The organism is Aestuariibacter sp. GS-14, assembly GCF_006494365.1.
In the GTDB taxonomy this organism is placed as follows: domain Bacteria; phylum Pseudomonadota; class Gammaproteobacteria; order Enterobacterales; family Alteromonadaceae; genus Alteromonas; species Alteromonas mangrovi.
Genome location: NZ_VHIP01000008.1, coordinates 173,014 through 230,684 on the forward strand (window position 1 = coordinate 173,014; position 57,671 = coordinate 230,684).

Sequence of the window (57,671 nt, forward strand, 5' to 3'; positions counted from 1 at the left end):
TTATTGGTGCATGCTGGCTGATCCTCAAAACAGAAGGCGAATTGCAGGCCAAAGCATTTTATTGGGCAAAGCGTTGCCTGATGATTCTGGCTGGCGGGATTATAGCGGTGAGTTTTATAAACCTTACTCTGCATGAAAATGTGCGTGAGCTTTGGCTGGAAAGCCCGTTGGGACTGGTGTTAATGCTTATTCCGTTGGCGTGTTTTGGGTTACTGCTATTGTGCGGCATTGTACTGCAAAAACTCCCCAAAGCAGGTGGGCGCGGCGAATGGCTACCTTTTGCACTGGCACTTCTGGTATTTGTGCTGTGCTTCACTGCCTTTGGCATTAGTTATTATCCCTACGTGGTACCCGGTAAACTCACCATTATGGATGCCCTGAGTGATCCGGACTCACTGCGCTTTCTGTTGGTAGGCGTGGTAGTGGTTGTGCCCTGCATATTGCTTTACACCGTATGGGTATACCGAATATTTGCAGGTAAATCTGAAAAACTGGCGTACTACTGAGTCTGCCAGATGCAAGAAGAAAACAACAAGAATTAACCAACGAAAAGTAATCAGCGAGACGTAAGCAGGGAGAGGTGGCACTCACCTCTCCCGCTTTTACCCGTAAAGTGCAAACTCAATCTATAACGACGGCCGTTCAATAACGTTCGTGCGTAGTTAGTAGCTGCGACGCTTGGTGTCGTGGTGGCTCGCACCGAAAATGGATTTCATCTGGTTGGCAAAGGCCACAAATTTTTCACGAACTGTGCGCTTAATAGCAATGTCTACACCGCCCATCAGCACAAAGCCTTCTACCGTAATGGTAGGCGCCTGACGGTCGGCAATCGACGACGTTTTGTTATCCACTCCGCCCATAATACAAAAGGTTTTGGTAACCACATTCACGTTTTCGGGTACTTTAATGTCGGTACCGCCCATCACGCATAATACTTTTACCGTAACGTGCTGCGCGCGGAATTCGGCATCGGTAAAATCAAGCGTGGTACCGCCCATAAAGTCGATCACCCGGATCTCGCGAGGTACTGTCCAGCGTCCGCCGCGATCCGATCCCCCCATTATATTCACAATGGTATCGCGCTCAGGCACTTCACCGGTTGCATACTTAACACTGAACTTGTGTTCTTTTTCGCGACTGTAGTCACCGTCTACCTGCAGCGTGAGATCGGCAGCTAACGCCACAATTTCATGGTGATCCTTACTTGCCATGGCCTGGTCTAATCGTCGCTCGAAGGCTTCCACCGAAATCACGCCATGACTGTAGTGATAAATCAGTTTGTCGATCACTTCTTCGCGTACTTGCTCGATTGGACGGTCTTCCAGTTTCACCATGACAGTTTCCTTTAATGTTGTGTTGCGTAACTTGCGCGTTATCATTACTACGTGGTTTGGAAGCAAAGTCCACACCAAAAATAAAAACATTACGAATCAATAACCTAACAAACACCCATTTGCAGCTAGCTGAATGATTTCGCCACATTTTAGTCAAACTGGCTGATGCTTGGTGTGCGATACACTGTTTAATAACGCAACGCGCTGTTGTTTTACTCATCATACGCGGTGAATTAAACAGTGTCCTGCCTGCGAAAATTGCACTACTACTTTAGCATCAGCCCACTGCGCTTCTGGTTGTAGCCAATAGTACAACCACAAAAAACCGGGAACTTTTCCCGGCTAAGCCGGGGAACATTTCCATATATACCGGCTGCGAAAATTCTCATACTTAACGGTACACACAATAAGTATTCACCCTATATGCACGTTCACCGCATAACGCGTTAACAGAACAATGCCATACACGTGCAATGTGGAAAAGAGTGAGAAGAAGCTGGACACACAATGAAAAAAACCGCTTATCTTTATTTGGCATCCTGTATTGCTGCGAGTTTTCAAATACATGCGCAACAACAAGACGCTGAACAGATCACCGTGTACGGGCAATCGCCCCTTAGTTTTGTGAGTGGATTAACGGAATACTCACCCGCCAGTCAGCATTTGGATGCCGATGCACTGGAAGTCGAAAACGGTAATTCGTTGGCAAGAATTCTGGATAATAAACTGGTAAGCGTGTCGATTAACGATGTGCAAAACAATCCGTTTCAGGCTGATTTACAATACCGTGGCTTTACGGCGTCGCCCTTACTGGGTTTACCGCAGGGCCTGTCGGTGTACTTAAACGGCACACGTTTTAACGAACCTTTTGGTGATACCGTAAACTGGGATCTGCTGCCTCCCTCGGCGTTAGAATCGGTTACCCTGGTGTCGGGTGCTAACCCGGTATTTGGTCAGAATACCCTGGGCGGCGCACTTATTTTAAATACCAAAGACGGTTTTTCTTTCCCACACAATAAAGTCACCGTCATGGGCGGCGATTTTAGCCAGCGCGGCATTAATCTGGAATCTGGCGGCAATAATGGCGAGTGGGGCTATTACATCAATATCAACAAATACCAGGAAGACGGCTGGCGCGACTATTCCCCCAGCGATATTCAGCAAGGGCTGGCTAACATTACCCACAAAGGTAAAGACACCGCCACCCGCATCACCCTGGCCGTAAATGAAAACGATCTGATTGGCAACGGTGCCATTCCGGTAGACCTGATCCCGCATGAGGGCCGCGCAACTATTTATACGTTGCCCGACCAAACGTTCACTAACCTGCGCTTCCTGAACCTGAATCATGAGTGGAACCTGGACGACGATTTGGTATTGCGTTTGAACACTTACTACCGTGAAAACAAAATCGAAACCTACAACGGTGACGACAGTGACTACGAAGAATGTGATGTAGGCTATGGCGAAACCTTATGTGAAGAGGACGAAGACGCTGAACTGGTTGAAAACGATGACGTCGAAGATGATAAAGATGCAGAGGACGCCGTTCAGTTTGTAGGTTTTGACCCGTTAGTGCCTCTGGAAAATATCAGTAATGCAGATCCGGATACCCTGGACGGTACCGCCAATACCAGCTTTACCGACCAGCAAAGCTTCGGCTTTAGCGCCGAACTGGCGGGTAAAGCTGCTACAGGTTCAATGACACACCATTGGGTAGTTGGCCTGGGTATCGATACCGCCGATATTTCATTTCGCAGTGATACCGAGTTTGCCGTGCTCGACAATGACACACCAGAAAGCAGCCGAGGGGTTACCGGCATTGGTGTATTTGACGAAGGTTCTCGCGTGCGTCTTACCACAGATGTTCGCCACACCTACGCGTTTGTTAGCGATGTCATTGATTTGAACCACCACTGGCAACTGGCTCTGGCCGCCCGTTACAACAAATCCACCATTGATATGATAGACGGTGTTGAGGAAGGCGAAGGCTCGCTGAACGGCAACCATGCCTTTAACCGATTTAATCCGTCAGCCACAGTGCACTACCGTACCGATAGCTACCACGCTTATGCGTCTTACAGCCAGTCGTCACGTACCCCGACGCCAGCAGAACTAAGCTGCGCCGACGAAGACGATCCCTGCAAACTGCCCAATGGTTTTGTGGCCGATCCACCACTGGATCAGGTACGCACCGATACCCTTGAACTGGGTGCCAATATTACGCTGGAAAACGGCTCACTCCATGCAGCGGTGTATCGCAGCGAGAGCAAAGACGACATTATTTTCCAGCAGGCCGGTGACCGTGCGTCAGTGGGTTATTTTATAAACATAGAGAAAACGCGCCGACAAGGCGCTGAATTCAGCGTATTACAACAATGGGACGATCTGGAAGTGTCTGCCAACGTAAGTTATTTACAGGCAACCTTTGAATCTGCCTTTGTCTCGTTCAGCCCGCAAAATCCAATGGGACCGGGCCGTCAGGTAACACCAGGCGATATCATTCCGGGTCAGCCTGAATGGCTTGCGGGTGTGGAAGTAACTTATCCGCTGCTTGAAAATCTGTATATCAGCGCAGATGTAGACTATGCGTCGGGCCAGTATTTCCGGGGCGACGAAGCCAACGAAAACCGCAAACTGGATGGTTATACGCTGGTTAACCTGAGTGCGACTTACGCTCACCCAAGTGGCATTACCGTTGGCCTGCGTCTGGAAAACGTGTTTGATACCGAGTTTGAAACCTTTGGAACTTATGGCGAAGCCGACGAAGTACTTGAAGATATTTACGACGATATCGAATCAACTGAGTTTGTGGGCCCTGGCCAACCCAGAACGCTAAGGCTATTTGCCTCTTATCAGTTTTAATTTACTAGAGTCGCCCCGGCTGGCCTGCTATTCCAGTCGTTAGCCGGAGATAGATATAGTGATAAAGCTACTTGCTAAGCAGCCACGCTTGCCACAACACAATAGCCAGAAGAATAGCGCTGACCCATTGCCACAACAGCACCGGGTTGCGTTCGATCAGTGGACCAGGCTTTTCGGTAGCAATAATGTCTTTGGGGTTGTCCAGCGCGGCTTCGAATTCCGACAGCGCATTGAAGCGCTTGTGTTGTTCTGGTTGCGTGGCTTTCTTTAAACAGATATCAATCCACGCGGGTAAGTCCGGACGGTATTGCTTGATGCTCTGATAGTGGTATTCGTTCGCACTTTCAGGGATGTAATCTTTGTATTTAAATGGCTTATAAGGCAGCGCGCCGCTCAGCATCTCGTACACAATAACACCCAGCGAAAACATATCGGTTCTAAAATCACTGTGATTCTGAATCAAAAATTCAGGTGCAATGTAGTTCACTGAGCCAACCGGGTAGTCTTCATGGGTTTGATCACCGGTTTCCAGCAACGACTTCACCAGTACGGTGCCAAAATCGATGAGTTTGACTTCCCCATGCCGGGTGATCATAACGTTTTCCGGTTTGAGGTCGCGGTGCACCATATCGTTGCGCTGAAAAGTGCGCAACGCCACAATGATCTGCTTCACAATACGTCGAACTGTGTCGATTGAGGGCGATGGGTTATCTATAATCCATTGGCGCAGGGATTGTCCCTCAATGTATTCACACACATGGTAATAAAACTGCGTGTTTTCGCGTCTGGGCAACACTTTCATGATGTGCGGACTATCCAGACTTTTGCCTACCCACTCTTCCCGCAAGAAGCCCTGCAAAAAAGTAGTGTCATCTTCAAACTTTTCAGTAGGTGTTTTCAGGCCGTATATTGTGCCAGACTGCTCGTCCAGCACCTTGTACAAACTGGAGCGCGTACCGTTAAATACCTGCTCCAGAACCCGATAACCCTCGAGTTTATGCCCGACTTCCAAAGCCGGCGGGATCACCAGACTACGCCCATGAACAGACAACTCGTGAACGTTTGTCGCCGGTAAACTATCAACCCTTGCCAACAAACAACTCACATTGTCGTTACTACCAGCGTCCAATGCCGCTCGCACTATGGCTTTAGCGGTCGATTCCAGATCTGCCACGCCCTCAAGCATTTGCCGGAGCTTTTTGTGCGATAAAAATTCATGCACACCGTCACTGGTGAGCATGTACAACTCGCCCTGCTGCAAAGCAAATGAGGTAAAATCCACATCGAGTTTAGCATCCAGACCGATTGCCCGGGTGAGCACAAAGTTTGCCCGCTGCTTGGTTGTATGATCGTTGGTTAATAGCTCCAATTGATCGTTGTGAAATCGGTGGATTCGGGTATCACCCACGTGCATTAAGAAACCCGTAGTAGACTTAAAGATCAGACTGCTGAACGTGGTGAGCATTTGACTGCTGCCACCCAGCGAATAATCGAACTGACCGTGACACCAACGATTGAGGCTGTTTAGAATTTTGCCTACCGAACGGCTAACCGACCAGCTTGGCGGTGTTTGCATGTAATCATAAATGAAGTTATTCACCACGGTATTAGCGGCTTCTTTGGCTTTACTGCAGGCAGACACACCATCGGCAATGGCAACTACTGCGCCTTTGTCGTGGAGCTGTTGTCCTTCCCCCTGCCAGGCAGCAAAGGCGTCCTGATTTTCAAACTTGATCCCCTGACTGCTGTAACCGCCAAAACTTACATTCAAATTTGCCATGCTTTATCCGAAAAAAGCACCTGCCTCTGGCGAGGACAGGTGCATTACCACACTTATGCCTGTTGGGTAATAAGGTTATCCTACGTGGATCAATTCAACTGTGCCGTCTTCGTTGACTTCGGTAATTGCGCCACTCGGCTCTTTCATAAAGAGTAACGCAATAAAGCCAAATGCGGCAGTCCCACTGATCACAAGGAAGAAAGTAGAAGCATCAACAAATGAGTAAACCGTTAAGTACGTTACCGCACCTACGTTCCCGTAAGCGCCAGTCATTCCAGCAATTTGACCAGTAAGGCGGCGTTTAATTAAGGGGACTACGGCAAATACGGCACCTTCACCAGATTGCACGAAGAACGAGCAGGCCATTACCGCCAGCACTGCCAGCCATACTGGCCATGCCGCATCAATATGGCTCAGCGTGAAATACCCAACAGCCAGACCCGCCGTTAAAATGAGCAACGTTTTCTTGCGGCCAAAGCGGTCAGAAATGATGCCACCGCCAGGGCGTGACATCAGGTTCATAAAGGCATACATACCCGCCAGCAAACCCGCCGTCGCCATAGACAGTTCGAAGGTCTCTGCAAAGAACGCAGGAAGCATGGATACCACAGCCAGCTCAGAACCAAAGGTAGCAAAATAAAGTACGTTCAGTACCGCAACTTGTTTAAATTGATAACGGTGCTGTTCTGCAACGGGTTGAACAAATATCTCGCGATTCACTTTAAAGTTGGAATACGCGTCGAAGCAATAAATGGCAAACAGTGCAACATAGATAAAGGTACACACGTCAGCCGACAACATGCCCACACCACTGGGAGATAACTTCCAGTTAAGCAGCGCCAGCGCCAGGTACATCGGCGTTTTCATAAACAACAGGAAATAAAAATCGCCTTTACTGGTGACTTCCATGCCGCCGAGATTTTTGGGCCGGAAATACGTGGAGCCTTTGGGCGTATCGGTTACGTTGGTGTAATAAATCACGCTGAAAATCACACACAACAGACCGGTAATCGCTACTGCGTAGCGCCAGCCGTCGTCACCACCGAATACCACTGCCAGCGTAGGCAAAGTGAACGCTGCCGCAGCAGAACCAAAGTTCCCCCAACCGCCGTAAATGCCTTCAGCAGTGCCCAGTTCCTTAGGCGGGAACCATTCGCTGACCATGCGGATGCCGATAACGAACCCTGCACCGATAAAGCCCAGCGCAAAACGCGCAATGGCCAGTTGAGTAAAGTCGCTGGCAAACGCGAATAAAAAACAGGGTACAGAGCAGATTGCCAGCAATAAAGAGTACACTAAGCGCGGCCCGTATTTGTCGGTAAGCGCACCAATAATGACCCGCGCGGGTATGGTGAGTGCCACGTTTAATATCAGTAGGGTTTTCCATTCCTCCAGGCTCAGACCCATGTCGCCCATGATCACCTGCTTGAGTGGTGCCATGTTAAACCACACCACAAAGGTAACGAAAAACACCATCCAGGAAAGGTGAAGTATTTTCATTTTCCCAGTGAAAGAGAAGAGATTAAATTTATCTGCAGTCATTGTTACTACCGTGTCCAAAAAACAAAATAAAAAGCCCAATCCTGGCGACAGGATTGGGCTTCATTACCAAACTTTATTCACATTGTTAGCAAAAGCGGGTTTGCTTTATTTTGTATTTTTCACAGCAATTAGCGAGCCAAAAATCAAACACTATGTATTACAACAAGTTATAAAAATTTGCTTCGCCATACACATTGCATTGCACCAATGACGGGATTAAAAGCGGGCTCACTGCACCAAATGTGCACACCCGCAGTTAAAAAACGCCTTACAATGCGGCGATGGTCTCGCGCTGTGCAGATAGCTTGGCTAACTGCGATTCTGCATCAGCCAGTTTGGCCCGTTCTTTTTCAATCACGTCTTCCGGCGCATTGCTCACGAACTTCTCGTTAGTCAACTTGCCCTTAGTGCGGGCGGCGTCTTTTTCGATTTTCTCCATGGCTTTGGCAATACGCGCTAGCTCAGCGTCTTTGTCGATTAAGCCCGCCATAGGGATCAGGATTTCCATTTCGCCTACCAGCGCAGCAGCACTTGCCGGTGCTTCTTCACCCTTGGCCAGGAAAGTGATCCCTTCCAGACGTGCCAGACGGTCGATGAAGGTACGGGAAATACCCAGGCGACGCTCGTCTTCTTCACTGGCATTACGCAGCAGTACCGACAGCGGCTTGCTGGGCGCGATGTCCATTTCACCGCGGATATTACGAATACCCACAATAAAGCGCTTCACCCACTCAATGTCGGCCAGTACTTGTTCGTCTTGCTTAGCAGCGTCTGCCGTTGGGAATGGCTGCACCATAATGCTGTCGCCGTCTTTCACGTTCAGAGCGCTAAGCGGTGCCACGCGTTCCCAAATGGTTTCGGTAATGAACGGCATTAGCGGATGCAGTAAACGCAACAGGTTTTCCAGTACGTTGATTAACGTGTGGCGCGTGCCGCGTTTTTCCGCGTCCGTGGCTTCATCGTTATTCAGCACCGGTTTGGTTAATTCCAGATACCAGTCGCAGAACTGGTTCCAGGTAAACTCATATACCGTTTGCGCGGCGATATCGAAACGATACTCACTGATGGCTTTCTCAAATTCACCAAGGGTTTGCTGGAACTGTGCCCAAATCCAACGATCAGCCAGACTCAGCACCAGTTCACCGCCATCACGACCGGTATCTTCGGTTTCGGTGTTCATCAACACGAAACGCGACGCGTTCCAGATCTTGTTACAGAAGTTGCGGTAACCTTCTACCCGGCCCATGTCGAAATTGATATCGCGGCTGGTTGAGGCCATGGCAGCAAAGGTAAAGCGCAGCGCATCGGTACCATAGGCGTGAATACCATCCGGGAACTGCTTGCGTGTGCGTTTCTCAATTTTGGCTGCCAGTTGCGGCTGCATCATGCCCGAGGTGCGCTTGGCTACCAGCGATTCCAAATCAATGCCGTCGATCAGATCGATCGGGTCGAGCACGTTGCCTTTCGACTTCGACATTTTGTCGCCGCTTTCATCGCGGATAAGGCCGGTAATGTAGATATCCTTAAACGGGATCTTGCCGGTAAAGCGCTTGGTCATCATGATCATTCTGGCTACCCAGAAGAAAATGATGTCGAATCCGGTTACCAACACCGCAGACGGTAAGTAGGTCTCCAACTCTGGGGTCTTTTCTGGCCAGCCCATGGTAGCGAATGGCCACAGTGCCGACGAGAACCAGGTGTCGAGCACGTCTTCGTCCTGACGCAGCGCTACGCTGTCGTCCAGACCATTTTTGCTGCGTACTTCCGCTTCATCGCGACCTACATAAATGTTACCGTTGTCGTCATACCAGGCCGGAATACGGTGTCCCCACCACAATTGACGGGAAATACACCAGTCCTGGATGTTATGCATCCACTGGTAGTAGGTCTTGCTCCAGTTTTCTGGAACAAAACGGATCTCACCACTTTCTACTGCTTCAATCGCAGGCTTCGCCAGCTCTTCAATGGCCACATACCACTGATCTGTCAGATAAGGCTCAATTACGGCACCGGTGCGGTCGCCACGAGGCACTTTTAATTTGTGATCATCGATTTTAACCAGTACGCCATCTTGTTCCAGTTGTTCCACAATGGCTTTACGCGCGTCAAAACGATCCAAGCCGCGGTAGGCTTCTGGCGCTTCGTCGTTTACCTTCGCATCTGGCGTGAAGATATTGATCATAGGCAGGTTGTGACGCTTACCCATGTCGTAGTCGTTAAAGTCGTGAGCCGGTGTGATTTTTACACAGCCAGTGCCGAACTCAGGATCAACGTAATCATCTGCAATAATAGGAATTAAACGGCCAGTAATAGGCAGCTTAATTTGCTTGCCAATGTAAGCCTGATAGCGCTCGTCATCCGGATGAACTGCAACAGCAGTATCGCCCAGCATGGTTTCCGGACGCGTAGTAGCAACCACGATGCTGCCACTGCCATCGGCCAGTGGGTAACGCATGTGCCACATGTGGCCGGCTTCTTCTTCGTTCAGTACTTCCAGATCAGATACCGCTGTGTGCAGCACTGGATCCCAGTTAACTAAGCGCTTACCACGGTAAATCAGGCCGTCTTCATGCAGTTTAACGAAGACTTCGGTAACGGCTTTTGACAGGTTCTCGTCCATGGTAAACACTTCGCGATCCCAGTCTGACGACGCACCCATACGACGCATCTGACTGGTAATCGTGCCACCAGAGTGTTCTTTCCATTCCCAGATTTTCTCAACAAAGGCTTCGCGGCCTAAATCGTGACGGGTTTTGCCCAATGCGTTCAGCTGGCGCTCCACCACCATTTGCGTTGCGATACCAGCGTGGTCGGTACCCACTTGCCACAACGTATTGTCGCCTTTCATGCGGTGATAACGGGTAAGCACGTCCATAATGGTTTGCTGGAAACCGTGGCCCATGTGCAAACTACCGGTTACGTTTGGCGGCGGCAGTAAAATACAATAGGGTTGTTGCGCAGGATCGCCAGATACCTTGGCTTTAAACAGTCCGTCGTTTTCCCAGCGTTGATAACATTGCTGTTCAATGGAATGAGGTTCGTAGGTTTTGTCCATGGAGAGTCTCAAAGAATACCTGTGTTAAGCCGGTAAAAACTGCATTTGGCAGCCGGCTTGTTGAAAATATTTATAGCGTTGTCGGGCTTGCTGCTTAGCAGCCTCTTCTACCGGCACAAAATCAACAATTTGCTGGAACTGGTTGAATTGATTCACCATTTGCCCACTTACGTTGATGAGGCATGGCCGGCGGGGTAATTGTTGTGCCTGCCAGACGATTTCTACCGGTGCACCACCGGGTGGGCCTTCGCCCGCCAGATTGTGCGGCACAAATCGCGCTGCGGGCAGTTGCCACAACAGTTCATCTACTGCTTCTGCCTGGGCTTTGTCGGCGCACAGTATCACACTCTTTTGCCGGTTGGCATACAGTTCAGCAGTTAATTCGCAGGCTTTCGCGCACAGCGCAGATACCGCCGCGCCGCCATCAGGCGACACGGTTTCTTCTGTTAGTGCGTAAAATCGAACAGCGGGCACGGGCAATTAGTCCTCTTGCGCCAAACCAGCGCGATTCATTAAGAATTGTGCGAGCATCGGTACAGGACGTCCGGTAGCGCCTTTGTTTTTACCACTGTTCCAGGCCGTACCGGCAATATCCAGGTGCGCCCAGTTGTACTTTTTGGTGAAACGCGACAAGAAACAACCTGCCGTAATAGAGCCAGCCGGGCGGCCGCCCAGGTTAGTCATGTCGGCAAACGGGCTCTCCAGTTGTTCCTGATAGTCATCCCACAAAGGCAAACGCCATGCACGATCTGAGGCCTGCTCAGACGCGTTTAACAGCTCGTGCGCCAGAGGATTATGCGTACTCATTAAGCCGGTTGCGTGTTTGCCAAGGGCAATAATACAGGCGCCGGTTAACGTGGCTACGTCGATTACTGTATCCGGGTCGAAACGCTCCACGTAAGTCAGTGCATCACACAATACCAGGCGACCTTCGGCGTCGGTGTTGAGCACTTCAACGGTTTGTCCTGACATGGTAGTAAGAATGTCGCCCGGACGATATGACTTGCCATCAGGCATGTTTTCACAACCAGCCAGCACGCCAATAACGTTCACCGGCAGGTTTAGTGCCGCAACAGTGTGCATTACACCCAGTACTGCTGCCGCACCACCCATGTCGTATTTCATTTCGTCCATGCCTTCGCCGGGCTTTAACGAAATACCACCGGAATCAAAAGTAAGCCCTTTACCCACCAGTACCAGCGGCTGCTGATCGGGCTGACCACCCTTGTGGTAAATAATGCTCATTAACGATTCGTTTTCAGAACCACGGCCCACTGCCAGATAGGAATTCATCCCCAACTCAGCCATTTGTGCTTCGTTCACGCATTCCACATTAACGGAATTGTATTCAGCAGCTAATTGCTGTGCCTGCTCCCACAGATACGCCGGGTTACAAATGTTGGGCGGCATGTTGGCCACATCTTTGGTTACTTTCATGCCCTTAGAAATGGCTAATCCGTGTTCAACGGCCTTTTCGCCCACCGTTAACTCACGGCGAGTGGGTACGTTGAATACGATTTTGCGCAGAGGACGACGCGCTTCGCCCTTTTTGCTTTTCAGTTGCAGGAAGGTATACAGCGTATCCTGGGTAGTTTCGACTGCCTGGCGCACTTTCCAGTAGGTGTCGCGGCCTTTTACATGCAGCTCTGTTAAGAAACATACGGCTTCCATTGAGCCGGTTTCGTTCAGCGTTTGAATAGTTTTAGCAATGATTTGCTTGTACTGGCGCTCATCGAGTTCACGTTCCTTGCCACATCCAACCAACAACACGCGTTCGCTTAATACGTTGGGTACGTGATGCAGCAACAGCATTTGACCTGCTTTGCCTTCCAGGTCGCCGCGACGCAGCAGGTTACTAATATAACCTTCACTGATAGCATCCAGTTGCTCAGCCACGCCCGACAAACGACGGGGTTCGTAGACCCCCACCACAATGCAGGCACTGCGTTGTTTTTCGGGACTGCCGCTTTTTACGTTAAACTCCATGATGTCACCTCAATTTTTTATCTGTCTGTTGCCCCGGCTTAAAATTCACATGCCGTTTTGCCGCGCTTATGGTTTAATACCGCAGCAAAATGTCTTACTGCGTAGGTGCTTTTATGTCGATTTTACAACATTCAGGCAATCGCACCTGCCGGAGCCAAGGGTTAGTTATACTGGCAAAACATGTAAAAATGGTAAGTTTACTCAAAATTATAGCTGCTTTCACTAAAATTCCGACTTTTAGCATAGGCCATAAATGCTGATATTCCGCTATTTACTTAAGGAAACGCTGAAGTCTCAGGTTGCCATTTTTCTTATACTAATGGCAATTTTTATTACCCTGCGATTTGTTAAAGTGCTGGGGGATGCGTCTGAGGGCGATATCCCTGCAGGTCTGGTGATAGGATTCCTTTCCCTGTATGCGCCGATTCTGGCATCGCTGGTTATCCCCATTAGTGCGTTCCTGGGCATTATGATGGCCTATGGGCGTTTATATGTAGACAGCGAAATGACCGTAATGCGCGCTTGTGGGATAAGCGAATGGTACGTCACCCGGGTAATGTTGTTCCTATCTGTACTGATCATGATTTTTACTGGTTTTGTTACCCTTTATCTTGCTCCTACCGCCGCACAAAGCGAATTTAATCTTCGTGAACAGGCTAAGGCAGAAGCGGGATTCAGCGCCATCATCCCTGGTAGATTCCAGGAAACGGGCAATCAGGAAGCCGTTATTTTTGTGCATGATGTTGGAAGTGATGGCTCACTTCAGAAAGTATTTCTGGCTCAGCAACAAGCCAACAATGAAGCGCAGGTGCGGGTTGTTTACGCACAGCAGGGCACCATTAACAAAGAGCCTGACGGTACCCGCCAACTTATTTTGAATCAGGGAAATCAGTACGAAGGCGAGCACCGCCGACGTGATTTCCGGGTTGTCAATTTTGACGAGTATCAGGTGCAAATTGACGATCCCGAGCAGCAGGTTACCCGCCGAAAAGTATCGGTAATGTCTACCTCTGAATTACTGCAGGACCCATCCATTGAAGCCATTGTTGAGCTACAGTGGCGGATTGCGATTCCGCTGTCGATTCCGTTTTTGGTACTGATTGCCGTGCCGCTTAGTGCAGTTGATCCGCGTCAGGGTAGATTTGGCAAAATGTTCCCGGCTATTTTGTTGTACCTCGGCTATTTTATGTTGCTACTGGCCAGTCGCAGAGTACTGGAAGATGGCAAAATACCTATTCAGTTGGGACTCTGGTGGGTACACGGCATCATGTTCATGATTGGCGTTACCCTGCTCTCCCGCGACCGCAAATTCGGCACCACACTGCGCGCCTGGTTGTTGAGGAAGAAGTCATGAAATGTCCCCGTCAATATGCAACAAGCATATTGACTAATAGCCCTCCCCGTCTATACTGAATATATGTACAGTAATGTTATGTTTGTTATTGTTGTTGTTGTTGGGTTGTGTGTTTGTGGAGAATTAGTGTGTGTCTGTTTTGGTAGAAGTTGTGGGTAACTGCCTAAGCAGTTATCCATCAGCTTATACGAAACAGTCCACACGGTGAGCGAAGCGAAAATTCCCACAATCCACAACACTTGTTTTGTTTTTTTGGTTCTTTTTCTTTGGGTTAATCATGGTTCTCGTCACTAGCACAGAAGATTTCAAAATACGGGGAATAAGCTACCCTGATTTTCCCATTTTAGTCGACAAGGATGGCGAGATAGTCATGTATGCGGTGGAGTTTCTGGTCTATCACTGCTTGAAACGCGGCAGCGTGCAAAGCGTGCATAGCTGGAAGACATACGGACAGGACTTATATGATTTCTTTGGGTTCTGTGAAGGGAATAATATTGACTGGCGAGAGGTTCGCTGTCCCCAAGATGAAACCATACTGGCTGTTTATCGTGACGCATCAATGAAGTATTTTGGAGTGGCGGCCAGCACCATTAACCGACGTTTACGCTTTCTCATTAAGTTTTATCATTACGCTTATAACCATGGATGGGTGGATACGCTTCCTTATGAGCTTGAAGCGATCTTGGTGAGAAAGCCCAAAGGGTTCTTAGCCCATACCGACACATCGGGTGGTGTTAAAGCGCGCCCTGATATCATGCTTAAGCAAACGAGAACAAAACTTAAAGTCCTCAATGGTGAACAGGCGACACAATTACTAAGCGCTATTAAGAATAAGACGCTCAGGCTCATGGTGAGGCTAGGGTTGCTTACCGGACTGCGTAAAGCCGAAATCCTTAGCTTCCCATTGTCTTATGTGATTAATCCACAAAACCTGACTAATCGAAGCCACATCAAAGTATCGCTTAACCCTCAAGAGATGCAAATAAAGGGCAGCAACCCGCGCAATATTATGGTGCCTGTGAGCCTCATGTTCGATTTGTGGGATTACGCCCTTCACGAACGCCATCAATTACTTGACGATCAGGATAAACCAACTGACAGGCTGTTTGTGACGCGTGACGGGCAGGCATGGAGTCTGAAATCTAAATCATTTAACAACCAGCTTGAAGCGCTTAAATTTCCTTTTCCCGCTCACCCACACATTTTGAGGCACACATTCGCCACCAACACCTTAAGATGCTTGGAGGCACGTAAAAGCGAAGGGACATTCGGTGGTAATCCACTGATGACAGTGCAGTCACTGCTTGGTCATGCCAGCATTAATACCACCATGCAATACCTGCACTTCCTGCATGAGCTGGAAGATGATTTATCCACCGAATACCAACGTGAAATCGAAGCGTTATGCGAGGCCGTTACATGAGTAAAAAGCAGTTTAACGTCATTACTGACAATCAGAATGACGATGCTAAACGCCTCTTTGAATCAACGGGCATTAACACCGACAAGCATAGTGCAAGCACCGGTGTCGTCTCGATAACGCCGACCACCATGACCGTTCACTTTCCAGAAAATTCCTCTACTGTCAGAAGCTTCGACTTTGCGCCTTATTATGGACAAGGCTTTGATGCGATAACCACGATATGCCAGGCGACTATCGAGAAACTCATCCAGCAAAGTATCGATACCCAACAGGCCGTCATCGCCATCACATCGATAGTAAGCTATTGTCACTCCGGCCTTAAAACCTTCTTCGGGTTCTTAACGCTATGGCGTTCTGGTGCGAAACGTGATTTGCAGCCTGTCAATATCACACCTGAATTGATTGAAGAGTTCATCCATCACCTGAAAGCGTCGGAAATCGGATATACAAGCCAGAAAGCTTATTACACACACGCCAAGGCTGTACTGACTGAGTCGCACACACAGGGCTATTTACCGCACGCAGATATTAAGCACTTATTCCCGAAAAACCCCTTCCCCAATTCAAACCGTCAAACCAAAGGCCAAAGGCCCCTAACACAAGCAGAATCTAAGCAATTGGTCTCGGCCCTGAAAATGGAGATGTCACGCATTCTGGCAGGCAACGCGCCGCTGAATAACTTTGATTTAACGGTCTGTGTACTGGGTATCGGTATGGTCACAGGGATGAATCCCATACCTGTATTATCGTTGCCGACAGACTGCATCCAGCCACACCCACTGAAACAAAATTTGCGATTGCTCGTGGCCTTCAAACGCCGAGGCAATGCCACGCAAGTGGTGTCACTTCGCCAGTCGCAGGACATCTCATTACTTCGCAGCGTTAAGCTCAATGCTGCCAATACCATTGAGATGATTATTGAGCGCAACGCTGTCCTTCGTCAGCAATACCAAGACCCAATGCAGTTGTTGGTGTATCAATCTAAAGCAAACGCAACCAAAGGCGCCATCACGGCGTTGACCAAAAATAATTTGATGCGCAATATCAACACCCTGATTGAAAAGCATCAATTGACCGATGACGACGGCAAACCGATGCGCCTCAACATGATGCGGCTGCGCAAAACCTTCGTGAATCGTATCTGGGAGTTATCAGGGCAGGACCCGCTCATTGCAGCACGCTATGGCAAGCACTCCCCTGAAACCAGCCAGCGGGATTACATGGTCGCTCCACCCGAGGCGGAAACGAACATGCGCTTTATCGGTGAGGCGCGCATTGAAGAGTTGCGTGTCAGCTATGGCCCCAAAGAGAATACCCCGATATCTGGCTGCAAAGACAGTAAATACGGGCATCGCGCCCCCAAAGACGGTTCAGTGTGCACAGAAACGTTGGATTGCTTTCGCTGCAAGAGCTTTGTGGTCACCGAAGAGGATTTATACCGCCTGTTCAGCTTTTACTGGGCGGCAGTCAGGGAGCGTGACAGCTTCGGTATCAAGAACTGGAACAAATACCTTCGCCATATCATTCGCATCATTGACGAAGACATCGCTCCACAGTTTGATGGCGAAAAAGTGACGGCGGCGCGGGAAAAAGCCAAAACAACACCCCATCCCTTCTGGCGCGATTTAACGATGGTGAGGATGGCACGATGAGCATTCAACCGTATCCCAATCAGGTCAGTCAAGAGGTTATCTTTGCCGATAAGCAACGCCTCAGAGATGACTTGCGTACCCGCCATGGACTGCATGGTGTTATCACCTATTTAAAGCTTGATTATGGTCAGTACCATGTACTCTCGCGGTATGAGCAGGATAAGTGGACACTGCCAGGGCATTGGTTCCCAAGTGCGGAACGTGAAGGCCAAAAAACACTTAACTTCGGACGCATCAACATCCCTGCCTTGCGTGATGCAGCCAAAGTCGTGATGGCGCGGCTATTATGGGGCGATGACGCGAAAAGCGGCAAGCGACGAGGGAGTACACTTAAGGATAAATTCAATAGTATTACCCCATGGCTTAACTTTCTACCATCACTCGGCGTCACTGAGCTATCTGCGGTTACGCCACTTGTTGCCATGCAGTATGTCACGCATGTGAAATCCTTGATATCCAATCACGGTAGACGCAAAGGTAAGCCTCTTGCGCTTACCACAATATGTTCTCGATTCTTGGCAGTGGAGGCGTGCTACCAACAGCTTCGTGAAACCCAATACGGTTTTGCGCATCCGTGGCCGGAATCCAGCGCTGTCGCGTTATCGGGATATAAGAGCCATGACAAAGCCAAAACCGAGATTATTCCCGATGAGGTATTGGCACCGCTGTTTCAATACGGCGAATCGAAGTTAAACCGTGCACCAGAATTATTGCGTTTACAGGGGCTCCTGTCAGATTTTGTGCCGACCAACACGCTTCAGCGCACCCAATACCTTAAACAGCACGGCTGGGCGTCAGGCGCGAAAGCGTTCAACCAAAACATAACCGCACTGCGAGATAGCTGTCTGTTTATCATCCTGATGACCACAGGTATTCGTGTGCATGAGCTGTGCAATCTTATGCGGGGCAACTGGTACTCTGAGGTCAGAGACGGTGAGCGGTTTTACTTTTTAGGCTCTAGGTCAGAAAAAACCGATGCAGGCAACACCCATTGGTTATGCCCTGAAATCACCATTGAGGCATTAAGAGTGTTAAGCGACCTGATGTTGCCGATGCAGCAACTGCTTGAACAGCAGCTTGATGCGGCGCAACAGGTAGGTGATGCGCAGGAAGTAGCAAGGTTAACGCGCCGCTCTAACTCTGTCGTGCTTGGCAAGGCTCCGCGACAAAACAACAAAATCGATGTGCTCAGTAGTACTTCCATCAATGACCGCCTACAGAAACTCGCGGATTCGCTTGGGCTTGATATCAAGCTTGCCTCGCACCGATTCAGGCGGACCTTTGCCAGTTACGTGGTGCATCATAAATTAGGGGATTTACGCTATCTGCGTGACCACTTTAAGCACTGGAGTCTGGAAATGACGGTGCTATATGCCATGAATGAGCAGCAGGACTTAGAACTGTACGATGAGATATATGCCGCCTTCGATGATGAACGTCAGGGAATAATCGGGCACTGGCTGGAGCCGGATACGCCGCTGTCAGGTGGGCTTGCCAATCAGATACGCAACCTGCGGGACAAGGCGACGCCAACACGAACCTATCAGTCTCGTGCAAACATGATCCGCCATATCTCAGAGCAGATCTACCTTCGCTCCACGGGTCTGGCATGGTGTACCAACGATGATGGCTCCTGCGCAGGCGGGCGCTGTGAAGAATGCGAGCACGGTGTTATTGATGACAAGAAGCAGGCCTTCTGGGAAGGTGTCTACGCACAGCAGATTGAACTTAAGCAGATTGAAGGCTTGGGTGAGTCAGGTCAGCGCACCGTCGACAAAGCCATCATGCGCTGCGAAAAAGTGCTGATGGACCTTGGTGCAGATATCGATGCCATAAAAAAGCGAGCGAATGCCAATGATTAAATCAAGACCTCGAAACCGCGAGAAGACCCACGACAGAATACGCATGGCGATTGTCAGGCTTGAGCAAGGCCGACCTAATGTCGTCAAGCCGGAGCGCAAGATGTCCGTTGCCGCCGTCGCAGAAGAGGCCGGTGTCAGTCGCACGCTTATTATGAATCAATATCCCGATTTGCTTGAGCGTATTCGTGGCGGTGCTAACAAACATATCCAAAAGCAACGTGACGAGAAGCATGAAGCGCTTAGAAAAGAGCGAGAAAAGAATCGAGAGCTAAGAAGTACGCTGGCTGACGTGATGCAAAAATACCAAGTAATGGTATCTAGAAACACAACGCTTGAACTGGAAAATCGACGGTTAACAGGCATTGTAGAGAATGAAAATGTGACAGTATTTAGAGGAAAAATTAAAAACTGAAGTGCAGCCAATACCGACCCATAGCTGCTCTATCGGCTGATTTTGACGTAGTGCTTTGTGCTATTGACGGATCGTCAGAAGCTTGTAGCTGAACGATCACTTCGTACGTATGGCTGCCGTTGGCTCTTTGCAATTTTGACGGCAGCTATGAGCGAATAGCGGCCGTCAACAACATCATGCACTCATGACCGCTTATCACTCCATAACGGACTTTTAACGTGCGTCGACGGCTATTGCTAGCCGGTATTTGCTCACATATAGAATGTGCGATGCGTCATATCGCTCGTGTGAGTAATACATCCGATGTGTTGGTCTTCGTCTTTTATTCTCGCCAATATACGCTATACCTTTATGTTACTCATTGCCCGTGAGGAACAAATGATGAACAAGCCTGTACCGTGGAATAAGGGGAAAAGTATTGGCCCCAAATTACCATTAAAACCGTCCGAGATTTGGAATATCCGTGCACGATTATCGCTTTCGGGAAAGCGGAGGGATTTAGCTCTGTTTAACCTGGCCATTGACTCTAAACTGCGAGGTTGTGAGCTGGTGAAGCTTCGGGTGTCAGATGTTAGTCGGGGAGGGACGGTCTTTTCTCGAGCCAGTGTGGTTCAACAAAAGACCGGTAGTTCGGTTGTGTTTGAGATCACAGACATCACCAAGACTGCCCTACTTGACTGGTTTGACAGCACGCATCCTGCATTCGGTGACTTTATATTCAAATCACGCACCAAGCCAGACGGTCATTTGAGCACAAAACAATATGATCGGCTGGTACACGAATGGGTGAAAAGCATCGGGTTGGACGATTCACGCTATGGCACGCATTCGCTTCGCCGAACCAAAGTGTCCATTCTTTACCGCCGTGATAAAAATCTTCGAGCAATTCAACTGTTGCTCGGTCATAAGAAAATTGAAAGTACGGTGCGGTATCTGGGGATAGATGTGGAAGACGCACTGGAAGCCTCTGCGCATCTCGATATTTAGGTTGTCACCAATGCCTCAGATTGACGCTCACGAACTCTCAGTGTTTATTGCGCATCGACTTGATGAGCAAACGCCTCAAACCGTACCGTCGCTCACGGCGGGATTCATTGAGGAAATGGCTCCCAATGTGAAAAACGATAAAAATGCCAAGCAACTTGTATATCGTCAGCTCCGGCGTTTAGTGAGAAATGCAGAAGCGAGAATGGAGAGGCAGCACGGCAGGCAACCTTATCTGTTCTACAAAGCGCTGTTATCAACGCCTCAGCCAGCGGTTACCACCTCCGGCGAGACTGCGAGTGTGTTATCAGCGAATATCGAATCTTATCTGGCTGAACTTGAGGAGACCTTAGCAGGGCTTGAAGGACAAGCGCATGCGTATACTTTTTTGGTCACAAAAGGCGCTGAGGTGGAACGTGAACAACGGGGCGTTCATTTAACGCGGATTTCACTACAAGCAGAGATTGAGGTGCTCAAAAGGTATTTGAATGGGGGCAATGTTACCTGAATAGCCAAGAGTTTTCCGTCCCCCGTTAAGGTCTTTATTTGGTCTCGCACGAGTTCAACGTGCTTATTGTGACAATAGTTGTTCGCTCATTGTTTTTAGTGCAGATTGCAACTGTGAAAAATCTTCTATCGCCATATTTGATTGCAGCGCAATACGTTCACTTTGACAGACCGCGTCAAATAAAAACGGACTATTAGCTGCTTTGGCCTCGGCAACAGACATTTTGATACACGTTTTAAATTGATTAAACAAATCTACTTGCGCTGAAGGTTTGGTTTCTGATGCAAATACTTCTGCACGAGGCAATAAAACCGATCCTAAACCGAAAAAACAAACAAAAACCGCTTTTTTCATAACATCCCTATTACTATATGTTGACAACTTTCGTGAGAGCTTATAATTTTCCGGAAAAAATACAATATTATTTTTCAAGGATGAATTGATGGTTGCCTCAAACGCTGCCCGCTTATGGCTTTTTGCCTGTTTATTATTGTTCGTTCTGCCTACACATGCCGCGTCATTTAGTAGCACTCCCACCCGGGCGGACATGGCCGATGGTACGTTTAACTTAACGTGGTCAACCGGTGCCGGTGAGATGGCGCCTTATTACCTTTATCAAAAGAACGGCAGCGGAAGTGATGTACTCATCTATCAGGGTTCCAATAAAACATACACGGTAACCAGCGTAGCAGAGGGCACTTATACCTATACGTTATGGGTACATAAGATGTCATTTACCAATCCGATGGAGCCGGATTTGGTGCTCACTAAAGGGCCGACACTTACGTTGACAGTAGATAGATTGGATGTCCCACCCAAAATGTCGACGCCCAGTGCCCCGACCACGGATAGTGACAGGACGTTTTCGATAAGCTGGGCTGCCAGCACCGGCGAAGATGTTACCAAGTATCAATTGCAAGGGCGGATATCAACGACTTCTACCTGGTCATCACTCTATTCAGGTAGCAGCCGTTCACTGACATATACGGCACCTTCTGATGGTACATATTACTTCCAGGTGAGAGCGTATAACGATCGCGGTTGGGGTAGCTATTCCAATTCTGATACGACAATCGTCGCACAGGTACCGGGCACACCAGCTAGCATCTCTGTTCCTTCAACCGATTACGATGGCGGAGTTAGCATCAGTTGGGGGGCCTCGACAGGCACGGTTGATAAATACCAGCTTGAGCAGCAAACCAACGGCGGGGCGTGGGTTGCCGTTTATGAAGGAACAGCTACGAGTAAAGCACTGACTTTGGGTACGGGTAGCTACGCATTCAGGGTAAGGGCATGTAATGTGGAATCCACGTTCAATAGCTGCTCCGCCTTTAAAACCTCGGGCTCACTGACAGTTGTATTAACGCCGTCGGTACCTCAAATTAATAGTATTCCGACGGGCAACGTCACGGATAGCTTCTCGATTGGCTGGACCGCTTCGAGTAACGTGACGCGTTATGAACTTCAACATAGTCCCAATAATAGTACCTGGACAACTATTTATTCTGGTACAAGCCGCTCACAAACTGTCAGCTATAGCGATGGTCAGCATTATTTCCGAGTGCGAGCTTGTCATGTTTACAATGGTGTAACGCAATGCTCTGGCTATGGCAGTACAAAATCGGTCACCGTGGTGTTACCGTCATGGGCTGCAAAAAATGGCAGCATTTCAGCGGGCTCGTTCACGAATGTCACGATGAGCGCCAGCGACAATCAATTATTACCGCTAAAAAGTGGCGGTGGTGTGTCTGGCGGCGCTGCCAGTTATAGTATTCCTATCATTGTGCCACCAGGTCGAAATGGGATGCAGCCGTCAATTAGCTTGTCCTATTCGTCAAAGCAAGGCTCCGGCATTGCCGGTGTGGGTTGGTCAATGAATGCCGCAGGGGCTATTTCTCGGTGCCCTGCGACTATTGCGCAGGATGGCTATTCGGGGGCAGTAACCTTCAATTATCAAAGCGATAAGTTGTGTTTGAATGGTGAGCGGCTGATATTAACCAGTGGGACATATGGTTATGCCAATGCCGAATATCGCACAGAAATGGACAGTTTTGTTTCGGTGAAGCAATACACATCCAATATGGATAGCGCGTCGGCCTATTTTGTGGTCACCCATCAAAATGGCGCACAGGAATATTACGGCAATACGTCAAATAGCCGCACCATCCTCGACGGCCATAGCAAACCCTACCAATGGTTATTATCAAGAACCACAGATGCCAGTGCGAATAATAATGTTTATTACGAGTATGTGAGTTTTGGTAAGGCGGAGATGCTGCTTAGTCAGATTTGCTATTCTGATTCGTGTGCAACCACGAATGTGCGTCGCGTAGAATTTGAATATGAAGCCAGTGGCAAACCGAGAACCACTTATGTACAAGGTGGCGCTCAGCGCAGTACGCAAATTCTTGATAAAATTACGACGTTTGTCGGAACCAGCCGTGTTGTTGAGTATGATTTAACGTATCAATATAGCGCGGCAAACGGCCAGCCATTGCTCGCCGAAGTGAAAGCCTGTGATGCCAACAATTACAGTCAGTGTTTTGCGCCCGTTTCGATGGAGTGGGATGACAATCCGCTGACGTATGAGTTGGAAAAGCTGGACTTTGGAAATAGCCAGTCGCCCGACATTATGAAATCGCAACCCTACGCTGATATCAACCGTGATGGTGTGAGGGATTGGCCTTCAGCGAATGGTGGAACGACATTTGTTGATGCTGAAGGGACGGTAACGGGAACAGCAGGTTATCAATTGGATAGCTGTTACCAGGCGTCCTGGCAGGTGACAACCTGTTTGTATGGCGATTTTAACCTCGATGGTCGTACTGATAGCTGGAGAAAAACCAGCAACACCATTCAAGTAGCGTTAACCAATGAGTCTACCGGGCGTGGTGGTTGGATAAACACTGGTATCTCGGTGCCGAATTCTTCTTATGTTACCGATGCTAACGTGAAGGACATTAATGATTACAACGGTGATGCCTGGCCCGATTTGGCGGTTATGCATAACAATGGTGACATTAAGCTGTATTTCCACACAACGAATCCATCAGCCCCCTACACGGTTGGAAATAGTGTCCATGTCGCGTCCTTAGCGAAAGAGACGCCCACCACCATCACGTACCTGACAGAAACGGTCAGTTTCCCGGGCGATATGGATGGTAACGGGTTGCCGGATATCGTGTTTAGTACATCCTATGATAGCGCCAGAGAAACCTCGCTGCCGGTACCTCTCCCAAAAACAGTCTATTACTCACACAGTAATAATGGCGCGTATACCAAAACAAGTGGCTCACTCCCCAATCCGTATTCAGGTGAGAATTTTTATTACTTCACCATGTTCTTTGACATCAACAGTGATGGCCTACCAGACATGTTGGCGTGGGATACGAGCTATACTAACCCTGAACTGGTGGTCTACATCAACAAAGGTGCCAATAGCTGGTCGTCAAAAATTGACCTCAGCATCGGGATGGCGCTGGCGTTCACATCACAAAATTACCTGAATGGGGCTCAAGAACCTGAGCCAATGTATTCTCCACGCTATCTCAGTAGTTTGCGCGTAATGGATATTGATGCGGATGGCAAAGCCGAGTTACTTGTGCCAAAAACTAACATTGCCAAAGGCTGCCGGCCATTCAATGACAGTGGGAGTTGGCAAACTAAGTGCGGCAATGACCTGTATGGCACCTATGCACAGTCACAACTTGAAGCCCACGCGCTGGGTGCAATGCCAGCATCACAGTTGGATGATGGTTTGTATACCTTTGAAGCGATTACGTTTGAAGAGCACACAGATGGTACGTTCACGGCCAGCATTATCAGCACCCCCTTTATTGGCTCTGCCACCCAGACTACGGTTGTGGATTCGCGAGGCAAAGGCCTGAATGACTTTATTTTCAGCTATGGCCCGCGAATAGATGCTAACACCTGCACTATCCCTAATGGGTGTATCATCCAGTCGATAAATAGCGGCTATGACATGTCTGGTTACAACGGAGATTATGGCGTATACGGCTATATCAACTACGGAGCGGGCACAGCCAATAACGATGGCTCAGGCTATGCACCAGTAAATATGCTGAGAGGTGTGACTAATGCAACGGGCGTGAGCTATCGCTGGGAGTACTTGCCACTGACCTCTTCGCAGATGGACAGCACCCTTGCTTCCATGGGCGTAGATGCGTTTTACCAACGCAACAACACAAAGCCAAGTGGCGCGTATTTGTATTTTGCTTCCAGTATGTACAATGTGGCGCGCATGGAAGTCACTAATGGTGTGGGCAGCGTTAACGACACCTATTATGCCTATGAAAATGCGGTGTATAACGTGGAGGGGCGTGGATTCCAGGGCTTTACCACCATTCACACGCTTGATGTGGCAAACAATGTGAGAAGTGAGGCTGCATTTAATGTGGCTTTCCCACTAACGGGTAGAATAAAAGACGTCACTGATTATGTGATTGGTTATAGTAATCCGATTAAATTCCAAGAAAATGAATGGGCTCGAAACACCGCTCACCAAAGTCTGTTTGGTAGCGAGGTGTACCACTACTATCTGAAGAAGTCGACAGCTAAACAATACCATGTCGATACTAATGCCGTTAGCAGCACCCTCGCGACCACGGTGACAAATGAAGTAACAAGTATCACCGCGTACGGAAATGTGTCAGCAAGTTACAAGTTAACCAGCAGTGAGTTTGGTCAGTATAAGGTGAGTCAATCTGTTGCCTGGGCAGAAACATCAGCTTGCCAAAATCGATTTGATAGTACGCAAACGACATATGAAAAAGTCACTGGGCGCGCCAGTAACGATCCTTACACATCAGGGGATTACGATAAGCAGCGCGCGGTCACACAAACCGTCACCAGTTGGAATGATTCCCATTGTAAACCGAATACCATCACGAGTACCGGTACTGACGTTGAGTATGGCCAAACCGTGACAACCGCCTTCAATAGTTATGGTCTGCCGAGCTCCATTACTAAGTCAGGCTCTGTTCGCAGCAACAATGCCTGGCAGAGTCAATCCCGTACCATTTCATTCACGTATACGGAAAACGGGACAACGGCCGCGAATAATGGCTATTTTGTTCTGACTACTAATAACGGAAAGTGGACCGAGGAATCGCAATACTCTCCCGCTTTTGGTCAGGTGACGCGCCACAAAGATGGCAATAATGTGTACCAGTACACCCAGTATACCGGGTTAGGGTTGGTTGATTACACCTATACCCAATCGGGCTCGACCACCTTGCCGCGCACCTATACGCGCCATTACGAACCAGACAGCGATGCACCAAGTCACGCGGTAGTTATGTCTATCACGCGCACTGCGGGCATGCCGGATAGCAAGGTGTACACAGACCAGCTTGGACGGGAAGTTAAATCCAGTATGGCCGGCTTTGCTGCCGGTGACTGGTACTCAACGGTAACGGAATATGATGAGCGAGGACGCAAAACTTTCGTCAGCCAGCCATTTAAAAATAACGGTAACCAGTATGGCGAGCGGTTTGAGTACAATGATATTTTAGGTCGCGCTACCGAGCGCAGTGTCGACCAACCACTGAACAACGATTTGTTCGTAACTTACGATTACAACGGATTTACCACCAACATTACGGCCGGCGGATTAGTCATGAGCCGCACGCATGGACCTGGCGGGCTGCTGATGTCTACCGAAGATGCCCTCGGCGGCGTTACTCGCTATAGCTACACCAGTGCGGGTTGGCCAATCATTATTCAGGATGCAGCGAACGCTAAAATCTTTGCCACCATGGATGCGCTGGGCAATAAGCTCAAGGTGGAGGACCCGAACCAGGGTGTGACTGAATTTGAATACAACGCCTTTGGTGAACTTGCCTTGCAGAAGGATGCCAACAATGACATTGTGACGTTTGAATACGATACGTTAGGCCGTATTCTCACCCGGCGCACAACAGATAGCAGCTACACCAACTCAACGGCCACCTGGACCTGGGATACCCTTAAAAAGGGCCTGCCCACACAAGAAGTAGAGCACGGTGCTACCCGCAGTTACACCTACGACAGCTTTGCACGACCACAAACCGTCACGGTAGCCATTGATAGTTCGTCTCTCACGAAGACCCATTTCTATGATGCTTATGGACGTCCACAAGGTTTGGCCTATCCCAATGGGTTGGTTGTGAAATATGATTACAACGCCCAGGGCTATCTCACACATGAAAAGAATGCCAATAGCGGCTATGTGTATCGTCAGATTAACGCCATGGATGCCTTTGGTAACATCACAGGCGCCACGCTCACCGACAGTGTCGGGGTGAACTATACAGCGGCGTACTACCAGCAAAACGGCTCTATGATGCACGTCATTGCAAGTAAAGGCAGCCATCTCCATTACCTTGAATACAGCGATTTTGACAATTTCGGCAACCTTAAAACCGTATCTGACCATGTGAATAATACGGTCGAAACCTATGCCTACGACGACTTACATCGCTTAACCGGCAATACGGTGAAGTGGAATGGCACAACAGTGCAAAACAACACGTATCAGTACAACGCTACCGGTAACCTGTTGAAGAAATCGGACTACGCCAATACCTACCGCTACGGTGATGCAACGAAAAGCCTGGGCGGCAATGCAGGGCCAAGTGCGGTACGCCAGGTGGTTAAGCTAAACAACACAACCGTAAACTTTAGCTATGACGCAAAAGGCAACCTGCTATCGGGAGATGGCCTCACCACCCAGTACACGGTGCACAATAAGCCGCGTACGCTTTCTCGCAGCGGCAACCAATATACGTTCACGTATGGCGCAGACACCAGCCGGGTGAAACAAGTGAAATCCGAAGGCGGAGTATCCACTACCACCTACTACCTGGATAAAGACTATGAGGCCGACAGTTCAGGCCATTGGCGAGCGTACATCGGCGATGTGGCACTAATCAGCTATGATGGTGACACCAAGCATACGATTAACTTTGGACACCGGGACCGACTAGGCAGTGCTACTACCTTTACCGACCATAACGGGGCAATTACTAATCGTCGCGGCTATGACCCATTCGGTCGGCCTCGCGGCAGCACCGGCAGCACACTCACGCCATCAACACAAACAAACGGTGACCAAAGTGCAACCAGTAACTTTGATAAACGCGACAAGCGCGGGTTTACAGGGCATGAGCATGTAGATGGTGCACAAGTCATCCATATGAACGGGCGGGTGTACGATTACAACCTTGGGCGGTTTATGTCGGTAGATCCGTTTATTCAAGCGCCTGCAAACAGCCAAAGCGTTAACCCGTACTCGTATATAATGAACAATCCATTGGCTGGGACAGACCCGTCTGGTTATAGTGCCGTAGCGGAAGTAGATGGAATTCAATATCGAATTTCTTGCAGGTATACATGTCCAGATAGTTCGAACGACAACAATAATGGCGATGGAACTGGTGGTAACTCTCCTAGTTCACGGGGTGAGGAAGGTGACGGGACACAAGGAGGCAGTGGTAATCAAGATTCACCCCAAATCGTTGGTGGAGATGGCATTGTAGGAGAAATTGGTGAAGTTACAAATACAGGCTCAATGGACAATGGATCTGGCGGGCACAATGGTGATGACGGAGGGCAATGGTGGACTCAAAGGCAGTTTGATTTAATGTCGCAGAGCCAAATAAGTCAACAACAACCTTTAGTGCAAAATAACAGCTCTTCGTACGTCAATACTCAGTCAAATAAAACGTGGTGGAGTTTTGGAGACCCTTTACCTCAAGGACTTGTTGATGCGGTAGCCGGTTTTGGCGATGGCATTGTTAATGCATTTACTTTTGGATATGGAAATTTGGACGATATTAGGCGGGCAGTTGGTATCACACATGGTGTAGATATGAATTCTGGTTACTATGAAGGAGGGCATTTAGCAGGCAGCATCCATGGAGGTGCCACATTTGGAGGTGTAATTGGTATGCTAGGAAAGGGTGTAAAGGGGTTCGAATATTCTCATTTTGTCCCTCAAAGATATTTAAACCAATTTGGTATTACAAGAGCATGGCGATCTCCACTAAATGGTACTTATGTTCCAAAACTCTTCCACGCTCTGACAGATAAGTTTAGATACAGATTTATGCCTAGGACTTTAAAAGTTCAACTTGGTTTGCAGTCTCCTATTCCACAGGGGGTTCAACAGGTTTTAAGAACGCCTCCGATGCTATTGGGCGCTGGATTAGGCGCAACGAGTGAGGCGCATTAAACATGATTCTTAAATTCCTTGTGAGTATGAAGCTATTTTTGAGGGACCCTTTAGCTTACTTTAATCCAGAACGAAGAACTCTTACTCTAAAGCCTCTGGAAAAAACGCTGATTGAAGAACTAATGACAGCAATGGGAAATAAAGACAGGGAGATATTGCTGTCACAATTAACGGAAATAAATGAAGTGGAGCGCGTTTATTCTCCGAAAACAATAGTGTCTCTAAACAAGATTAAAGGCCTTAAATATTGTTTAGAACGAGTTAGGAAATTCGAATGTTCAAGTGACGAATACAAATACGCTCGAATTGATTTTGAAGTGGATGGTCATAAAGTGCGAGCAATTTTTTATATCGTATTTGGAAATTTTTTCTCGATCGAATTCACAACTGATGTTTCGACCATGATGTCAGAATCGAAAATGGAGATTAAGAACATAGAGGTTTTAACTGACTTTTCGGATTGATAAGTAAATAATGGGGTCAGAGTGAAATTGCCCCAATTTATAAGAAGTATAAACCCGCTTCGGCGGGTTTTCTGTATTTTGGCTTGCCAATTTTAATCGGAATGCCTGCCAATTTACTTTGGATCCGTTGCTGATTTTCTTTGGAATGGCTGCCGAAAGTGTTTGGATTTTGCATTTGTAGAGTCCATTAAAATTGGCATTTGATCCAATGTAGGTCAGCACAGATCCGAACAGAATTGGCTACACTGCGATCAATCAGGCTAAGGTCAATTATCATAGTTTTCGTTGCCCTAGATAATTCCAGTTTGGTTGTTTTCAGGAATACAAATTACTTGAAAGGGGTTAGAAAAATTGTGTTTCATATTTAAAAAGGGCTGTCTTACTTGTGCAGCTTCTAGAAGGCAGGGAAGCAAGTTCAAAAGGCTTTTCAGGTTCAATGAAACGAAAATTAGTGGATGACCTTGGCCACTTGTGTCGAATAGTTGGGTGATGCTTTGCATTAATTTGCTTTTGAATTATTTCAATTCTTGGTGCTATGGTTAAAGCTGAAGTATAAACACGATAATGGATACCTTGTAACAACTTAAAAAATTCAATCCAACGCTTTTTAAAGTACTTATTTCTACAGAATGCCGGGAATGCCCTATATGCATCCTGCATTAACAAAAAATGTTTTGTTGAATCTTTGGTAATCTCTGCCAGCCTCACTAGCATCAAAACTCCCAGAAAACCATGCACGCCTCCAAGTTGAAAAAGAGCATCAGAGTCCTCAGGTGAGCAGATTATATAGTTTGCGTACTCATTTAACGGGAACTGCTCTGTATGCGGGAATGACCACAAATATCCCAGTGAAGTTGACTTTTGATATTGCTTTATAAGAGCAAATAGCTCTGTTTTTTTTAAATTTGGCTCCAGTAACTGAAAGATAGGAAACTGAAACACATTTAGATTGTTACTTTGTGTATTGTTGAAGTTCTTCACCGTTGATTCGGTTACAGTTTGCTTGCCCTTTAACCACCTCAGCACGGTTCCAGTTGACTCACGCTCTTCGCCAAAAAACAACGATTGTAATTGCCTGCGACAGATATGATTATCCCGAAGAATAGACTCTACCCATACGCGTGTTCTGAGAATGCGAGCGGGCGTGAATCTGCTTGCCCTGTGAGGTGCGCTATTTGTTAATTGCTGTAGTTGTCGTTTTATGTCTTGGCTTTTCAGAAAATCATTCATCGAAAACATATGTGGTCGAGTTAGGTTTAAATATGAGTATTAACTCTACCGCGCACTAATTCAAAAAAGTTGCTAGCGTTTCGCTTCATTACTGGCTGTTTCAAAAGAGTTATAAGAATGTCGAAAACTGTCCCGGATGATTGTCTACAAAGGCTGTTACAAAAGTACGGAGAATTGTTGACTATGAAAGAGTTGGCGACTGTGCTTCGCTATCCTAGCGTAGGGGCGATACGCACTGCAGCGCATCGAGGTCGTCTTCCTGTTCGCCTTTATCAGTTTTCACATAAGCGAGGAAAATTCGCTAAAGTCGAAGAGGTTGCTGCGTGCTTGCATGCAATGGAAAGTGGCAACAAAACATAATTAATGAATTAGCAGAGGAGGAGTATTACTGAATTGAATTAAAAACAGTTTCTACTATTTATATGGCGCATAAAACGCCAAAAGCCTAAAAACGCGAATTTTTAGGCTTTTGGACTTGATATCGATTCTGACGATTTCGACCTTTCAAGTATCCGTTAATGATTGAGCCGTTGTCAAGTATTTCAATTTTCTCGCATTGAAATACGGCTTAATTGCGCCTTTATTTTTAACTGATAAAGGTGACATTATGATTGAAAAATATAAGCTCAGAGAAGTATTACGATTACTCCTCTTACCCAAAGACCTTTCCCATACAAAAATCGGGAAGTTAGCCAACTGTCCTCGACAAACCGTTGATGATATTCATAACAAGCTTCGCGCTTCAGAAATTCAAACAGCCACTTTTGCCAAAATGGATGATGACGAGCTACAACGCCAAATCTATCCAAGTATGTCTGCACGAAGACGTTTGAAAGTAGAGCCGGATTTTACAGAAATTATCTCTGAATGTATCAGAGCCCACAAAAAGCGCCGCAAAACCATCTGGACTAAATTCTGTGAGTACAAGCAGAAGTACGGTGATAAAGGGTATGGTCGCTCTCGCTTTTACCAATTAGTCGCAGACTTTATTAAAAATACTCGGCTTTCCATGCTGCAGATGTTTGCGCCTGGTGAGGTCATGTTTATAGACTACGCTGGCTCAACTTTATCTTATTGTGAAGATGGCAAAGAGATTATCACCTACGCCTTTGTTGCAACGTTGGGCTACAGCAAAAAACGCTTTGCCTATGCGACAAAAAACATGAGTGCTCAGAGTTGGATTGAAGCCTGCATCGCAGCAATCGACTTCTTTGGTGGTGTACCAGAAGTCATTCATTGTGACAATGCCAGAGCCATGGTGAAGAAAGCGGGATTGCTTGCTGAGCTCAGCCATTGTGCAAATGAGTTTTCAAAGCACTACGGTGTACTGATTGATACCTCTCAGGTCGCTACACCTACCCATAATCCCTTAGCCGAAAATCGTGTCAAAGAACTCACTCATAGCGTATTTGCAAGTATGAATACTGATTTGACGTTTTTCTCGCTTGAGGAAATTAATCAATATTTACAAAGCGAAGTAGAAAAGCGAAACGACAAACAGATCCAGCGTATTGGGTTAAGTGCTAATGACTTGTTTCATTCGGACGAAAGCCATCAACTGCAGCCCAAGCCGGATAAGGAATTTGAACAAACACGCTTTAGAAGTTTTGTCAAAGTGCCTGAGAATTATTTTGTATGGTATGAGCACAATCGCTACTCTGTGCCTCATGAATACCGCAATGAGTATGTAGAGCTTCGGGTTGTTGGAATGCAACTTAGAATACTGCATAAAGGTATCCTTCGTGTGACACACGATATTGTGCCGGGTAAGAACAATGTCGTGACCATTAACGCCCATCTGCACCCTAAACATTTAGCTCAAAAAAATAAGACGAAGTCTCACTACATGGAATGGGCCAAGTCGGTTGATAGCCTGGTTGAGCAAGTTGTTGAACGGTTGTATAGCAAGACAAAGCATGACCATTCTCGACCGGTTGGTAAACGCTGCCAGGCGCTTCAGAAACTACAGCACAGATTTGGTGATGTTGCTTTTATCGCAGCCTGTAATCATGCCCTTAAACACGACATGTTAACGGTGACAGAGATTGAGCTTATTTTGAAGTCGAAAGTGTATGACATGGAGCCAGAAGTAAATGAAACCACACATACTAACTTGCGTGGGCAAAGCTATTACGCCGGAGGCCAATATGAATAAGTTAGAGGCTCTCAAGGCCAAATGCAAAGCACTTAAACTGGATGGATTTTTAGCAGTGTTGGAAAGAGATGACTATGCGAACCAATCCCATAATGAGTTTCTATCCGATTTATTGTCATCGCAGTTGACAGTGAATTGTCAGCGCAAAATAAAGCGGTTGACCACACAAGCTCACCTGAAATATTCCAATAGCTTTTTGTCTGATATTGATTATACGTTATATCCGTCGCTTAAAGTTAATCAAGTCAATCAGTTGGCAGAGTGCCATTGGGTCAGCAGTGCCAGAAACATTATCATTATCGGTGCTACTGGCACAGGGAAAACATCTTTGGCATGTCGTTTGGCACAAGAAGTTATTGCAAAGCAGAAAAGTGTCATGTTTTACCGGCTGTCACACTTACTTTTGGAACTCGTTGCCGCTGACAAGGAAGGTGAGTTGATGAAAATGCTCAAGAAGCTGAGTCGAATAGACGTACTAATTATTGATGATTGGGGCAATGCCTTAATGGATAAAAATGAGCGTCACTTGCTGTTTGAACTGATTGAGTTTAGAGAGCAAAAAGGATCGTTAATGATCACATCGCAATATCCTATTTCGGCCTGGCATGAAACCTTCGGTAACGAGACTATTGCCGATTCTGTATTAGACAGGATAGTTCACAATAGTCATGAAATCCGCCTAAATGGCGAGTCTATTCGAAAAGTCTTAGCTGAGCGAGGAGATAGAGCATGAAGGATGCAATAGCAAATGATTTCGAAATATTCTCACACGCAGCTACTCAACTCGATGAAATATACATTTGTCAGCTGTTTGATATTTACCATCAGCGATTAGTGTGCAATGAGCAGGTGTGCCAAAAACTGGTCCGCAGAGGTATTTCGTTTAACACCATTAAAGAAAAGCGGATAGGCTACTGTGACAGAAAGTTGAACCGATATGTGCCGGTTTTAGAGTGTCCGGATGGGGCCGGATTTCGTGGGGTCCTCCGACGTCATGGGCTGACTAAGATTAACGGCCACGAAGTCTTTAGAGGCTGCATTGTCGAGCCAGTGTTTGATGACGATGTTATCGTTGCTGCTTGCGGCATAAAGCTCATTTGCCCCAGTCGACCGGCTCCTCGAATTATCCAGTGGTATCGAACACAAATATACCCGTTTCCCGTTAACTTTGAACTCATGCGATGGGGGCAGCGTTATGTTACTAACTAAACCTGACACTTTAGCGCTGGACGTGTGTGAACTGTTTTATTTGTCTTATTGCCGGGCGAAAGGCCAAAGTGAAAGCACGCTTCAGAGCAAATCTGATGCACTTCGACTATTTCGAGAGTGGGCATTACAGAACAGAATTATTGGTATTGATGATATCAACGTAAACGTATTGGATAGTTATCAGTACTCTCTTAACGAGCACAGAAAGCGCAGTGATGGAATGCCGTTGGCCAGAGGCACCATTCGCTATAGGCTCACAACCGTCAAAGTGATGATGCGGGTTCTGTGTCTAAAAAATGTTATTGCGGAAAACCCATGCGAACGATTTGAACTGCCTAAACTCGGCCGGAAATTACCCAACCCGGTTTTGAGTGAAGAAGAAGTGCAAAGTGTTCTTGAACAGGCTTCGTTCTATGGCACTGCCGGTATTCGCGATAGGGCGATAATGGAGACTTACTATGCCAGCGGACTGCGACGACAAGAGCTAAGAAACTTAATGTTAGGAGACATTGATTTTGTGCAATTGCAGCTTCGTGTTGCTCAGGGAAAAGGACATAAAGACAGATATGTACCGATTTCCCAACGTGCTTGTGCCTGGATTTACCGATACCTCAAAGAAATTCGAGTTCGATATGCCAGTATCCATTCGGGCAAAACACTTTTTTTGGCGAACAATGGGAAACCTTTTCGCGTGGCCCAACTATCGGAACTGGTTGCGAAATATATAAAATTGTCTGAAGTGAGAAAGGCTGGTGCATGTAATCAATATCGCCATGCCGCTGCAACGCATATGGTGGACAATGGTGCAGATATTCGGCATGTACAGGAGTTCCTGGGGCACGCCGATTTATCTACGACACAGGTTTACGTGCATGTAAGTATGGAAAAGTTGCGAGAGGTTTATAATAGAACGCATCCCGCCGCAAAACACGACTAATCTAAGGAACTGATCATGGATGTTTTACGTTAGCGTGGCTGGTACTGGCGGTTATTATGGTGTTATCGCTCACTTTGTTTTATATAGCGTGGTAAATCAAATGCCGAACCGCCAAAGCCTGTATCACCGAACGAAGTAAAAAGCCCTAGCACAAAATCTGCACCCGCGTATACCGCATAATCAGACTCTAGTTCCGATGGCCGTGATTCCTGTGGGTTTAGCTAAGCGATATCTGGTGCCCATGGACGGGCATTCACTTTTCTATGCAGTAGAGAGAATAAATCGAGCTTTTAGGCTTTTCAGTAATGCGTAAGTGGAAACGCACTCAACGTTAAACTGCTTGGCAATATTCGGTATTTTTACCTTACGACTATTCTCTGGTGTTAACCTTTCGTGAGTAACGATTGTGGCATCGAGCACTGAAGCTTTGGCAATTATCCATGGGTCTGCCTTATCTAGAAAGTTACCGACATCGACGGGATCCTTATTTTCCAGACCATACACATATTCAACAACTTCACCAAATTTGCTCTGAGTTTCATCATCAGCAACAGGTAAAAATACTTCTTTACGTTGCTTAACCCAGGTAGATAGCTCATCTTTGTACTCTACAAGTTCATCATAAACGCTAGAAATACAACTGACCTGACCCTTGGCAAACTCAAGATCTAACCAATCCCAGTATGCTGGGCAAAATTCCATTTGATAGTAAAGATTTTTCGCTTGGATATAAGTGTTTGAGTCTAGTAGGTAAATCAAATTCCTAGTTCCTCAGCAAACTTGAATACTTGGTTAGGTTTCATTCCTAATAAGGCGCTAGCATCTCTCAATAAAACTCTCCCACTTAATGCTTCCGCTATTAAGGCCCTGGAAAATTGCTCAGATATCTGGCTGCGCTTTGTTTTATAAAAGGAGGGGCTTCCGGAACTCTCTCGCTCTTGATAGAGACGCTTCAATTTTTCAGTAAACTGAACATATTGTTCCTGACTAATGAAATTTAGCGTCAATGCTCGTCTTGCCAGTACCCATTGACTTACATGAAAATGAGCTTCCAAAGGTGGAAGGTTATCTGTCCACTCAGTATGTTTATCCCAAAGTTTCTGGAATTCATCACCAGGGACCAGGAATTCAGCTGCTACAGCGTTGCAAAGTATTTCTTCCTTTCTGTGTGGATTTGTTCCACCGTCAGAAATACCGCTCTGGCCAATCCAAATATGGGCTAACTCATGTATGAGCGTAAATAGCCTTGCAGATGGTGTATCAGCTTGATTGACAAAAATGATAGGGCACGCTTTATCGACGATGGCAAATCCGCGAAACTCTTCAACAGACAGGGCTTTAGTAAAGTGACCTAAGTCACCATGGCGCATTACCAGAATACCTAAACTTTCAATCCGTTTAACCAGGTCGCGCTGATAATCTTCCCAACTGCCTCTAGTAGGATACTCGGGTATCTCAAGTGCGTTCTTCATATCACTGACAATGTCAGTGGCAGAAGAAGACAAACTAAATTTACCTACATAGGGAACAGAGGCAGAGCCTTGTTGATTTAGATAGTCTTTGAACCAATTCTGGCGGGCTAAGATAATTTGTATGATTTTGAGCAATTCCGCACTTGGTCGCTTTATTTCCTCACCTTCTTTAGTTCTGAGATCGGGAATCGGTAACCGCTCTTCAGGAGTGTGCTTGAGGAATAAAAAACCAAAAGGAACGTACGTTTTATCTGCAATTTTTTTGGCTTGCTTGAAAGTTATAGGCTTCTCACCAGCTTCCCATGCCGCAATATGTTCTTCATCCACATCCAACTTTCGGGCAAGCATACCCTCAGTCAGATTGGCGCGAAGTCGTGCCCACCTGATGTTGTCGGGATTTATTTTTGCGTATGCATTAGCCATTTAACGTCTGCTTTCCTTTCATTACCTTAATATATTAACAGTTATTATCTTTTCTAAAAGTCATTTCGCTTTGCGAATTTAATACGTATCAACGCACAGGTAGCCTCATAATAATATGTCGACAAATTCATATGAACGGGCGGGTGTACGATTATAACCTTGGGCGGTTTATGTCGGTAGATCCGTTTGTGCACGGTGGGTCACAGGGTATCAACCCGTACTCCTACATTATGAACAACCCGTTGGCGGGTACAGATCCGAGTGGATATGAGCCAGAAGTCGCAACAAAAGAGATGATGATTGCAGCAACGGGAAGTAACGTTAAGCACAAAGTTACGGCCACCGCTACCAAAAATGAAGATGGCTCAGCCACTGTTACCTTTACGGGGAAAAACGCCAATGCAGTTAAAAGTGCAAAAATGGCGGCAACCGATGCATTAACGAATAAAAAGTTTGATGTGAAAGATTTGGGTTCTCCACAGCAAATTTCTCAAATTGATGATGTAAAGGTGAGAAATGGAGAAAGGGATGGTGGTACCAGTGGAGGGTTGAGTAGCGACCAACTTAGTAAAATTTACTCTGATACAGCCTCAACAATTGCCAATGGTGCCGCTGCAACTTTTGGTAATTTAATACCAGATATGGTTAATGGCATAGCGGGCTGGACCGAACAGTTCCTGCATCAGGATTCGGGCTCGTTTGGAAGAATGGAGCCATGGATAGATGTAGATAACGAAGTTGCTCAAGGTGTAGCAAATGACTTTAGGAAGATTCTAGCAGTTGGCACCGCTATGGTTCCTGTCATGCGAACCAGCACAAGTGCGGGAAGTATCCAGAGGGTTAACCCCCTTAACGGAAACAAAAATTGTGTAAACTGCGTAGTGGCAACTGATGCGACTTTAGCTGGAAATTCCGCATCTGCACTCGGGGGAGGCCCATTCCCAATCAAGGTTCTTCAGAAGTATTATGGTGGCACGTTCACCTCTCCCACAAGTATCAGCCGAATCATTGCAATAATGGATAATGCAGGAAGTGGGGCAAGAGGAATTGTGTTTGGTTCGCGTGGCAATCAAGTTGGCCATGTATTTAATGTGGTAAATCAAAAGGGTACTATAAGGTTTCTGGATGGACAAACCGGTAAAGCAGCAACCCTCACAGGATATGATAGCTTTAGATTATTGAGGACAAACTGATGAAAATTAATGCTGAAAGAGCATTTAAGATATTAGGTGATGAGCTTGACAAGCTTTCCAAAGAGTCAGGGTGTGAACTAGGCGTTATTTATGAGGATACAATCCAAACGAAAGATGGCTGGATTTTCTTTTACAACTCATCAGAATTTTTGATTACAGGCGACCCTATGGATTCCCTGGCTGGAAATGGTCCTGTTTTTATTTCTAGAGAGGGTGATGTTAAAGTGCTCGACTCAGGCAGAGACTGGGAAGAGCAATTGTGAGTTAGGTTAATTTGTACTAGTGTGATTACCAAGGGATACTGACGGTATAAGTACCAAGCGATCTTGACGTAATCACACTATCAATGTTGCCGAGCTTCGGCAAGCTTTGCCAGCCGTAACGCAGTGGTATTCATGTTTTCCCTCAGCCAGATATTGCGAACGCCGCTAGCGTGTATGTCGACGTTTCTTTCAGATTTGAGCAGCCGTGACACCTTGGATTGTCCTAGATGTGGGTTAGCCAGGGAGAATTCGATGACGACTTCCTCAATGGCTCTGTCGGTACGATTTTTGTGATGAAGATCCGGCGTTTCCTGACGTTTTAACGATTCGATTCCACCTTGTTTTATCAGTTTACGATGGCGGTAAATCGTATCGCGGGAGACGCCACTAAGCCGGAATGCTTCTGCCACATTTCCAAGCCTGTCAGCCAACGCTAATACCTCAAGCTTCTTCTGGATCTCATTGTCTTCCGAGGACAATTTCTCAGGCTCAGTGACTTCTGTTACTTGTAGCTTTCGTCCGGCGAAGTAAGCTTCAAACCGCTCATATTTACCAGTACGAATTTCAATTTTCTGGTTTGCGATTGAATGCTTAAGCGGTGAGTCGATGAAGTAGAGTTTTCCCCTGTAGCTAAACGTATGGTCGTTACGGATCTTCCGGTAAACCTTAGTGATACAGATATCATCAAGGTTGGTGTAGCGTGGTACAGGCGTATATTCGGTGTCTGATGTTCTTGATTTTACAACCAGGTTTTTACGCCAAAACTGGGGAATGAAAACGTGTTGGAGGTAGCTATTTGCGCCCGTCATATCAGTAATATTGTTAAGTCGTAACTCCGGTATCAACCTGTCTTGCAGGGTATCGAAGGCGCGTTCAATTCGGCCTTTACCCTGAGGAGAACTGGCGAAGATGATTTCAATCCCCAACTCCTCACAGGCCCGTTGCATCTGGGAGAAGTTACAGCGCTTAGGGCCTCCAAAGATGCCTGCTTTATCAACATACAGGGTTTTAAATACACCGTATCTCTCAACGACTGAGCGCATTACTTTCATACATCCCTCAGTCGTTTCTGACGGGAAGAACTCGGCATGAATATCGCTGTTGGCATCATCAATCATGGCGATTAAACACGACTTCTTATCGCCGAACCAACGATGTGTACTGCCGTCCATTTGCAGCATTAACCCTGGCGCTTCCATTCGCTCTCTGCGTTTGTGAACACGGCTACGCCTGCGCTTCGCCCGTTTTACATGGTGGATATCATGTGCCCATTTACGCAGTGTCTCGCGCTTAACAACAATAGTTCATGAGTCTCAAGCTTCTCGGCAAGGTGCAACAGGTTCAGATCATAGTATTTCTCGCGGATTAGCGACTGAACTTGCTGCTTAAGCCTATCTGGAGTTTTATTAACTGGCTCGCTGCCTGTATTTCCGTGAACAACAAACTGTAGCCCTTGGCTTCGGTAACGCTGCAAATAACGTTCAACAGTACGTCTGGATTTATTGAGGAGCTTAGCGGCATTGGCTAACGTAATTTTACGCTCAGCCACTTTAGCGATGACATCAACTGTCAATTGAGCTTTGGAATTCAACACAATCATCCTTAGCGTTCCTCAAATGCACAAACAAAACATTCAAAGAACACGGTTAAAGATAACCGTCAATTTCCCTTGGTAATTAGCGACTACGACAGAATCGCGTGGTAATTAAAGTACGACAAAATCGCTTGGTGTTAACAGGTTAATTTGTACTAGCTCAGACCTGATCTGACAGTTACCCTGTTATTCTGGTGTCAGCGTAAGATTAGATTTGAGCTAAATTATTTTCAGCTGTTCAGTTAATTTGATGTATACAATTATTCTATCTGTTGGGGGGTAAAAGAAATCGCTCCCCAAACTTACTGAATCGCGCCGGTAAATTCGGAGGCGGATTTGTTTGAGTCGTGCTGCCGAAAGTGCTTGGATTTTGCTCCGTGACAGCAAGCCTTGCTGAGTGCTCTCGTTGTAAGGCCCAGATGTGGATTGATAGTGAACCAACAACGATGTGCCTTCTATCAGCCAAGCTTCCCGCAAAACTCAGGTGTTGAGGTAAAAGTCCGCTACACACACTAAAGCAGCCATCGGCAATTGCAGTGCCCTACGACCGCTTTTGACCAAAGTCCGACGTAAGAGATCACATCATTGAACGTCCGCTCTTTGTCTTCAGGAGACTGCCGCCTGCGCTATAGTAACGGTCTGGATATCGCTTCTAGTGAACATTCACGATGCCAAACCTACTGGTCAGATAAACGTTAATCAATTAAAGTACTGCATTGCATCTCACAACGGCGCACACTGTTTGAATCGGAATCTTCGATATGTGTTAATTATTAGAGAATAAAGTGCGGCATTGTTTAGAGGAAAAAGCTGTGAAATATTGGAAAAAGTGCAACTTAAAAAAAGCTAATACAATCAGTTACTCACTCACTTGTTGCATGAAACATGGGGATTAAAGACATGATTAAAATCCTCGACTGGTACATTGCCCGCACACTGCTGGGCACAGTTGCCGTTACCTTGTCGGTATTAATGGGCTTAAGCGGGCTGATAAAATTTGTAGAGCAATTACGCAAAATTGGCGAAGGCAATTACGACATGGTTGCCGCGCTGGTATATGTGCTGCTGAGCCTACCTCGCGACCTGGAGCAATTCTTCCCCATGGCAGTTTTGCTGGGTGGCCTGATAGGTATGGGGTTACTGGCAAGCAACAGCGAACTGGTAATCATGCAGGCGTCAGGATTGAGCCGCTGGAATATTATTACATCTGCTATGAAATCCGCGGTGGTAATGATCATTGTTGTGATGGCGATGGGCGAATGGGTTACGCCGGTAAGCGAGTCCCGCGCCAAGGAGTTGCGTACCGAGGCGATCACCGGTGGTTCGCTGTTCTCCTCCGACAAACTGGTGTGGGCCAAAGACGGTGATGCCTTTGTGAGTATTGGCCAGGTAATGAGCCGGGATTCACTGCAAGACATCAGTATTTACCGCTTTAATGAATCCCTGCAACTGGCCAGCACCACCTACGCCAGCGGCGGTTTTTACAAGCAAAATGGCTGGACGCTTACCAATGTGACGCACACTACATTCAGCGAGGCAAAAATTGACACCGAAGCGCTGCCCACATGGCGCTGGACCTCTACCCTGACGCCAGACAAACTGGGTATCGTGTCGGTTAAGCCTGAAGCGCTATCGATTCGTGGACTGAATGACTACATTACCTACCGTACCAACAATGAACAGGACACCAGCCGCTATGAACTGGCCCTGTGGCGCAAACTGCTGCAACCTATTACCGTTTGCGTAATGTTGCTCATGGCGTTGTCGTTTATTTTTGGTCCGCTGAGAAGTGTTACTATGGGCGCGCGAATTATCATGGGCGTATTAACCGGCTTTGGTTTCTTTATTACCAATGAAGTATTTGGCCCGTTGAGCCTGGTTTACAATATTCCACCGGCACTCGGCGCGCTGCTGCCCAGTCTGCTATTCGCAGGCATCGCAACTATTTTACTGTCAAGATAACTTCTGTATTCAACAAGGCTAATTTTTTTATGAAATGGATAATGCTGTTTGCAGCGATGCTGAGTACATCTGCAAACGCACATACACTCGACGAAATCGAACATTTGCTGGCATTTGTAAAAGACACAAACTGCGTATACGAACGCAACGGCAAACAACATACCGGCACCGAAGCCGTTGAGCACATTAAAAAGAAATACGATTACTATTCAGAAGAGATAGATTCGGCAGAAGACTTCATTAAATATGCCGCAACCAAGAGCAAAATGTCGGGCGAATATTATATGGTGCACTGCCCTGACCAACCGGCTGTAAAAAGCAAAACCTGGTTGTTAGCAGAGTTAGCCAGTTACCGGGCAGCTCACCCGTAACCAGCCAGCTCTCCAAAGCGGTAAGCGTTGCGTTACCAGCTTTTGTGATCGTTTTGATTTTTGGTGAGGGTAAGCACTTCGGTGTTTGCCACCCGATCCTGTAATGATTGCTTGTTTTTCAAATCAAACAATACCAGAAGTGTGCCTAACCCACCTAAAGACGCAACGAGGCGCAGCAACAAACGTGACCAGGTCATTGGCGCTTCGTTAGTACTAAAAATCCGCAATCGCCAGGCACGCATACCCAGCGTTTGTCCGCCACGCTTCCAGAACCACAGAAAAAAGCCCGCAATCCAAAGCCCAACCCATACCTGAATAATGGTAGTAAACAGCAATGAGTGTTGAATAAACTCGTTAGGCTCGGCATAGCCTTGCATATCGAACAGGCCATTTTTCAGTGACACCACCATAAATACAATCATCACCATGGCAGCACACATCCCTACCGCAGTAGCCACCAGCGTATCGTAGATCATGGCCGCTAAACGACGCAGGAACCCTGCCCGTTGCTGCTTTGACGACTCAGCTGTTACCGAAGGTGATGATTTAGGCGCGTTAACCTTTTTTGATTTCTTTGACTTAGCCATTAACAAACATATTGCCACTGTTACCTGGTGCACAGTGTGCCACAGATACCGGTAAAGACCCACTAAAACCCCGGCCATTCAAAGACCCATGGCGTTTTCGGCGAATTATTAAACAGTTGAAAGCATAGTTAAAAAAAACGCTTGTCAGTACGCCTAACATGGTTATAATTCGCAACCTGACTACAGCAGTAGTTAAGCACATCTATCAGTGCCAGAGTGGCGAAATTGGTAGACGCAGCGGATTCAAAATCCGCCGGTGGTGACACTGTGCCGGTTCAAGTCCGGCCTCTGGTACCAAACACTTTAGGTGTGCATCAATAAACCGACGCGAGTCGGTTTTTTTGTGTCTGACTTAGCCAAAGGCAGATATGTCATCCATTCGTTGCTTTAGCATTCTGGCGCGAATTCAACTTCAATGCCCTGTGATTACGGCAAGTAATAAACCCTATGTTATTGAACTGGGGAAATTCCCGCTTTATCAAACAAGCTCAGGTCTTTTCCCTCCAATATCAGGCGCATTGACAATTTTAACTAACGCTTCATGCAGCAATAAGATATTCGCCTCAGCCGAGAATGTGAGGTTTTCCGTTTAAGTAGCGAATGGATATAGTAATACGCGGACGCTCATTTAATTACACAAGGCAGCCTAATTTAGCGAGCGGTGAACTTCGGATGATTTTCGCTAGCGATTTTGCAGTTAAACTTTACGTTTAAATAGATAAAAGCCAGGAAACAAATCTTTTTGCTTCTATTGAACTTTTCAAATTCACAAACTGCTTAGATTTGCCATCTTCAAAAGCTACATTAAATTTATTTACTGAAATTTGAGTAATAGGCGGCATAACATTAATACCGGATGTATTAAGAGTATTTTTCATATTTTTCTTATTTTATTTATTGGAATTTAGGGGATGATTTGAAAAAATTGACTGGACTATTTTAAAAACGCTTTAAAGGCTAGATGAAACTAGCCTCTAACATATAATTCGGACTATAAAGGAACAACGTTTGAAGCTTGTGGACCTTTCTGTCCTTGCTCAATTACGAATTGAACCTGTTGCCCTTCTACCAGGGATTTAAAACCTTCTGATGCGATAGAACGGAAATGTACAAATACATCCTTACCACCGTCAGTTGGTGTTAAAAAACCAAAACCTTTGTCATCATTAAACCACTTAACTGTACCATTTACGGATTTAGACATTTTATAACTCTCTTGTTAATTAAATAATTGGCGGACTTCCGCCTTAAAGGCGCTAAAAAATAGTAAAACATTAACCAATAGAGCAAATGTATATACTAAATCGACTTTGAATAACAAAAGAAGAAAGAGAAAAGCAAAAGCAGTAACAGATAAGGAATTAATTTTCTAAAGCCACAGAAGCATACGCGAGTTAGCCACTCATGTATAGCGTTAATTTTTTCTAATCGGCAACACTTACCGCCTAAAACGTAATTATAATCTTACACTATCTGTTTTCTATACAATAAACAGATACATCCACTGAGATAATTTTACAACGCCTCCTAATCCCGAATTCAGATTTTAAGTGCACCACTCATGGTTAATGGATGACAGACGTTCAACTGCCTGTTGGTGATATTCTAAAGTCGCCAAACAATTAAAGTATTACCAAGAGTTACAAGCAGTTGATCGAGGGACAACGATACCAGATCGAAGCCTACTTACGCGAGGGCTTCAGTTATCGGAAGATTGGAAAGCGTCTGAGCGTAGGTCACAGCACCCTTAGTCGCGCAGTTAAGCGCAATCGAATTCGAGATAGCCATTAGCTACCGGAAGTCGCTAAGGCCAACGCATTAAAGCGACATTGTCAGGCCGCAAAGTACAGGATATCTGAACTGACGATTACCTTTGTTGAGTTCGGGCTTAACGAAAAGTGAAGCCCTGAGCAGATTGCTGGTGTAGGTAAAATCATCGCTTATCAAGTCAGTCACGAATGGATTTATGGCTACGTCCAGCGTGATAAATTACGCGGCGGTAAAATGTATAAACACCCACGTCAGAGCCACCGAAGATACCGTAAAGGTAGCCGCCCCAGCCTGTTTTTATTTTTTATAAAATATTTGCATTCTCTAACGCAGGAATTCGTAAAGGTTTATTCAAGATATTGTAAAATTACGCTTTTTTTACATTCCTTAAACTTCTGTGAATAGCTTAACCGCCGTGGCTTACTTATCATTCCAGCGTATCGACGGGAATCATTTTGTATGCATTTTAAGACTCAGCATACAAACGCTGATCGTCAACTATATGTCCAGTGAGTAGGTACTTGAATTTACCAGGTCCCGCTCAGGTACAACATTGGTTCCTGGCGTAGTAATTTACCGGTGAACCGTTCATTTAATGAGAGTTATTCAGGGTTTTATCATGCCAGGCACTCAACTACATATATCCAGATTGACAATGGCGCTTTGCCTCGGGCTTACCGCTACCTCTTATGCCGATGCCAAGGTCTATCAAGCATCAGCTCAACCAGCACAAAATTCAAGTCAAACTCAACAGACTGAATCCTCTTCAGAGCAACGCTACATCATTACGTTTAAAGACGGTATCACCTACGAGGCCACAGCTAAGTCCACCATGCCATCCAGAAAGGGCAAAGAAAATCGTACGTCAGTTATGTCAAAAATTCAGTCGGCGGGAGGCAATACTCAAAAAGTTATGGAACGTCACAACATGGCTGTGGCTAACCTGTCTGAAGAATCATTAACCGCTCTTCAAAATACCGCCAATATTGAAGTTGCCGTTGATCCTCAAAGAACGCTGTACGCACAACAAACCCCCTATGGCTATACGAATGTCCAGGCGAACCAATTAGTGCAATCAGATCTCACGGCACGAAAGGTTTGTATAGTTGATACAGGCATTAACCTGGGTCATTCAGACTTACCAGACGAAAATGGTGGATTAACAGGCGAAGCCAATAACTCAGCGGTAGGAAACTGGGATAATGATGGGCATGGGCATGGTACTCATGTAGCCGGTATCATTTCTGCATTGGATAATTCGATAGGCGTAATTGGTATGTACCCGGGAGTCAGCTTGCATGTTGTAAAAGTGTTTGATGACACAGGAACCTGGGCATACGCATCTGATCTTATCAGCGCACTTGATCAATGTCAGGACGCCGGTGCGAACATTGTTAATTTGAGCCTGGGTGGCACATCCCGTTCGGCAGCCGAGGAAGCCGCATTTCAAGCATTTGCGGATTCAGGAATGTTAATCGTCGCCGCAGCTGGTAACTCAGGCAATACCGCATTGTCTTACCCTGCCTCTTATGATGCTGTGGTATCAGTTGCAGCGGTTAATGCTAACAATGTGAAAGCCAGTTATTCACAATCAAATAGCCAGGTTGAATTAGCAGCACCTGGTAACGCCATATTATCTACCTACCCCGACAATACCTACGCGTACATGAGTGGTACGTCCATGGCGACACCCCACGTGAGTGGCGCAGCTGCGCTAGTTTGGAGCTTTTTCCCCAGTTGCACTGCTGCCGAGATCCGCTCAGCACTCGATGCATCAGCCTTGGATTTAGGCACCTCAGGCAAAGATAATGATTACGGCTATGGCATTATTCAGGCTGCTGACGCTTATGCATATTTGAATACGAATGGCTGTTCTGGCGAAGTGGCAGACTCAAATGATTCAACTACCGACGAAGCCGATAGCAACGCAGAGGAAGAAACAGAAACAGGAAGCTTCTCTGAAGTTCTGACCGGACTTTCCGGAAGCCGAAATAGCTGGCTTTATTATAACTGGACGGTACCTGAGGGTGTGTCGACCTTAAACGTTACGACTTCAGGTAGGAGTGGAGAAGCTGAACTTTATGTCAGATTTGGCTCGAAACCTGATAGCAGGAGTTATAATTGCCAATCGCGCAGCAGAGGTAGCGAGCAAACCTGTTCTTTCACTGCACCTGAAGCAGGAACCTGGTACGTTGGAATTAGCTCCAAAAGAGGTTTTAGCGATCTCACTTTGTCATTCTCTTACGAATAATCTGTTCTCAAACCTGTAAAGAGAGGCCGCTAGCGGCCTCTCTTTAATCGTCAAAGTGCGCGAACCGTATCCAATAACCTAGCAGTGCTCTCTTACGCATTTACTCTCGGTCATTTCCACTTTATTTGCGGGTAGATATGCAGCGCATTACTGTCTGTAAGCAAAAGATTATTACCAACTATTTTAATTATGTTGCACCGCTGCGGTACAGCCTAGCTCTGTCCAATGATGCCTAAAGAAATCACTGTTAATTCAGATTCAAGATTTAAGTCAGCGTGATTAAAGCTAATAGCCGTTGTCCAACACACATCTTTACGATAAATTTACGCTCGACAAAATTGCCAATAATCATTCATCAAGGAAGAACTATGACACGCAGTGTACGTTTCGGCGCGATCAGTGTAATCGCGTTATCCCTGGCCGCTTGTGGCGGTGGTGGTTCAGACACAGGATCAGGTACCGGTGGGTCCTCGCCAGTCTCGTCATCAACGATAATTAAAAATGCAAAAGACTACACCCCATCTCGTCTCAGTTCTGCCGCAACATCGATTGCTAACGCGCAATACAAAGGCAAAACGACCAATGCTGATGTAGATCTTGAGTTAGTCCAACGTACATTTAATTTATTATTTAATGATTCCGTTATAACGTTGCCGGAATTGGCCGAACAAGACTTCAGCAATGATGTAAAAAACGGCGCGATTAAGAAAACTTACCCCTGTGATCAGGGCGGAAACGTCACCTACGATGGCAAGATTTCAAATGACGCCACGGGTATTATTGCCATGAGCTACCAAAACTGTTGGCAATATTCTAATGGCGTTGCGATTTCGGGCTCAACAGCCATTGCAATTGAAAGTGTGTCAGATAGCGCTGTGGAATACAGCATGTATTTCGACAATTTAAAGTGGTCACATGAAAGTACACCTTACACGTTGTCAGGCGTCGTTTCGTTTAAAGAAGGCTTCAACCCAACAAGCGGAAATTACGAAGTAGAGACCTATCAATACGTCGCATTCACTGTTGGCTCTGAGCAATATAAATTAGAAGGTGACTTTGATATATCGCCCTACTCTGGTGACACAATTAGCCATGTGGAAGTGGATTTTTATGTTGGCTCAGAAGGTAAACTGGTTGTTGAATTAGACAGCCCTAATGACTACCCGCCTTACATGTACAGCGGCGAAGTAATCTTCAAGGGAAATAAAACCGCTACGTTATTGTTTGAGCAAGGCCCTATTCGTTATCTGGAAGATACCGACAATGACGGCAACTATGATGTCGGTACCTTTATAAGCGATCTGTATGCCTTATTCGATGGTGCGCTGGGAGACAAGGTCCTTGTTGCAGTTAATGACATGTCCCTCCCGCCAACGGTCTATACTCCTGACTTTTACTCATGGGACACAGTAGATACCACCACACCAATTACCGTCCGCCCAGGATACTATTATGATAATGATTCCAACGCAGAAGAATTGTCTGTTAGCTACCGCTGGTATATCAATAATATACTGGTAGAGGACGTTTCAGGTGATACGTTACCGCCATATCGCGCTACCTTTAACGACGTACTAGAAGTGTCTATGGTTGTGTCAGACAGTGCAAATAGCGTGGAATCCAATCGCATTACCATTGTGCTTTCAGATGCCCCAGCTCAAGTCAGGTTAGAAAATTTACCCACGTCAGTGTCTTCGGGTGACTATGTCGAGTTCAACGCGATAATTTCAGACCCTGATCTTGGCGACAATCAAGGCGTCGCCGCGCTCGTATCAGCACCCGCTGGGGCTACTATTGATGAGAATGGACTAATTTCCTGGCGAGTGCCAACTAACCAGTTGTTTAAACTTCAGCATTACAACTTTAGCTTTTCGACAGGCCAGGACGGTGCTGAAGTGGTCGACGCCCATGTATCGGTAACAAATAATGCCGCACAAGAATTAGCACGTTCCGGTATTGAAGTGCCTAAAATGAACAATGCCATGGCAATTGGCGATTTTGACCATGACGGCGACAATGAAGTCCTTGCCACCGATTCAGAAAACCGTGTGTTCTTGCTGTCCTATCAAAACGGTACTTATAACCAAACATGGATGTATCCTTATACCTTTGAGCAAAATGGCAGAGTTAAGCAAGTTCTTAGTACCGATATCAACAAGGACGGCTATCCAGACATTCTGGTGATTTCAACGCATGCGATATCCTTGCTCACCAATATTAACGAAACAGCAACGACATTGTTAACGACTGACGAATACATTCACAGCGCCATTCTTGGCGACATCGACAACGATGGAGATGACGAATTGGCTTACTTGTCGTCAAACAATGATTATTACAACGGCAACAACGTTGTTGTGGTAGACCTCAGTTCCCCTGAGACTCCCCTGTTTAGTTTTACCGTGGAGGAGACCTCCGAAATAGCTCTGGGTAATGTTGATAGTGACCCTCAATTGGAACTAGTCACAAACACCGGATTGGTTTACGACCTTGAAACTGGTGCAAACCAGTGGTTCATGGGATCAGGCTTTGGCAGCAGTCATATTGCCGTTGCTGATATAAATGGTGATGGTATCGATGAAATTGTCGGGGCCGACAGCTGGAGTTATATCTATGTCTACTCTGCACAAGACAAATCTCAAATTACCAGCCTCGAGAATTTTAATACTTGCGACATCAGCGCAGGGAAGCTAACTGCGGATACCTCTCCGGTATTACTTATTGGTGATTGCCAATGGGGTGGAATCCATGCCATGAAGCTGACTAACAACACGCTCAGCACAGTATTTGATGTTGATATGGTTGATCATGGGTCTGCGTCGTTAACTCTTGGAGATGCCGACAATGATGGGCTCAATGAGTTGTTATGGGCCACCGGCATTACGAGTTCGGGCGAGGATTTACTGATCACAGCGGACGTTACTGCTAATTCCGCCACTATAAAGACTTCAGCAACCACTCATCAACTCGATAGCTTTAATGCTGCGGGTTGGGCAGATTTGTATCCTGGTGACGAGCGAGCCGTATTCTTCGTACCCAGCACGGGTAGCGGCTATGATGGTTCTAAAGTTCTGTTGATGGACAACTCAGGAAGTTACACCACGAGTGAGGAAATATCCTCTAACTGGGATAACTCTCGTATTGCGGTAACCACCGATTTTAACAACGATGGTGCCGGCGACTTATTCCTTCCCTCAGCACAAACCTATGATGGCTCATTTGCCGCAATGCAGTTGAATGATTTTTCTATTCAATATGAAATTACCGGCGATTATTCTAACAATATTTCAGTCATCAAATCGTTCGACTTCAATAACGATGGTTTTGACGATGCCATTTTTGTCGATAGCCGCACGTTGAAAGTGGTGGATGTGAACAACCAGGTTATGTTAGCAACTTACACCATGCCTCAATACTTCCGTGACTTTGATATTGTTAAAATGAATGGCAATGTTTATGTCGCACTTTCTTCTGGCGATAATATTACCCAATTGCTTAAACCAACCACTTCAGGTTTTTCGATTCAAGCGAGTACCGATACATCATGCGCACGTTTAACGTTTATTAATGCTGACAGCGATACTTCATCGGAGCTAGCTTGCTACAAGGATCAAAACCAATCTCTGGTTTTATTTGACTTCACTGACGACAGTTTTACCAAAATATCCGAGATTTCACTGGGTATGGAAATCATCGACATGGTAGCAAACCCGTTAACCGATAGTGAGCAAACACTCCTGGTGACCTCAGCGAACGACGGTAATTATTGGGAAAATTATGGCACTTCACAGCTCAGTGAAATGGCGGTTGATGGCCGAATGATTTGGCAAAGCCCGACGCTTATTGGCGCTACCCGCAGTTATTCACTGCATGCGAGAAAGTCTACCGAAGGCAGTCTGGAAGTGATGATGGCCACTGCTCGCGCAATGTATTGGTTAGGCCGCGTTCAGTAAGCGTACCCATGTAAATAAAGAGCCGAATGTCGCTCTCCTGACATTCGGCCATTTTGTGTCAGTACAACTCACATTCATTGAGTTCGTCGGTCTGATTCGATACGCTTGAGCTCATTCTAAAGAAACAACGGCAATACTATGTTGAAATATCTGTTGTCAGGTGTACTTGCACTGGCTGCCTGTAGCCTCAATGCCAATACACTCTCTCCCATTGGCAAATCCTTAAATATGGAAAACTATCGGCAGGATGTGAAAACCCTCGCCAGCGATGAATTTGAAGGCCGCGCGCCGCTTTCAGAGGGCGAAGTAAAAACCATTGCTTATTTAACCAATCAAATGAAAGCGATGGGATTAGCGCCCGCTTTTGGTAATAGCTACACCCAAAAAGTCACTTTGGCCAAAATCACTGCCGATCAAAATATGTCGCTAAAAATGGGAGAGTTAACACTCACCAACGGTACAGACTTCGTTGCGCGTACAGAACAAATTACCAACCAAATTGTATTGGATGACGATGTTGTATTTGCCGGGTATGGCATCAACGCGCCAGAATACAACTGGAACGACTACGCGGGGCTGGATGTTAAAGGCAAAACGGTAATCGTACTGGTGAACGATCCTGGTTTTGCCTCGCAGGATACGGATTTCTTCAACGGCAATGCAATGACGTACTACGGCCGCTGGACTTATAAGTATGAAGAGGCCGCTCGTCAGGGCGCAAAAGCGGTGTTTATCGTGCACGAAACCATGGCCGCAGGCTATGGCTGGGGCGTAGTTCAGGCAGGTGGCACTACCACCAAATTTACCCTCATGGATAACAATAACAATATGTCGCGGGTTGGCGTAATGGGCTGGATGCATTTACGCGCCGCAGAAAAAGTATTTGAAGCCGCCGGCTTGGATTACCGCGAAATGAAAGCAAGAGCAGGCAAGCACGGTTTTAAAGCCGTTGATATGCAATTGAACTCCCAGTTAACCTTAAAAAATTCAATAGAAAAGGCTGAGTCGTTAAACGTTGCCGGTATTATTCCAGGTGCAGAAACCCCCGATGAATGGGTTGCTTTTCACGCACATTGGGACGGCTTAGGCAAAGGCATGGAAAATAGTCAGGAAGTTATTCTTAATGGTGCAATCGACAATGCAACCGGCGTAGCCGGCGTACTTGAACTTGGCAGAGTCATGAAGATCATGAGTAGCCAAAAGCCATTTAAACGCACACTGATGTTTGGCGCATTTACCGCGGAAGAAACCGGCCTGATTGGCGCTGAGCACTTCGCCCGCAACCTGCCCATTGCCAAAGACAACCTGATTGCCTTTTTAAATATTGATGGGATGAACGTAAATAATGGCGTTGACTACGTGCTTCGATATGGCGGTGGTGTATCTGAGCTTGATGACTATGTTGAAAAAACAGCAATCACACAGGGGCGTCATATTAAACCTGATCCGCGCCCGCAGAACGGCTTGTTTTTCCGCTCCGATCACTTTGCACTTGCCAAGCAGGGAGTACCTGCGGTGTTGTTCATGAGCCTGGGCGATACCGATGCGTCATTCATAGCCCAGCGCTACCACAAGAGTGGCGACGACTATTTTGAAAGCTGGACATTAGACGGCGTAAAACAAGATCTCGACCTGATTGGACAAATTATGGCGGAGCTTGCGAATAACGGCGACTATCCGAAATACTACAAAGGGGTCAGTTTCGGAAACTAGCCCATTACGCGGTGCCGTAAAATGAACCCAAAGGCACCGCTAGTTTGGCAATTATCAGGCCTGGCTCAGGCTTAGCTCAGGCTTGGTTACGGATTCTCCGCTAACCAGGCCTGAATCACTTCGTCGGCCGCCCTGAATGCTTCTAGCCCTGAAGGCATGCCGCAATAAACAGCGGAATGCAACAACACCTCCTGAATTTCCTGCACCGTACACCCGTTTCGAAGCGCGCCGCGCACATGCCCTTTAATTTCGTTAGAGGCTTTAAGTGCTGCCAGCGTAGCAATGGTAACCAGGCTACGGGTTTGTTTGCTTATGCCGTCCCTCACCCACACTTCACCCCAGGCATTGGCTGTGGCCAGTTCCTGCATAGGCTTGGTAAAGTCACTGGCCGAATGTAATGCCCGATCAACATAGTCTTCCCCCATTACTTCGCGTCTAACCGCCAAGCCTTGTTGAAATTTCGCGTTGTCTGTTGTCATGTCTATTCCCCTGTGTGCAGACCGGTTGCGACAGAAAACTATTGATAGCGTGTTTTGGCTGGGTTTTGAATATCGCTGGTTTGAAATTCCCCTAATACTGGTTATTCATTCCGAAAATTTCAAAGAAAAATCGGTACCAGCGCAGGTTAATTCATATGCGTTTAAACTGAACGTCGTAATGCGATAATGGGCTGGGTATTGGTAAGGCCTGATGATTGTAAGCACTATGCTAAAATTTACGTTCGTTTGATATCTAAATAGCGTCTCCTGCGAATCAGTACAAACTCAATAACAAAGTGTACTAAACTAAAAGTAATAATTTAGTTGCTTAAATTGTCTTTGGGCCAAAGCAGTGTCTGTATGAACAAAAAATTCAAATCCACTACTCTCAAAAATGAAATTCATCTGCTTTCAAACCTCATTGAGAACGCCTCTGATGGAATCCATATACTTAATAAAAACGGGGATGTGATTTATTGCAGTAAAGTTTTTGCGGAACTGCTTGGATACGACTATCACGAAGCATTGACTCTGAACGTAAGAGATTGGGACCGAAAATTTCCGGTCGAAGAGTTGCTGAATATTATTCAGGATATCATTAAATCCCCTCGGCTGTTCCATACCAGGCACATGCGAAAAAATGGTGAGATATTTGATGCAGAGATAAATGCCAGAGGCTTTGAGATCGATGGGATACACTACCTCTATGCATCTACCAGAGATGTAACTGTCTTCAAGCGTGATGCCCTGGAAAGCAAGAAAAACAGCGCCAAATTACAGTCTATTTTCCATACTATGCCCGATGCCGTATTCGTCATTAATGCTGAAGGTATTATTGAAAGTGTTAACGAGAAAGGGCTGGTAATGTTCAAATATGAAGAGTCGGAATTAATTGGAAAGAATATTTCCATATTAATGCCTCCTGAACACAGCCAGCATCACGATGGCTACCTGCAAAGATATATCGCTACCGGCACCGCACATATTCTTGGAAAGCCAAGGGAATTGAAAGCCGTAAAAAAAACCGGTGAAGTATTCCCAATAGAGCTCAGTGTAGGCGAAGCTACCACTGAATCAGGGCAACTCTTTACCGGTATTATTCGCGATATAACATGGCAAAAATCACAGCAAGCAGCCCTGATTGAGTCTGAAAAATTAGCCAAATCTGCGGCTGAAGCAAAATCACTTTTTCTGGCCAATATGAGCCACGAAATCAGAACGCCCATGAACGGCATTATTGGTACGCTTTCTTTATTCAAGGACGACAATTTGTCTACCAAACAAAGAGAAATGCTTACTACCGTACGTTCCTGCGGTGAGAGCTTGCTCACTATCATCAACGATATTCTGGACTTTTCTAAAATTGAATCGGGAAAGCTGCAAATTGAGCAGGTTAATTTTGATTTGCGCGAAGCAGTACACGAAGTATTGCTACTGGTATCGAATATTGCCTCCAAGCGAGGGATAAGTATTCACAGCCATTTTACCGATACCATCCCACAGTATTTGGTTGGAGACGTGGTGCGGATCAGGCAAATACTCATGAACATTCTTAGCAATGCAATTAAGTTCTCTGGTGATAGCGACGACATTTGGCTGAATGTCATACTGCTTAGTGAACAAAATGGTAAATTTCATTTGAAGTTTAGTGTTAAAGATCAGGGTATTGGCATGACGCAAGAAGAACAGTCCCGTCTTTTTGTTGCATTTTCTCAGGCAGAAGAGGGAATCACACGCAAATATGGAGGTACCGGGCTAGGCTTATCTATATGTGCGAAATTGCTCGAACTAATGGGGGGAAGTATTTCGGTTGAAAGTGAGAAGTACATTGGCTCCACATTTTCTTTTGAACTTCCTTTCGGCAAAGGCGCGTTGCCGAAAGAAAAAGCAACAAAAGATAACTACGATAATTTGTCGGAAAAATATCCGCATCAGGTACTACTGGTTGAAGATAACATGATCAATCAGATCATTGCCCAAACCATGTTAGAGACACTGGGTTATTACGTCACCATTGCTAATAACGGACAGGAAGCCATTGATTTATTTAAATTACATAAATACACGCTGATATTTATGGATATGCAAATGCCAGTAATGGATGGCATAACCGCAACCGCTGAAATTCTAAAACTGGATTCCTCTGCACTGGTCATTGCGATGACCGCTAATGCGTTAAACGAAGATAAAGAGAAATGTTTAAATACCGGCATGAAGGCTTTCATTACAAAGCCTATTCAGCTCAATGAAATTGCAAGGGCAATTATTCATTTCAGCGCCACAAAACCAAGCAATTAGATTCTTGTGTTATCATGGTAAAGCAACAATTGGTGCATAAAACGTGTCACCGCATCTTAATCGCAAAATCGACAACCCTGCGTGAAGTGCATTTAAAACAATCGTCTGACCCGAGAGGTTTCTGCACCAGAATGGATTGATGCCCGCAATTTTAAATACATTTATTTTCCCCGATAAAAAAGCCTGCTAAGGTGTATAAAAATTGCCCGGCAATTTTACTGGTAAAAGGACCCTGCCATTGTGAAACCCGATGATTTAAAAGAATTACAGGAAGATGTTGAGGAAATCGCGGAAAGACTAAGCGCTAGTCAGAAGATCAGAAATGTGCTGTTCACCGTAGCGGCCGTGATGATAGGTTTTGGCCAGTGGAACGACACTAAGGATCTGGTGATTGCCCTGTACGAAACGTCGGTTTCGTCGTTTACTAACAACGTAGAGTACGCCGCGCTTGATGAGCTCAGTGTAGGTATCACCCGCGACTATCTGGAAAGCGTTGTCGGCGCCCCCAAAGTTATAAAAGTTTCTGACATCGACCCAGCAGTTCAGTACGAATACCTGTTTAATGAGAAATACCTGCTTACCACGTTCATGAATGCCGACAGATTAGTTGGCTACTCAGTTATTGCATTAAAAGAAGGGTTCGCCCCGCATTTGCCTTTTAGCGAAACGGCAGACAATCTTAATGGGGAAGACATCAACGTTTCCGCCATAACGCAAATGGGCCTGATTTATCCGCAAAGTTATATTAATGATTACCGCAACATTCTGTTTTATATAGAAAACCGGGAACTGGATATTACGGGTTTGTTTCTGCAGCGCAGTGTAGGCTACGTTAACTATTCACTGGAAGACGTTACCAGGATCAGCGAACTGATCATGTCGCTGCAGGATGCAGAAATGTTCGAAGACGACCCAACCGAGATTGTGAACAACATTCGCGCCGAACTCACACCCAATTTTTATGCTGTAGGGGATATTTCACCACAACTCTTTGCCGATGCACTGCTGACCAAATATGAATACCATAAATTCAAATAATCCATTGATTCACGCTTTCTGCTCTGGCTTTGTTGCCGTGTTACTTTGCCTTACGGCAAGTTCCTTTGCGTTTGCTCAAAGTGCACAGGAAAAAAGCGAGTTTGATAAACAGCGCGAGGCTTATTCTGCTCAATTCAGACAAGATGCCAGTAACTACGCCGAACAATTTCGCAATGACTGGCAAAACTACAAGCGCAGTATTCGTGAAAAGTGGGGCTACGCTGAGGTGAGTACTGCCAGGAAAATCGTTGTGTACTCGCCCGACAAAACCATGAAAGTAGCGATAGACTTTGAGCATAACCAAATCAAAGCCGGGTTTGTGAATCAGGCTAAGGTGACTACCGAACAGCTGGTTGCCTTTATAAGCGCAGTGTTAGTGCGCTCAGCTAATGCACCTGACACCCCCGAGCCTCAAAGTGATAGCAGTATGACAATAGCCGCTTCAATTGGCCTTCAGCCTGCCGACATTAGCCCACTTGCCGAATCGCTGGCTACCACCGCAACAAGCGTTTCAACCAAGGAAGACGCCCAACAAACCGCCGATGACATAAAAGAGCAGGCTGATGCGATAAAACGGCATGCCAAACAAATAGAAGAGCCGAAAGAACGCAGAAAGGAGCAGGAATTTGCCGAGCAGCTCGTTAAGGAAGAAAAGCAAACCGCCCGTGTAGACCCCAGAGAAAAAAGCTCCACCATCAAAAAGCTCTCCATCGATGACGACCGGTTAAATCGGGCAATGCGTTACCATGAAATAGTGGAGGAGCTGGCTAAAGAATACGGCTTAGCTGAGGCCCTTATCTTTGCGGTAATGGAAACCGAATCCAGTTTTAACCCCAGTGCAATGTCGCCCATCCCCGCGTTTGGCCTGATGCAAATTGTACCTACCACCGCGGGCCTGGATGTAAACCAACGTATTCTCAATACCAGCAAGGCCCCCAGTAAAGAAGAACTGTTTGATGCTAAGACAAACGTGATATTCGGCAGTGCTTATATTCATTTAGTAATGAATCGGTATTTCAGCAAAATCACTTCCGCAGAGTCGCAACTTTACTGTGCAATAGCCGCGTACAATACCGGGCCGGGAAATGTAGCAAGAACCTTTAATCAGTCTCAGGATATGAGCCTGAGTAAAATGGCCGCTACCGTAAACACCATGGATCCTGAGCAGGTAAAAGCGTTTTTAATTGAAAATTTACCGGCCGACGAAACCCGGCGGTACATTCAAAAGGTGCTCAACGCCCAGCAGTTTTATTCAGCGCAGTAAAGCTTATGAAAAAGCGCTAACGTGACATCACAGAGTACAAATGAGAACGCTATAA

40 protein-coding genes, 1 tRNA gene and 1 pseudogene (1 of these 42 running past the window's edge) are annotated in these 57,671 nt (G+C 46.4%); 27 read left to right on the forward strand and 15 right to left on the reverse strand.

Annotated features, from left to right (window positions below; translation table 11 throughout):
* A protein-coding gene (locus FJ444_RS14285; RefSeq protein WP_140959256.1) for a cytochrome d ubiquinol oxidase subunit II crosses the window boundary here: on the forward strand, positions 1-506 show its 3' portion. 505 nt of this gene lie to the left of the window's left edge; only the last 506 of its 1,011 coding nucleotides appear in the window; its start codon lies beyond the left edge, outside the window; the stop codon is at positions 504-506.
* A gap of 156 nt (positions 507-662) precedes the next feature.
* On the opposite strand, the gene FJ444_RS14290 is transcribed toward FJ444_RS14285, so the two are convergent.
* On the reverse strand, positions 663-1,334 hold the full coding sequence (locus tag FJ444_RS14290) for a LiaF domain-containing protein (RefSeq protein ID WP_255439185.1): 672 nt from the start codon (positions 1,332-1,334) through the stop codon (positions 663-665).
* 507 nt (positions 1,335-1,841) lie between these two features.
* Here FJ444_RS14290 and FJ444_RS14295 point away from each other — a divergent pair.
* Positions 1,842-4,199 carry a TonB-dependent receptor gene (locus FJ444_RS14295; protein ID WP_140959258.1) on the forward strand — a complete coding sequence of 786 codons (2,358 nt, stop codon included), beginning with the start codon at positions 1,842-1,844 and terminating at the stop codon, positions 4,197-4,199.
* Between the two features lie 67 nt (positions 4,200-4,266).
* Here the strand turns inward: FJ444_RS14295 and FJ444_RS14300 are convergent, their stop codons facing one another.
* The 5 genes from FJ444_RS14300 to pepA all read right to left on the reverse strand — a co-directional run bounded on the left by FJ444_RS14300 (position 4,267) and on the right by pepA (position 12,562).
* A complete protein-coding gene (locus FJ444_RS14300) occupies positions 4,267-5,979 on the reverse strand; it encodes a bifunctional protein-serine/threonine kinase/phosphatase (RefSeq protein ID WP_140959260.1) in 1,713 nt (570 codons plus the stop codon).
* A gap of 75 nt (positions 5,980-6,054) precedes the next feature.
* A complete protein-coding gene (locus tag FJ444_RS14305; RefSeq protein WP_140959262.1) occupies positions 6,055-7,521 on the reverse strand; it encodes a NarK family nitrate/nitrite MFS transporter in 1,467 nt (488 codons plus the stop codon).
* Between the two features lie 268 nt (positions 7,522-7,789).
* On the reverse strand, positions 7,790-10,576 hold the full coding sequence (locus tag FJ444_RS14310) for a valine--tRNA ligase (RefSeq protein WP_140959264.1): 2,787 nt from the start codon (positions 10,574-10,576) through the stop codon (positions 7,790-7,792).
* A gap of 24 nt (positions 10,577-10,600) precedes the next feature.
* Positions 10,601-11,050 carry a DNA polymerase III subunit chi gene (locus FJ444_RS14315; protein WP_140959347.1) on the reverse strand — a complete coding sequence of 150 codons (450 nt, stop codon included), beginning with the start codon at positions 11,048-11,050 and terminating at the stop codon, positions 10,601-10,603.
* 6 nt (positions 11,051-11,056) lie between these two features.
* Positions 11,057-12,562, reverse strand: coding sequence for a leucyl aminopeptidase (pepA, locus tag FJ444_RS14320; protein ID WP_140959266.1), 1,506 nt, complete (start codon positions 12,560-12,562; stop codon positions 11,057-11,059).
* A 253-nt stretch (positions 12,563-12,815) separates the two neighbouring features.
* Between pepA and lptF the strand changes: the two genes are divergently transcribed.
* The 7 genes from lptF to FJ444_RS14355 all read left to right on the forward strand — a co-directional run bounded on the left by lptF (position 12,816) and on the right by FJ444_RS14355 (position 20,757).
* Entirely contained in the window at positions 12,816-13,916 is a 1,101-nt protein-coding gene (lptF, locus tag FJ444_RS14325) for an LPS export ABC transporter permease LptF (protein ID WP_140959268.1), read from the forward strand.
* Between the two features lie 277 nt (positions 13,917-14,193).
* The gene (locus FJ444_RS14330) at positions 14,194-15,339 is read left to right on the forward strand and encodes a tyrosine-type recombinase/integrase (protein ID WP_140959270.1); all 1,146 of its coding nucleotides are present in this window, start codon (positions 14,194-14,196) and stop codon (positions 15,337-15,339) included.
* The gene (locus tag FJ444_RS14335; protein WP_140959272.1) at positions 15,336-16,991 is read left to right on the forward strand and encodes a hypothetical protein; all 1,656 of its coding nucleotides are present in this window, start codon (positions 15,336-15,338) and stop codon (positions 16,989-16,991) included. The genes FJ444_RS14330 and FJ444_RS14335 overlap by 4 nt, the downstream gene beginning before the upstream one ends.
* Complete coding sequence (locus tag FJ444_RS14340) at positions 16,988-18,853, forward strand: tyrosine-type recombinase/integrase (protein ID WP_140959274.1); 1,866 nt, start codon at positions 16,988-16,990, stop codon at positions 18,851-18,853. The genes FJ444_RS14335 and FJ444_RS14340 overlap by 4 nt, the downstream gene beginning before the upstream one ends.
* Positions 18,840-19,265 carry a TetR family transcriptional regulator gene (locus FJ444_RS14345; protein ID WP_255439187.1) on the forward strand — a complete coding sequence of 142 codons (426 nt, stop codon included), beginning with the start codon at positions 18,840-18,842 and terminating at the stop codon, positions 19,263-19,265. The genes FJ444_RS14340 and FJ444_RS14345 overlap by 14 nt, the downstream gene beginning before the upstream one ends.
* 381 nt (positions 19,266-19,646) lie before the next feature.
* On the forward strand, positions 19,647-20,252 hold the full coding sequence (locus FJ444_RS14350; RefSeq protein ID WP_140959351.1) for a tyrosine-type recombinase/integrase: 606 nt from the start codon (positions 19,647-19,649) through the stop codon (positions 20,250-20,252).
* Between the two features lie 10 nt (positions 20,253-20,262).
* The gene (locus tag FJ444_RS14355; RefSeq protein ID WP_140959276.1) at positions 20,263-20,757 is read left to right on the forward strand and encodes a hypothetical protein; all 495 of its coding nucleotides are present in this window, start codon (positions 20,263-20,265) and stop codon (positions 20,755-20,757) included.
* A 63-nt stretch (positions 20,758-20,820) separates the two neighbouring features.
* Here FJ444_RS14355 and FJ444_RS14360 read toward each other — a convergent pair whose 3' ends face one another.
* Positions 20,821-21,111, reverse strand: a complete 291-nt coding sequence (locus FJ444_RS14360; protein ID WP_140959278.1) for a hypothetical protein — start codon at positions 21,109-21,111, stop codon at positions 20,821-20,823.
* An 88-nt stretch (positions 21,112-21,199) separates the two neighbouring features.
* On the opposite strand from FJ444_RS14360, the gene FJ444_RS14365 reads away from it, so the two are divergent.
* Positions 21,200-28,990 (forward strand): SpvB/TcaC N-terminal domain-containing protein, encoded by a 7,791-nt coding sequence (locus FJ444_RS14365; RefSeq protein ID WP_140959279.1) that lies wholly within the window; start codon positions 21,200-21,202, stop codon positions 28,988-28,990.
* A 2-nt stretch (positions 28,991-28,992) separates the two neighbouring features.
* Positions 28,993-29,454, forward strand: a complete 462-nt coding sequence (locus FJ444_RS14370; protein ID WP_140959281.1) for a hypothetical protein — start codon at positions 28,993-28,995, stop codon at positions 29,452-29,454.
* 342 nt (positions 29,455-29,796) lie between these two features.
* Here FJ444_RS14370 and FJ444_RS14375 read toward each other — a convergent pair whose 3' ends face one another.
* Positions 29,797-30,516 carry a hypothetical protein gene (locus FJ444_RS14375; protein WP_140959283.1) on the reverse strand — a complete coding sequence of 240 codons (720 nt, stop codon included), beginning with the start codon at positions 30,514-30,516 and terminating at the stop codon, positions 29,797-29,799.
* Positions 30,517-31,291: 775 nt separating this feature from the next.
* On the opposite strand from FJ444_RS14375, the gene FJ444_RS14380 reads away from it, so the two are divergent.
* From FJ444_RS14380 to FJ444_RS14395, 4 genes are read left to right on the forward strand one after another with little or no spacing between them, the layout of a single operon-like run.
* Complete coding sequence (locus tag FJ444_RS14380) at positions 31,292-32,839, forward strand: DDE-type integrase/transposase/recombinase (protein WP_140959285.1); 1,548 nt, start codon at positions 31,292-31,294, stop codon at positions 32,837-32,839.
* Positions 32,832-33,572: an IS21-like element helper ATPase IstB gene (gene istB, locus FJ444_RS14385; RefSeq protein WP_181405174.1), complete on the forward strand. Its 741-nt coding sequence runs from the start codon at positions 32,832-32,834 to the stop codon at positions 33,570-33,572. Before FJ444_RS14380 ends, istB begins: the two co-directional genes overlap by 8 nt.
* Complete coding sequence (locus FJ444_RS14390; protein ID WP_140959289.1) at positions 33,569-34,048, forward strand: hypothetical protein; 480 nt, start codon at positions 33,569-33,571, stop codon at positions 34,046-34,048. Before istB ends, FJ444_RS14390 begins: the two co-directional genes overlap by 4 nt.
* Entirely contained in the window at positions 34,035-34,985 is a 951-nt protein-coding gene (locus FJ444_RS14395; RefSeq protein WP_140959291.1) for a tyrosine-type recombinase/integrase, read from the forward strand. Before FJ444_RS14390 ends, FJ444_RS14395 begins: the two co-directional genes overlap by 14 nt.
* 261 nt (positions 34,986-35,246) lie before the next feature.
* Here the strand turns inward: FJ444_RS14395 and FJ444_RS14400 are convergent, their stop codons facing one another.
* Together FJ444_RS14400 and FJ444_RS14405 are read right to left on the reverse strand one after the other, a co-directional pair.
* The gene (locus tag FJ444_RS14400; RefSeq protein ID WP_140959293.1) at positions 35,247-35,744 is read right to left on the reverse strand and encodes a DUF4411 family protein; all 498 of its coding nucleotides are present in this window, start codon (positions 35,742-35,744) and stop codon (positions 35,247-35,249) included.
* A complete protein-coding gene (locus FJ444_RS14405) occupies positions 35,741-36,880 on the reverse strand; it encodes an XRE family transcriptional regulator (RefSeq protein ID WP_140959295.1) in 1,140 nt (379 codons plus the stop codon). The genes FJ444_RS14400 and FJ444_RS14405 overlap by 4 nt, the downstream gene beginning before the upstream one ends.
* A 170-nt stretch (positions 36,881-37,050) precedes the next feature.
* Here FJ444_RS14405 and FJ444_RS14410 point away from each other — a divergent pair, with 170 nt between their 5' ends.
* Entirely contained in the window at positions 37,051-38,073 is a 1,023-nt protein-coding gene (locus tag FJ444_RS14410; RefSeq protein ID WP_181405178.1) for a toxin glutamine deamidase domain-containing protein, read from the forward strand.
* On the forward strand, positions 38,073-38,336 hold the full coding sequence (locus FJ444_RS14415) for a YrhB domain-containing protein (RefSeq protein WP_140959299.1): 264 nt from the start codon (positions 38,073-38,075) through the stop codon (positions 38,334-38,336). Before FJ444_RS14410 ends, FJ444_RS14415 begins: the two co-directional genes overlap by 1 nt.
* An 80-nt stretch (positions 38,337-38,416) precedes the next feature.
* Here the strand turns inward: FJ444_RS14415 and FJ444_RS14420 are convergent.
* Positions 38,417-39,936 (reverse strand): annotated as a pseudogene (locus FJ444_RS14420) (ISNCY family transposase).
* An 894-nt stretch (positions 39,937-40,830) separates the two neighbouring features.
* Between FJ444_RS14420 and lptG the strand changes: the two are divergent.
* Positions 40,831-41,892, forward strand: a complete 1,062-nt coding sequence (gene lptG / locus FJ444_RS14425) for an LPS export ABC transporter permease LptG (protein WP_140959301.1) — start codon at positions 40,831-40,833, stop codon at positions 41,890-41,892.
* 29 nt (positions 41,893-41,921) lie between these two features.
* Positions 41,922-42,263, forward strand: a complete 342-nt coding sequence (locus FJ444_RS14430; RefSeq protein ID WP_181405175.1) for a DUF5329 family protein — start codon at positions 41,922-41,924, stop codon at positions 42,261-42,263.
* Between the two features lie 32 nt (positions 42,264-42,295).
* Here the strand turns inward: FJ444_RS14430 and FJ444_RS14435 are convergent, their stop codons facing one another.
* Positions 42,296-42,850: an RDD family protein gene (locus tag FJ444_RS14435; RefSeq protein ID WP_140959303.1), complete on the reverse strand. Its 555-nt coding sequence runs from the start codon at positions 42,848-42,850 to the stop codon at positions 42,296-42,298.
* Positions 42,851-43,060: 210 nt separating this feature from the next.
* Between FJ444_RS14435 and FJ444_RS14440 the strand changes: the two genes are divergently transcribed.
* Positions 43,061-43,147: transfer RNA gene (locus tag FJ444_RS14440), tRNA-Leu, on the forward strand.
* Between the two features lie 413 nt (positions 43,148-43,560).
* On the opposite strand, the gene FJ444_RS21405 is transcribed toward FJ444_RS14440, so the two are convergent.
* On the reverse strand, positions 43,561-43,728 hold the full coding sequence (locus tag FJ444_RS21405) for a hypothetical protein (protein WP_181405176.1): 168 nt from the start codon (positions 43,726-43,728) through the stop codon (positions 43,561-43,563).
* 113 nt (positions 43,729-43,841) lie between these two features.
* Positions 43,842-44,054 (reverse strand): cold-shock protein, encoded by a 213-nt coding sequence (locus FJ444_RS14445; protein WP_140959305.1) that lies wholly within the window; start codon positions 44,052-44,054, stop codon positions 43,842-43,844.
* A 446-nt stretch (positions 44,055-44,500) separates the two neighbouring features.
* Here FJ444_RS14445 and FJ444_RS21675 point away from each other — a divergent pair, with 446 nt between their 5' ends.
* The 4 genes from FJ444_RS21675 to FJ444_RS14465 all read left to right on the forward strand — a co-directional run bounded on the left by FJ444_RS21675 (position 44,501) and on the right by FJ444_RS14465 (position 52,537).
* Positions 44,501-44,641, forward strand: a complete 141-nt coding sequence (locus tag FJ444_RS21675; protein ID WP_255439190.1) for a helix-turn-helix domain-containing protein — start codon at positions 44,501-44,503, stop codon at positions 44,639-44,641.
* Between the two features lie 598 nt (positions 44,642-45,239).
* Positions 45,240-46,871: a S8 family serine peptidase gene (locus FJ444_RS14455; protein WP_181405177.1), complete on the forward strand. Its 1,632-nt coding sequence runs from the start codon at positions 45,240-45,242 to the stop codon at positions 46,869-46,871.
* Between the two features lie 368 nt (positions 46,872-47,239).
* A complete protein-coding gene (locus FJ444_RS14460) occupies positions 47,240-50,824 on the forward strand; it encodes a VCBS repeat-containing protein (protein WP_140959309.1) in 3,585 nt (1,194 codons plus the stop codon).
* Between the two features lie 138 nt (positions 50,825-50,962).
* Positions 50,963-52,537, forward strand: coding sequence for a M28 family metallopeptidase (locus FJ444_RS14465; protein WP_140959311.1), 1,575 nt, complete (start codon positions 50,963-50,965; stop codon positions 52,535-52,537).
* A gap of 86 nt (positions 52,538-52,623) precedes the next feature.
* Here FJ444_RS14465 and FJ444_RS14470 read toward each other — a convergent pair whose 3' ends face one another.
* Positions 52,624-53,016, reverse strand: coding sequence for a carboxymuconolactone decarboxylase family protein (locus tag FJ444_RS14470; protein ID WP_140959313.1), 393 nt, complete (start codon positions 53,014-53,016; stop codon positions 52,624-52,626).
* Between the two features lie 360 nt (positions 53,017-53,376).
* Between FJ444_RS14470 and FJ444_RS14475 the strand changes: the two genes are divergently transcribed.
* The 3 genes from FJ444_RS14475 to FJ444_RS14485 all read left to right on the forward strand — a co-directional run bounded on the left by FJ444_RS14475 (position 53,377) and on the right by FJ444_RS14485 (position 57,616).
* Positions 53,377-55,314, forward strand: a complete 1,938-nt coding sequence (locus FJ444_RS14475; protein WP_140959315.1) for a PAS domain S-box protein — start codon at positions 53,377-53,379, stop codon at positions 55,312-55,314.
* Positions 55,315-55,554: 240 nt separating this feature from the next.
* Positions 55,555-56,352, forward strand: coding sequence for an ETEC_3214 domain-containing protein (locus FJ444_RS14480; protein ID WP_140959317.1), 798 nt, complete (start codon positions 55,555-55,557; stop codon positions 56,350-56,352).
* Positions 56,330-57,616: a transglycosylase SLT domain-containing protein gene (locus FJ444_RS14485; protein ID WP_140959319.1), complete on the forward strand. Its 1,287-nt coding sequence runs from the start codon at positions 56,330-56,332 to the stop codon at positions 57,614-57,616. The genes FJ444_RS14480 and FJ444_RS14485 overlap by 23 nt, the downstream gene beginning before the upstream one ends.
* The last annotated feature ends 55 nt before the right edge of the window (positions 57,617-57,671 follow it).

What these genes read in the sequence shown, in the direction of transcription:
- FJ444_RS14405 (WP_140959295.1), bottom strand. Translation starts at nt 36,880, where the DNA reads ATGGCTAATGCATACGCAAAAATAAATCCCGACAACATCAGGTGGGCA.
- lptG (WP_140959301.1), top strand. Translation starts at nt 40,831, where the DNA reads ATGATTAAAATCCTCGACTGGTACATTGCCCGCACACTGCTGGGCACA.
- FJ444_RS14475 (WP_140959315.1), top strand. Translation starts at nt 53,377, where the DNA reads ATGAACAAAAAATTCAAATCCACTACTCTCAAAAATGAAATTCATCTG.
- FJ444_RS14365 (WP_140959279.1), top strand. Translation starts at nt 21,200, where the DNA reads ATGGTTGCCTCAAACGCTGCCCGCTTATGGCTTTTTGCCTGTTTATTA.
- FJ444_RS14350 (WP_140959351.1), top strand. Translation starts at nt 19,647, where the DNA reads ATGAACAAGCCTGTACCGTGGAATAAGGGGAAAAGTATTGGCCCCAAA.
- istB (WP_181405174.1), top strand. Translation starts at nt 32,832, where the DNA reads ATGAATAAGTTAGAGGCTCTCAAGGCCAAATGCAAAGCACTTAAACTG.
- FJ444_RS14390 (WP_140959289.1), top strand. Translation starts at nt 33,569, where the DNA reads ATGAAGGATGCAATAGCAAATGATTTCGAAATATTCTCACACGCAGCT.
- FJ444_RS14395 (WP_140959291.1), top strand. Translation starts at nt 34,035, where the DNA reads ATGTTACTAACTAAACCTGACACTTTAGCGCTGGACGTGTGTGAACTG.
- FJ444_RS14300 (WP_140959260.1), bottom strand. Translation starts at nt 5,979, where the DNA reads ATGGCAAATTTGAATGTAAGTTTTGGCGGTTACAGCAGTCAGGGGATC.
- FJ444_RS14435 (WP_140959303.1), bottom strand. Translation starts at nt 42,850, where the DNA reads ATGGCTAAGTCAAAGAAATCAAAAAAGGTTAACGCGCCTAAATCATCA.
- lptF (WP_140959268.1), top strand. Translation starts at nt 12,816, where the DNA reads ATGCTGATATTCCGCTATTTACTTAAGGAAACGCTGAAGTCTCAGGTT.
- FJ444_RS14485 (WP_140959319.1), top strand. Translation starts at nt 56,330, where the DNA reads ATGAATACCATAAATTCAAATAATCCATTGATTCACGCTTTCTGCTCT.
- FJ444_RS14460 (WP_140959309.1), top strand. Translation starts at nt 47,240, where the DNA reads ATGACACGCAGTGTACGTTTCGGCGCGATCAGTGTAATCGCGTTATCC.
- FJ444_RS14445 (WP_140959305.1), bottom strand. Translation starts at nt 44,054, where the DNA reads ATGTCTAAATCCGTAAATGGTACAGTTAAGTGGTTTAATGATGACAAA.
- FJ444_RS14290 (WP_255439185.1), bottom strand. Translation starts at nt 1,334, where the DNA reads ATGGTGAAACTGGAAGACCGTCCAATCGAGCAAGTACGCGAAGAAGTG.
- FJ444_RS14355 (WP_140959276.1), top strand. Translation starts at nt 20,263, where the DNA reads ATGCCTCAGATTGACGCTCACGAACTCTCAGTGTTTATTGCGCATCGA.
- pepA (WP_140959266.1), bottom strand. Translation starts at nt 12,562, where the DNA reads ATGGAGTTTAACGTAAAAAGCGGCAGTCCCGAAAAACAACGCAGTGCC.
- FJ444_RS14330 (WP_140959270.1), top strand. Translation starts at nt 14,194, where the DNA reads ATGGTTCTCGTCACTAGCACAGAAGATTTCAAAATACGGGGAATAAGC.
- FJ444_RS14465 (WP_140959311.1), top strand. Translation starts at nt 50,963, where the DNA reads ATGTTGAAATATCTGTTGTCAGGTGTACTTGCACTGGCTGCCTGTAGC.
- FJ444_RS14430 (WP_181405175.1), top strand. Translation starts at nt 41,922, where the DNA reads ATGAAATGGATAATGCTGTTTGCAGCGATGCTGAGTACATCTGCAAAC.
- FJ444_RS14380 (WP_140959285.1), top strand. Translation starts at nt 31,292, where the DNA reads ATGATTGAAAAATATAAGCTCAGAGAAGTATTACGATTACTCCTCTTA.
- FJ444_RS14340 (WP_140959274.1), top strand. Translation starts at nt 16,988, where the DNA reads ATGAGCATTCAACCGTATCCCAATCAGGTCAGTCAAGAGGTTATCTTT.
- FJ444_RS14305 (WP_140959262.1), bottom strand. Translation starts at nt 7,521, where the DNA reads ATGACTGCAGATAAATTTAATCTCTTCTCTTTCACTGGGAAAATGAAA.
- FJ444_RS14295 (WP_140959258.1), top strand. Translation starts at nt 1,842, where the DNA reads ATGAAAAAAACCGCTTATCTTTATTTGGCATCCTGTATTGCTGCGAGT.
- FJ444_RS14455 (WP_181405177.1), top strand. Translation starts at nt 45,240, where the DNA reads ATGCCAGGCACTCAACTACATATATCCAGATTGACAATGGCGCTTTGC.
- FJ444_RS21405 (WP_181405176.1), bottom strand. Translation starts at nt 43,728, where the DNA reads ATGAAAAATACTCTTAATACATCCGGTATTAATGTTATGCCGCCTATT.
- FJ444_RS14410 (WP_181405178.1), top strand. Translation starts at nt 37,051, where the DNA reads ATGTCGGTAGATCCGTTTGTGCACGGTGGGTCACAGGGTATCAACCCG.
- FJ444_RS14415 (WP_140959299.1), top strand. Translation starts at nt 38,073, where the DNA reads ATGAAAATTAATGCTGAAAGAGCATTTAAGATATTAGGTGATGAGCTT.
- FJ444_RS14360 (WP_140959278.1), bottom strand. Translation starts at nt 21,111, where the DNA reads ATGAAAAAAGCGGTTTTTGTTTGTTTTTTCGGTTTAGGATCGGTTTTA.
- FJ444_RS14310 (WP_140959264.1), bottom strand. Translation starts at nt 10,576, where the DNA reads ATGGACAAAACCTACGAACCTCATTCCATTGAACAGCAATGTTATCAA.
- FJ444_RS14470 (WP_140959313.1), bottom strand. Translation starts at nt 53,016, where the DNA reads ATGACAACAGACAACGCGAAATTTCAACAAGGCTTGGCGGTTAGACGC.
- FJ444_RS14335 (WP_140959272.1), top strand. Translation starts at nt 15,336, where the DNA reads ATGAGTAAAAAGCAGTTTAACGTCATTACTGACAATCAGAATGACGAT.
- FJ444_RS14345 (WP_255439187.1), top strand. Translation starts at nt 18,840, where the DNA reads ATGCCAATGATTAAATCAAGACCTCGAAACCGCGAGAAGACCCACGAC.
- FJ444_RS14370 (WP_140959281.1), top strand. Translation starts at nt 28,993, where the DNA reads ATGATTCTTAAATTCCTTGTGAGTATGAAGCTATTTTTGAGGGACCCT.